This is a genomic window from Palleronia marisminoris (assembly GCF_900172315.1).
Taxonomy (GTDB): Bacteria; Pseudomonadota; Alphaproteobacteria; order Rhodobacterales; family Rhodobacteraceae; genus Palleronia; species Palleronia marisminoris.
The window spans coordinates 110,746-166,190 of sequence record NZ_FWFV01000008.1; the positions used below are offsets into that span (position 1 = coordinate 110,746).

General features: G+C 67.4%; 54 protein-coding genes and 1 pseudogene (2 of these 55 only partly in view). 29 read left to right on the forward strand and 26 right to left on the reverse strand.

Features of this window, described 5'->3' with window-relative positions; all coding sequences use genetic code 11:
* The 4 genes from PAM7066_RS13830 to PAM7066_RS13845 form a co-directional block, all read left to right on the forward strand.
* Positions 1-752: the 3' portion of a TRAP transporter substrate-binding protein gene (locus tag PAM7066_RS13830; protein WP_085854818.1), read on the forward strand. Its footprint begins 325 nt before the window's first position; the window shows 752 of its 1,077 coding nt (coding positions 326-1,077); the start codon falls outside the window, past its left edge; it ends in the stop codon at positions 750-752.
* 114 nt (positions 753-866) lie between these two features.
* Complete coding sequence (locus PAM7066_RS13835) at positions 867-1,943, forward strand: TRAP transporter substrate-binding protein (protein WP_085854819.1); 1,077 nt, start codon at positions 867-869, stop codon at positions 1,941-1,943.
* An 80-nt stretch (positions 1,944-2,023) separates the two neighbouring features.
* Positions 2,024-2,902 carry a TRAP transporter small permease subunit gene (locus tag PAM7066_RS13840; RefSeq protein ID WP_085854820.1) on the forward strand — a complete coding sequence of 293 codons (879 nt, stop codon included), beginning with the start codon at positions 2,024-2,026 and terminating at the stop codon, positions 2,900-2,902.
* Positions 2,903-2,919: 17 nt separating this feature from the next.
* Positions 2,920-5,274, forward strand: coding sequence for a TRAP transporter large permease (locus PAM7066_RS13845; protein ID WP_085854821.1), 2,355 nt, complete (start codon positions 2,920-2,922; stop codon positions 5,272-5,274).
* A gap of 45 nt (positions 5,275-5,319) precedes the next feature.
* Here PAM7066_RS13845 and PAM7066_RS13850 read toward each other — a convergent pair whose 3' ends face one another.
* On the reverse strand, positions 5,320-5,814 hold the full coding sequence (locus PAM7066_RS13850; protein ID WP_085854822.1) for a copper chaperone PCu(A)C: 495 nt from the start codon (positions 5,812-5,814) through the stop codon (positions 5,320-5,322).
* 96 nt (positions 5,815-5,910) lie between these two features.
* Between PAM7066_RS13850 and PAM7066_RS13855 the strand changes: the two genes are divergently transcribed.
* On the forward strand, positions 5,911-6,717 hold the full coding sequence (locus PAM7066_RS13855; RefSeq protein ID WP_085854823.1) for a TIGR00282 family metallophosphoesterase: 807 nt from the start codon (positions 5,911-5,913) through the stop codon (positions 6,715-6,717).
* A gap of 4 nt (positions 6,718-6,721) precedes the next feature.
* Here PAM7066_RS13855 and PAM7066_RS13860 read toward each other — a convergent pair whose 3' ends face one another.
* The 3 genes from PAM7066_RS13860 to edd are packed head-to-tail and all read right to left on the reverse strand — an operon-like array spanning position 6,722 to position 9,628.
* Positions 6,722-7,117 (reverse strand): VOC family protein, encoded by a 396-nt coding sequence (locus tag PAM7066_RS13860; protein ID WP_085854824.1) that lies wholly within the window; start codon positions 7,115-7,117, stop codon positions 6,722-6,724.
* A gap of 9 nt (positions 7,118-7,126) precedes the next feature.
* Complete coding sequence (eda, locus tag PAM7066_RS13865; RefSeq protein WP_085854825.1) at positions 7,127-7,771, reverse strand: bifunctional 4-hydroxy-2-oxoglutarate aldolase/2-dehydro-3-deoxy-phosphogluconate aldolase; 645 nt, start codon at positions 7,769-7,771, stop codon at positions 7,127-7,129.
* 51 nt (positions 7,772-7,822) lie between these two features.
* Positions 7,823-9,628 (reverse strand): phosphogluconate dehydratase, encoded by a 1,806-nt coding sequence (gene edd / locus PAM7066_RS13870; RefSeq protein WP_085854826.1) that lies wholly within the window; start codon positions 9,626-9,628, stop codon positions 7,823-7,825.
* 112 nt (positions 9,629-9,740) lie between these two features.
* On the opposite strand from edd, the gene PAM7066_RS13875 reads away from it, so the two are divergent.
* Both PAM7066_RS13875 and PAM7066_RS13880 read left to right on the forward strand, forming a co-directional pair.
* Entirely contained in the window at positions 9,741-10,928 is a 1,188-nt protein-coding gene (locus tag PAM7066_RS13875; RefSeq protein WP_085854827.1) for an RSP_2647 family RNA methyltransferase, read from the forward strand.
* Complete coding sequence (locus PAM7066_RS13880) at positions 10,925-11,461, forward strand: RSP_2648 family PIN domain-containing protein (protein ID WP_085854828.1); 537 nt, start codon at positions 10,925-10,927, stop codon at positions 11,459-11,461. The genes PAM7066_RS13875 and PAM7066_RS13880 overlap by 4 nt, the downstream gene beginning before the upstream one ends.
* Here the strand turns inward: PAM7066_RS13880 and PAM7066_RS13885 are convergent.
* From PAM7066_RS13885 to PAM7066_RS13915, 7 genes are all read right to left on the reverse strand, one after another.
* Positions 11,458-12,045, reverse strand: a complete 588-nt coding sequence (locus PAM7066_RS13885) for a nitroreductase family protein (RefSeq protein ID WP_085854829.1) — start codon at positions 12,043-12,045, stop codon at positions 11,458-11,460. The two genes, PAM7066_RS13880 and PAM7066_RS13885, sit on opposite strands and share 4 nt — an antisense overlap.
* Before the next feature lie 6 nt (positions 12,046-12,051).
* Complete coding sequence (locus PAM7066_RS13890) at positions 12,052-13,005, reverse strand: ABC transporter ATP-binding protein (protein WP_085854830.1); 954 nt, start codon at positions 13,003-13,005, stop codon at positions 12,052-12,054.
* Positions 13,006-13,039: 34 nt separating this feature from the next.
* Positions 13,040-14,020, reverse strand: a complete 981-nt coding sequence (locus PAM7066_RS13895) for an ABC transporter ATP-binding protein (protein WP_085854831.1) — start codon at positions 14,018-14,020, stop codon at positions 13,040-13,042.
* Position 14,021: 1 nt separating this feature from the next.
* Positions 14,022-14,939, reverse strand: a complete 918-nt coding sequence (locus tag PAM7066_RS13900; RefSeq protein WP_085854832.1) for an ABC transporter permease subunit — start codon at positions 14,937-14,939, stop codon at positions 14,022-14,024.
* Between the two features lies 1 nt (position 14,940).
* Positions 14,941-15,948: an ABC transporter permease subunit gene (locus PAM7066_RS13905; RefSeq protein ID WP_085854833.1), complete on the reverse strand. Its 1,008-nt coding sequence runs from the start codon at positions 15,946-15,948 to the stop codon at positions 14,941-14,943.
* Positions 15,948-17,039 carry a M24 family metallopeptidase gene (locus PAM7066_RS13910; RefSeq protein ID WP_085854834.1) on the reverse strand — a complete coding sequence of 364 codons (1,092 nt, stop codon included), beginning with the start codon at positions 17,037-17,039 and terminating at the stop codon, positions 15,948-15,950. Before PAM7066_RS13910 ends, PAM7066_RS13905 begins: the two co-directional genes overlap by 1 nt.
* Positions 17,040-17,151: 112 nt before the next feature.
* On the reverse strand, positions 17,152-18,729 hold the full coding sequence (locus tag PAM7066_RS13915) for an ABC transporter substrate-binding protein (protein WP_085854835.1): 1,578 nt from the start codon (positions 18,727-18,729) through the stop codon (positions 17,152-17,154).
* 199 nt (positions 18,730-18,928) lie between these two features.
* Between PAM7066_RS13915 and PAM7066_RS13920 the strand changes: the two genes are divergently transcribed.
* Together PAM7066_RS13920 and aptA are read left to right on the forward strand one after the other, a co-directional pair.
* Entirely contained in the window at positions 18,929-19,375 is a 447-nt protein-coding gene (locus PAM7066_RS13920) for a hypothetical protein (RefSeq protein WP_085854836.1), read from the forward strand.
* A gap of 67 nt (positions 19,376-19,442) precedes the next feature.
* Positions 19,443-20,753: an omega-aminotransferase AptA gene (gene aptA, locus PAM7066_RS13925; protein WP_085854837.1), complete on the forward strand. Its 1,311-nt coding sequence runs from the start codon at positions 19,443-19,445 to the stop codon at positions 20,751-20,753.
* Position 20,754: 1 nt separating this feature from the next.
* Here the strand turns inward: aptA and PAM7066_RS13930 are convergent, their stop codons facing one another.
* Positions 20,755-21,660, reverse strand: coding sequence for a LysR family transcriptional regulator (locus PAM7066_RS13930; RefSeq protein ID WP_085854838.1), 906 nt, complete (start codon positions 21,658-21,660; stop codon positions 20,755-20,757).
* A 91-nt stretch (positions 21,661-21,751) separates the two neighbouring features.
* Between PAM7066_RS13930 and metF the strand changes: the two genes are divergently transcribed.
* Positions 21,752-22,609 (forward strand): methylenetetrahydrofolate reductase [NAD(P)H], encoded by an 858-nt coding sequence (gene metF / locus PAM7066_RS13935; protein WP_085854839.1) that lies wholly within the window; start codon positions 21,752-21,754, stop codon positions 22,607-22,609.
* 137 nt (positions 22,610-22,746) lie between these two features.
* On the opposite strand, the gene PAM7066_RS13940 is transcribed toward metF, so the two are convergent.
* From PAM7066_RS13940 to PAM7066_RS13950, 4 genes are all read right to left on the reverse strand, one after another.
* Entirely contained in the window at positions 22,747-24,357 is a 1,611-nt protein-coding gene (locus tag PAM7066_RS13940; protein WP_370738095.1) for a GMC family oxidoreductase, read from the reverse strand.
* Positions 24,257-24,616, reverse strand: coding sequence for a fumarylacetoacetate hydrolase family protein (locus PAM7066_RS19655; RefSeq protein ID WP_370738094.1), 360 nt, complete (start codon positions 24,614-24,616; stop codon positions 24,257-24,259). The genes PAM7066_RS13940 and PAM7066_RS19655 overlap by 101 nt, the downstream gene beginning before the upstream one ends.
* Before the next feature lie 64 nt (positions 24,617-24,680).
* Entirely contained in the window at positions 24,681-25,703 is a 1,023-nt protein-coding gene (locus tag PAM7066_RS13945; RefSeq protein ID WP_085854841.1) for a TRAP transporter substrate-binding protein, read from the reverse strand.
* A gap of 119 nt (positions 25,704-25,822) precedes the next feature.
* The gene (locus PAM7066_RS13950) at positions 25,823-26,845 is read right to left on the reverse strand and encodes a C-terminal binding protein (protein ID WP_217639971.1); all 1,023 of its coding nucleotides are present in this window, start codon (positions 26,843-26,845) and stop codon (positions 25,823-25,825) included.
* 189 nt (positions 26,846-27,034) lie between these two features.
* On the opposite strand from PAM7066_RS13950, the gene PAM7066_RS13955 reads away from it, so the two are divergent.
* A complete protein-coding gene (locus tag PAM7066_RS13955) occupies positions 27,035-27,733 on the forward strand; it encodes a GntR family transcriptional regulator (protein ID WP_175484655.1) in 699 nt (232 codons plus the stop codon).
* Positions 27,734-27,736: 3 nt separating this feature from the next.
* Here the strand turns inward: PAM7066_RS13955 and trpD are convergent, their stop codons facing one another.
* Positions 27,737-28,753 carry an anthranilate phosphoribosyltransferase gene (gene trpD, locus PAM7066_RS13960; RefSeq protein ID WP_085854844.1) on the reverse strand — a complete coding sequence of 339 codons (1,017 nt, stop codon included), beginning with the start codon at positions 28,751-28,753 and terminating at the stop codon, positions 27,737-27,739.
* Positions 28,750-29,331 (reverse strand): anthranilate synthase component II, encoded by a 582-nt coding sequence (locus PAM7066_RS13965; protein WP_085854845.1) that lies wholly within the window; start codon positions 29,329-29,331, stop codon positions 28,750-28,752. The genes trpD and PAM7066_RS13965 overlap by 4 nt, the downstream gene beginning before the upstream one ends.
* Positions 29,332-29,433: 102 nt before the next feature.
* Here PAM7066_RS13965 and PAM7066_RS13970 point away from each other — a divergent pair, with 102 nt between their 5' ends.
* The gene (locus tag PAM7066_RS13970) at positions 29,434-30,786 is read left to right on the forward strand and encodes a divergent polysaccharide deacetylase family protein (RefSeq protein ID WP_139215006.1); all 1,353 of its coding nucleotides are present in this window, start codon (positions 29,434-29,436) and stop codon (positions 30,784-30,786) included.
* Positions 30,783-31,670 carry an EamA family transporter RarD gene (gene rarD / locus PAM7066_RS13975; RefSeq protein ID WP_085854847.1) on the forward strand — a complete coding sequence of 296 codons (888 nt, stop codon included), beginning with the start codon at positions 30,783-30,785 and terminating at the stop codon, positions 31,668-31,670. The genes PAM7066_RS13970 and rarD overlap by 4 nt, the downstream gene beginning before the upstream one ends.
* Here the strand turns inward: rarD and PAM7066_RS13980 are convergent.
* Positions 31,630-32,208 carry an LOG family protein gene (locus PAM7066_RS13980; RefSeq protein WP_085854848.1) on the reverse strand — a complete coding sequence of 193 codons (579 nt, stop codon included), beginning with the start codon at positions 32,206-32,208 and terminating at the stop codon, positions 31,630-31,632. The genes rarD and PAM7066_RS13980 overlap by 41 nt on opposite strands.
* 86 nt (positions 32,209-32,294) lie before the next feature.
* On the opposite strand from PAM7066_RS13980, the gene PAM7066_RS13985 reads away from it, so the two are divergent.
* From PAM7066_RS13985 to der, 5 genes are all read left to right on the forward strand, one after another.
* Entirely contained in the window at positions 32,295-33,710 is a 1,416-nt protein-coding gene (locus PAM7066_RS13985) for a LysM peptidoglycan-binding domain-containing protein (RefSeq protein WP_085854849.1), read from the forward strand.
* Positions 33,711-33,755: 45 nt separating this feature from the next.
* A complete protein-coding gene (locus tag PAM7066_RS13990) occupies positions 33,756-35,573 on the forward strand; it encodes an ABCB family ABC transporter ATP-binding protein/permease (protein WP_085854850.1) in 1,818 nt (605 codons plus the stop codon).
* A gap of 92 nt (positions 35,574-35,665) precedes the next feature.
* Positions 35,666-36,325 carry a tetratricopeptide repeat protein gene (locus PAM7066_RS18695; protein ID WP_090929026.1) on the forward strand — a complete coding sequence of 220 codons (660 nt, stop codon included), beginning with the start codon at positions 35,666-35,668 and terminating at the stop codon, positions 36,323-36,325.
* The gene (locus PAM7066_RS14000; protein WP_085854851.1) at positions 36,322-37,632 is read left to right on the forward strand and encodes an outer membrane protein assembly factor BamB family protein; all 1,311 of its coding nucleotides are present in this window, start codon (positions 36,322-36,324) and stop codon (positions 37,630-37,632) included. Before PAM7066_RS18695 ends, PAM7066_RS14000 begins: the two co-directional genes overlap by 4 nt.
* A 45-nt stretch (positions 37,633-37,677) precedes the next feature.
* Entirely contained in the window at positions 37,678-39,120 is a 1,443-nt protein-coding gene (gene der, locus PAM7066_RS14005) for a ribosome biogenesis GTPase Der (protein ID WP_085854852.1), read from the forward strand.
* 15 nt (positions 39,121-39,135) lie between these two features.
* On the opposite strand, the pseudogene PAM7066_RS19710 reads toward der, so the two are convergent.
* Positions 39,136-39,840 (reverse strand): annotated as a pseudogene (locus tag PAM7066_RS19710) (TspO-related membrane protein).
* Positions 39,841-39,984: 144 nt separating this feature from the next.
* Here PAM7066_RS19710 and PAM7066_RS14015 point away from each other — a divergent pair.
* Positions 39,985-40,803, forward strand: coding sequence for a hypothetical protein (locus tag PAM7066_RS14015; RefSeq protein ID WP_090929029.1), 819 nt, complete (start codon positions 39,985-39,987; stop codon positions 40,801-40,803).
* Between the two features lie 21 nt (positions 40,804-40,824).
* Here the strand turns inward: PAM7066_RS14015 and serS are convergent, their stop codons facing one another.
* Positions 40,825-42,093: a serine--tRNA ligase gene (gene serS / locus PAM7066_RS14020; protein ID WP_085854853.1), complete on the reverse strand. Its 1,269-nt coding sequence runs from the start codon at positions 42,091-42,093 to the stop codon at positions 40,825-40,827.
* A 120-nt stretch (positions 42,094-42,213) separates the two neighbouring features.
* On the opposite strand from serS, the gene rnd reads away from it, so the two are divergent.
* The 7 genes from rnd (at position 42,214) to PAM7066_RS14050 (ending at position 48,843) form a co-directional block, all read left to right on the forward strand.
* The gene (gene rnd, locus PAM7066_RS14025) at positions 42,214-43,371 is read left to right on the forward strand and encodes a ribonuclease D (RefSeq protein WP_085854896.1); all 1,158 of its coding nucleotides are present in this window, start codon (positions 42,214-42,216) and stop codon (positions 43,369-43,371) included.
* Positions 43,372-43,518: 147 nt separating this feature from the next.
* A complete protein-coding gene (argS, locus tag PAM7066_RS14030) occupies positions 43,519-45,234 on the forward strand; it encodes an arginine--tRNA ligase (protein ID WP_085854854.1) in 1,716 nt (571 codons plus the stop codon).
* A gap of 76 nt (positions 45,235-45,310) precedes the next feature.
* Positions 45,311-46,273: an SPOR domain-containing protein gene (locus PAM7066_RS19370; protein WP_245749690.1), complete on the forward strand. Its 963-nt coding sequence runs from the start codon at positions 45,311-45,313 to the stop codon at positions 46,271-46,273.
* Positions 46,270-47,262, forward strand: a complete 993-nt coding sequence (locus tag PAM7066_RS14035; RefSeq protein WP_245749691.1) for a glycoside hydrolase family 3 N-terminal domain-containing protein — start codon at positions 46,270-46,272, stop codon at positions 47,260-47,262. Before PAM7066_RS19370 ends, PAM7066_RS14035 begins: the two co-directional genes overlap by 4 nt.
* Positions 47,255-48,034: a segregation and condensation protein A gene (locus PAM7066_RS14040; RefSeq protein WP_085854856.1), complete on the forward strand. Its 780-nt coding sequence runs from the start codon at positions 47,255-47,257 to the stop codon at positions 48,032-48,034. The genes PAM7066_RS14035 and PAM7066_RS14040 overlap by 8 nt, the downstream gene beginning before the upstream one ends.
* On the forward strand, positions 48,027-48,641 hold the full coding sequence (scpB, locus tag PAM7066_RS14045) for an SMC-Scp complex subunit ScpB (protein ID WP_085854857.1): 615 nt from the start codon (positions 48,027-48,029) through the stop codon (positions 48,639-48,641). Before PAM7066_RS14040 ends, scpB begins: the two co-directional genes overlap by 8 nt.
* A gap of 1 nt (position 48,642) precedes the next feature.
* Positions 48,643-48,843, forward strand: a complete 201-nt coding sequence (locus PAM7066_RS14050) for a hypothetical protein (RefSeq protein WP_085854858.1) — start codon at positions 48,643-48,645, stop codon at positions 48,841-48,843.
* On the opposite strand, the gene PAM7066_RS14055 is transcribed toward PAM7066_RS14050, so the two are convergent.
* Positions 48,840-50,399 carry an alpha-amylase family glycosyl hydrolase gene (locus PAM7066_RS14055; protein WP_085854859.1) on the reverse strand — a complete coding sequence of 520 codons (1,560 nt, stop codon included), beginning with the start codon at positions 50,397-50,399 and terminating at the stop codon, positions 48,840-48,842. The two genes, PAM7066_RS14050 and PAM7066_RS14055, sit on opposite strands and share 4 nt — an antisense overlap.
* Positions 50,400-50,527: 128 nt before the next feature.
* Here PAM7066_RS14055 and PAM7066_RS14060 point away from each other — a divergent pair, with 128 nt between their 5' ends.
* Positions 50,528-52,357: a cation:proton antiporter gene (locus tag PAM7066_RS14060; protein ID WP_085854860.1), complete on the forward strand. Its 1,830-nt coding sequence runs from the start codon at positions 50,528-50,530 to the stop codon at positions 52,355-52,357.
* Here the strand turns inward: PAM7066_RS14060 and PAM7066_RS14065 are convergent.
* On the reverse strand, positions 52,354-52,752 hold the full coding sequence (locus PAM7066_RS14065; protein ID WP_085854861.1) for a hypothetical protein: 399 nt from the start codon (positions 52,750-52,752) through the stop codon (positions 52,354-52,356). The two genes, PAM7066_RS14060 and PAM7066_RS14065, sit on opposite strands and share 4 nt — an antisense overlap.
* A 125-nt stretch (positions 52,753-52,877) precedes the next feature.
* On the opposite strand from PAM7066_RS14065, the gene PAM7066_RS14070 reads away from it, so the two are divergent.
* Positions 52,878-53,288, forward strand: coding sequence for a SufE family protein (locus PAM7066_RS14070; RefSeq protein WP_085854862.1), 411 nt, complete (start codon positions 52,878-52,880; stop codon positions 53,286-53,288).
* On the opposite strand, the gene PAM7066_RS14075 is transcribed toward PAM7066_RS14070, so the two are convergent.
* From PAM7066_RS14075 to PAM7066_RS14080, 3 genes are all read right to left on the reverse strand, one after another.
* Positions 53,285-53,914, reverse strand: coding sequence for a DUF1638 domain-containing protein (locus PAM7066_RS14075; protein ID WP_085854863.1), 630 nt, complete (start codon positions 53,912-53,914; stop codon positions 53,285-53,287). The two genes, PAM7066_RS14070 and PAM7066_RS14075, sit on opposite strands and share 4 nt — an antisense overlap.
* Entirely contained in the window at positions 53,911-54,081 is a 171-nt protein-coding gene (locus PAM7066_RS19005) for a hypothetical protein (RefSeq protein ID WP_175484656.1), read from the reverse strand. Before PAM7066_RS19005 ends, PAM7066_RS14075 begins: the two co-directional genes overlap by 4 nt.
* A gap of 120 nt (positions 54,082-54,201) precedes the next feature.
* The gene (locus PAM7066_RS14080) at positions 54,202-54,903 is read right to left on the reverse strand and encodes a cobalamin B12-binding domain-containing protein (RefSeq protein WP_085854864.1); all 702 of its coding nucleotides are present in this window, start codon (positions 54,901-54,903) and stop codon (positions 54,202-54,204) included.
* Between the two features lie 174 nt (positions 54,904-55,077).
* Between PAM7066_RS14080 and PAM7066_RS14085 the strand changes: the two genes are divergently transcribed.
* Positions 55,078-55,445: the beginning of a PA0069 family radical SAM protein gene (locus PAM7066_RS14085; protein ID WP_085854897.1), read on the forward strand. The gene runs 709 nt beyond the window's last position; only the first 368 of its 1,077 coding nucleotides appear in the window; the start codon lies at positions 55,078-55,080; its stop codon lies off the right edge, out of view.

Consider the following 55,445-nt stretch of genomic DNA (forward strand, 5'->3'; position numbering starts at 1 on the left):
CGACCGTGCCCTTCGGCATGACCGCGCAAGAGCTGAACAACTGGTACTACCACGGCAATGGGCAGGAGCTGCACCAGGAGCTTGGCGCGATCTTCGGGATCAAGCCTTTCCTCGTTGGCAACACGGGCCCGCAATCTGGCGGCTGGTTCAACCGCGAGATCACCGGCGTCGAGGATTTCCAGGGCCTGCGCTTCCGCATGCCGGGGCAGGGGGCCGAGGTGCTCGGCAAGCTTGGCGCGAGTGTCCAGAACCTGCCGGGTTCCGAGGTGTACCAGGCGCTGTCTTCGGGCGCGATCGACGGGACCGAGTGGATCGGACCCTGGGCCGACGAGGCCGCGGGCTTCCACGAGATCACCAAGTATTACTACACCGCCGGCTTCCACGAGCCGGGGCCGGGCCTGACGCTGGGCGTGAACCTGTCGGTCTTCGAAGAGCTGTCGCCGGCCCACCAGGCGATCATCGAGAAGGCCTCGGTGGCCGCCAACCTGTGGACGCTGACCCTGTTCATGAAGAACAATGCCGAGGCGCTGAACCGGCTGCGCCAACAGGGCGTCCAGATCCTGGAGTTCCCCGACGAGGTCTGGGAAGCGTTCGGAACCGCCAGCGAAGAGGTGTTGCAGCAGCACACGAACGATCCGCTCTATGCGAGCATCCTCGCAAGCTATCAGGAGTCCATGCGCGAGAACTCCGCCTGGATCGGCGAGACCGAGCGGGTCTACGCCCAGCAGCGCGACCGGATCCTCGGCTTGTAAGGCCCGCGGCCGGTCGCAAGATCGGTGCGGTCACGCGGATTTGCCTCGGGGGACGCTTGTGAGCGTCCCCCTCTCTCGACGATACTCGGCGCGCGGAGCACTGGGAGGACACTGATGGATCGTCGCTCGTTCCTGCGAAGTTCGGCACTTGTCGGGTCGGCTGCCGCTGGTCTGGCCGCGCCGGCCTACGCGCAGGACAAGCGAACCCTGACGATGGTGACCACCTGGGGCCGTGACCTGGTCGGCGTGCACGATTCCGCGCAGCACGTCGCCGACCGGATTACCGAGATGTCCGGCGGCAACCTGACCGTCGAGGTCGTGGCGGCGGGCGAGCGCTTCGATGCCTACGAGGTCTTCGACGCCGTCACCTCGGGCAGCGCCGACATGTATCACGGCGCCGACTACTATTTCACCGACAAGCACCCGGCCTACGCGTTCTTCACCGCCGTGCCCTTCGGCCTGACCGCGCAGGAAATGCTCAACTGGTACTATTTCGACGGCGGCATGGAACTCCATGACCAGCTGGGCGAGATCTTCGGCCTCAAGTCCTTTCTCGCGGGCAACACGGGCGCGCAGGCCGGTGGCTGGTTCCGGACCCCGATCGACAGCCCCGAGGGGTTCGACGGCCTGCGCTTCCGCATGCCGGGTCTGGGCGGCGAGGCGCTTGGAAGGTTGGGCGCGAACGTGCTGAGCATCCCGGGCGCCGGGGTATTCGAGGCCCTGTCATCGGGCGCCATCGACGGGACCGAGTGGATCGGCCCCTGGGCGGACGAGAAGGCCGGCTTCCACAAGATCGCAAAGCACTACTACACCTCCGGCTTTCACGAACCCGGCGCCGGCCTGTCGCTGGCCATGAACCGCGCGGTCTTCACCAGCCTGACGCCGGCGCAGCGCGCCATCGTCAAGTCGGCCGCGCTCGAGGCGCATCAGTGGACCCTGTCGCGGTTCCTGTCGCAGAACGGCGCGGCGCTGCAACGGCTGCGCGCGGCCGGGGTGCAGCTGAACGAATTCCCCCCGAGCGTCTGGGATGCCTTCGCTCGGGTCTCGACCGAGACGCTGGACCAGTATATGAGCGACCGCCTGTTCGCGGAGATCCGCAACTCGGTCACGGAATCGGTCCGCAAGTCGTCGGGCTGGATCCAGCGCTCGGAAGGCGCATACCGCACCCAGCGGGACCGCGTGTTCGGCTGAGCCGCGTCTGACAACCGTGTCCCCTGAGGCGGACGCACCACGAGACGCCCGGAACAACGGGCGCTGCAGGAGGGACAAGGGTGATCGACACCATCGTCTGGATCGTCACCAACATCGTGATGGCGCCGTGGAACCTGGTGCGGGCGCTGACCCAGCCGGGCGCGTGGCTGGACTGGTCGAACGGCGAGAGCCTCGTCCGGTTCATCTACTACGGCGGCTCGATCGAGTTCTTCTTCGTGGTGTTCACCGCGTTTCTCGTCTTCACCGCCGTGGGCCTGTGGTGGACGGGCCTGCTGTGGGGCGCGGTGCGGGTGCTGGAAAGCTTCGCCAACGGCGTGGGCCGGGTCGCCGCCTGGGCCGGGCTGCTGATGGTCCTGCAGCAGATCGTCATCGTCTTCGCACAACGGGTCTTCGCCTCGGCGCAGCTGGGCTTCGGCTTCGGCACGACCTTCAGCTTCGATGTCAGCTGGTGGTCCGAAGAGCTGAGGCTCTATAACGCGTTGGTCGTCGTGCTTTGCTGCGCCTACACCTTTGTGCAGCGTGGCCATGTGCGGGTGGACCTGCTCTACACCCCCGCCTCGTACCGCACCAAGAAGGTCATCGACATGGCCGGCGCGCTCTTCTTCATGATGCCGATGGGCGTGGTGATCTGGCTCTATGGCTGGTTCTTCATGTGGCGCCATCTGGTGACGCCCAAGGTCTCGGCCTCGGACCAGCTTGACCTGATGATGCGCAAGGCCTCGATCCTGCGCTGGAACGTCGAGACGGTCAGCTTCAGCCCCAACGGCTTCAACGGCTACTTCCTGTTCAAGGTGCTGCTGGTCATCTTCGCGGCCATGGTCCTGCTGCAGGCTGTCGCGGTCTTCTACCGCGCGTACCTCGAATGGCGCGAGGGTCCGGCCGCAGAGGGACGATACCTCGACCTCGACACCGCCGACGCTGCCGCGTCCGGCCACTGAGATTTGAGGGACATCTGATGCTCTTTGGTTTGGACGGGGTCGAGATCGGCCTCATCATCGTTTTCCTCTGCCTTTTCGGCGCAATCCTGTCGGGCTTTCCGGTCGCCTTCGCCATCGGAGGCGCCGCCATCGTCTCGTTCGGGATCCTCGCCATGCTGGATTCGGCCGGCATCCTGATCCACGAGGCGGTAGACACCGGCTCCCCGGCCTACCGCGCGCTGCTGAGCGAGGGGGTGCCGCCGCTCGACATCTCGCAGTTCCGCTATCCGGACCTGCCACGCATCGCCCAGCCGCTGTTCCAGGGCGGGTGGGAGCTTGCCCTCGACCGCAACATCTCGTTCATCGTGAACCGCATCAACGAGCGCGTCCTCGCCGGCGCCTCGATCGAGACGCTGCTGGCCGTCCTGATGTTCGTGCTCATGGGGATCACGCTGGAGCGCTCGCGGATCGCCAACGACCTGCTGACCACCATGGCGCGCGTCTTCGGGCCGCTGCCGGGCGGGCTGGCCGTGGCGGTCGTGGTGGTCGGCACGTTCCTCGCCGCCTCTACGGGGATCGTCGGGGCGACCGTCGTGACCATGGGCCTGCTGTCCCTGCCCACCATGCTGCGGAACAACTACTCGCCCGAACTTGCGACCGGCGTCATCGCGGCCAGCGGAACGCTCGGGCAGATCATCCCGCCGTCTATCGTGATCGTCCTGCTGGGCACCCTGGCCGGCGACATCTATTCGACTGCACAGGAAGCGCGCGCGCAGGCGGCCGGGTGCGGCGATGCGCTGACCTATCTGGGACAGGTTGCGGTCGTGTCGGTCGGAACGCTGTTCCAGGCGGCGCTGCTGCCGGGGATCTTCCTCGCGCTGCTCTACGGGCTCTATGCGTTCGGCTATGCCGTGCTGAACCCGTCGAAGGCGCCGCCGGTCATGGGCGACGGCGCGACGGGTGACTACATCACGCGCGGCGAGAAGCTGACCTGGTTCGCGGGCGTACCGGTGGCGCTGGTCGCTGCATTCTTCATCGCGGGCGCCGCTGGCTTGATGGGCTCGCAGACCATCGTGGTGGACGCCTACTCGACCCAGGGGCAGGTGGCGTCGCTCCGCACCAACGTCTCGCCGCAGTGCCAGGAGGCGATGATCGACCTGCACGGTCAGCGCGCCTGGGACCGCGCCGTGGTCGAGCAGCAGGCGATCGAAGAGTCCGGCGTCGCGCAGACCTCCACCCGCCTCACGGATGAAGAGCGCGCGGCCGAGCGTGTCCGCATGACCGGCGCGGCTGCCCCCATCGGCACGGGGATCGCGATATTCTTCCTGGGGGCGGCGCTGGTCCTGTCCTTCGCGCGCGGCATCGCGCCCGCGGACGAGCCCCGGCCCCTGGCGATCGGGGGCCTCGGGATCGTCCTGGGCCTGCTGGCCGACATCCTCTTCATCGGGCCGACCACGTCGCCCGGTGCGACGGTGCTGATCCTGCTCGCGCCGGGCCTTCTGGTCCTGTGGTCCCTGCGCGAAGCGGCTGTGCGGCTCGCCCGGAACGACCTTGTCCGCGTGGTCTTCCCGCCGCTCGTGCTGATCGTGGCGGTGCTGGGGTCGATCCTCGGGGGGATCACCAATCCGACGCCGGCCGCGGCGCTCGGGGCCGGGGGTGCGATCATGCTCGCGGCGTTCCGCAAGCTGAAAGAGGACGGCCGCTCGGGCCGGATCATCATCGGGTCGGCGCTCGCCATCATCGTGATGCTTCTGCTTGGAGTGAATTTCGACCTGCGCGTCGGCGTCGGCGAAACGAACTTCGCGCAGTGGGTGGCCTACCTGGTTGCGCAGGCCTGCTACCTCTTCGCGATCTTCGGGCTTCTGTACTCCTGCGTCGTGCTCTGGACCGGCGGCGTGCTGACACCGGTCGTGCGCGAGACGGCGAAGGTCACGAGCATGGTGTTCACCATCCTCATCGGCTCGCAGCTTCTGAACCTCGTCGTGATCTCCTTCGGCGGAGAGCACTACATCCAGGACTTCCTGCGCAGCTTCGACAGCGAGATGAAGGTGTTCCTCATCGTGATGCTGGTGCTGTTCGTGCTGGGCTTCGTGCTGGATTTCCTCGAGATCATCTACATCGTCATCCCAATCGTCGGTCCCGTGATCTACGGCGGCACGATGGATCCGAAATGGGTGACGATCATGATCGCGGTGAACCTGCAGACCTCGTTCCTGACGCCGCCCTTCGGCTTCGCGCTGTTCTACCTGCGCGGCGTCGCCCCGAAAGAGGTCACGACCGGCCACATCTACCGCGGCGTGGTCCCGTTCGTGCTGATCCAGATCCTGGGGCTGGCGATCCTGTGGTTCTTCCCGGCGATCGTGACGATCGTGCCGGACCTGTTCCCGAACTAAGTCGAGGTGGGCGGAGCCGGCGCGGGCCCCGCCGCATCGCGTGGATCAGTTGCCGTGATCGTTGTGATCCGTGTCCGAGCCGGACATGTCGCCGTGCCCGGCCGAGGCGGCCTGACCGGGGCGGCGCACGTCGAAGGTTGCGGGGATGCGAACCTCGTCGGTGAAGATCAGCGTCGCCTTCACATCGGTTCCGGGCACGAGCGGCCGTTCCAGTCCCATGAACATCACGTGCTTTCCGCCCCGCTCGAGCGTCAGGGTCTCGCCCGGGGCGAGGTCGAACCCCTCGGCGCGTGGCTCCATCCGCATCACGTCGCCATCCATGATGCTCTCGTGCAGTTCCGCCTTCGGGAACCCGGCCTCGATGCCGGTCAGGGTGTAGGCGGTATCGCTGTCGTTGATGATCGTCACATAGCCGGCAGCCGCCTTCGCGGTGGGCGAGGTCGCATAGATCACCGCATCCTCGACGATGATGGCAGGCAGGTGGCTTTCGGCCAGAGCGGGGGCGGCAAGGAACGACAGAACGAGGGCGGTGCGCAGCATGGAGTGTCTCCGTTTCAGATGCGCCGCAGATAGTCGCTGTGGTCGCGGCCCTCAATGGCGCTTGTCGCCGCGGGAGGGCGGGCCTAGGGAGGGGGCATGAAATTACTGTTCCTCGGCGACGTGATGGGGCGCGCGGGCCGCGCCGCCATCGAAAGCAACCTTCCTGCCCTCAAGGACGAACTCGGCGTCGAATTCTGCGTGGTCAACGGCGAGAACGCGACGAACGGCGCGGGGCTTTCGGCCGATCATGCGAAGCTGCTGCTTGAGGCAGGCGCCGACGCGCTGACGCTGGGCGACCATGCCTTCGACCAGAAGGACATGCTGCAATTCTGCGAAGCCGAACCACGGATCGTCCGGCCGCTGAATTTCTCCAAATCCGCGCCGGGCCGCGGCGCGCGGGTGTTCGAGACGGCGCGGGGCCGCCGGGTGCTGGTGGCGCAGGTGCTGGGTCAGGTCTTCATGAAGCGGCCCTTCGACGATCCGTTCTCGGCGATCGAGCCGGTGCTGAAGAACGCGGCTCTGGGGGCCTCGGTTCAGGCCACGCTGGTCGACATGCATTGCGAGGCGACGTCCGAGAAGATGGCCATGGGCCACTACTGCGACGGCAAGGCCAGCGTCGTGGTCGGAACGCACACCCATGTTCCGACGGCCGACGCGATGATCCTGCCGGGCGGAACTGCGTATCAGAGCGACGCCGGCATGTGCGGCGACTACGACAGCGTCATCGGGATGCAGAAGGAAGAGCCGCTGCGCCGATTCATCACGGGCATGCCGAAAAGCCGGTTCGAGCCTGCGAAGGGCGAGGCGACCTTGTCGGGCCTGCTGGTCGAGACCGACGATGCCACGGGCAAGGCGGTCTCGGTGCAGATGATCCGGCGCGGCGGGCGGTTGTCGCCCGCCTGACGGCTCAGCCGAAGCGGCCCGAGCGTTCCAGAACCTCGATCTGGTAGCCGTCGGGATCGGCCACGAAGAAGAACCGTGCGATCTTCTCTCCTCCGGGCGCGAACTCGATGATCGCGCGCGGCTCGAAGCCCTCGGATGTGAGCCGGGAGTGTTCGGCATCGAGGTCGGTGACCGACACGGCAAGGTGGCCGTAGCCGTCGCCCAGATCGTAGGGCTCGGTCCGGGACTTGTTGATGGTCAGCTCCAGCTCGAACGCGGTTTCGGCGTTCGACAGGTAGACCAGCGTGAAATCGTCGAAATCCAGCCGGTTGGCGAGGGTCAGGCCGAACGCCGTCTCGTAGAAGGCGCGCGAGCGATCTTCGTGGAGGACGCGGATCATGCTGTGGATCATCTGTGCCATGGTGTCCTCTCAGCTGGCGTTCAGCGCCGACGCTTCGAGCGCCAACTCGGTGATCCCGTCCCAGTCGCCGGAGGTCACCTTCTCCGGCGGCGCGACCCACGAGCCGCCGACGCAGAGCGTGTTCGACAGCCTCAGATAATCGCGCGCGTTCTCGAGGCTGACTCCGCCGGTCGGGCAGAACATGATCTGCGGAAGGGGCGCGCCGATCGCCTTCAGGGCCTTGGCGCCGCCGTTGGCCTCGGCCGGGAAGAACTTGGCGACCGTGTAGCCGCGATCCAGGAGGCGCATCGCCTCGCCGGCGGTGGCGATGCCGGGCAGCATGGGCAGGCCGGCCTCTTCGGCGGCGTCGAGCAGGCGGTCCGTGACACCCGGCGAGACGCCGAAGGTCGCGCCGGCGTCGATCGCCTTGTGCACATCCTCGGGGGTCAGCAGGGTGCCCGCGCCGACGATCCCGCCTTCGACCTGCGACATCTCGCGGATCACGTCGAGCGCGGCGGGCGTGCGCAACGTCACCTCGAGCGCGGGCAGGCCACCGGCCACGAGCGCCTGGGCCAGCGGGCGGCCATGGGCGGCGTCATGCACGACGAGCACGGGGATCACGGGGGCGCGGCGGCAGAGCGCCTCGGTCTTCTTGCTGGCCTCGGCGGGGGTCATGTCGTCTCCTTCGACTGTTGCGCCATGCGTACCGGGTGGAGGGCGAGGTGGCTAGACCACCACGCCCGCGCCCGTGCTGGCGAGGCCCACATTCTGGCGGAACACCTCGAACAGTTCGCGCCCGACGCCGTGGGAATTGTCGGTCAGGTCGCGGGTGGCGGCCTCGCGGGTGGACAGGTCCACGCCTTGTACGTCGATGGTTCCGGCCTGGGCGTTGACGCGGATAACGTCGCCGTCACGCAGCTTGGCGATCGGGCCTCCGTGATGCGCCTCGGGCGAGAGGTGGATGGCGGCGGGCACCTTGCCCGACGCGCCCGACATCCGCCCGTCGGTCACAAGCGCAACCTTCAGCCCCCGGTCCTGTAGCACCGCGAGCGTGGGGGTCAGCGAGTGCAGCTCGGGCATCCCGTTGGCCGAGGGGCCCTGGAAGCGCACCACGACCACGGTGTCCTCTGTGAACTCGCCGCGCTTGAAGGCGTCCTTGACGCTCTCCTGATCCTCGAAGATGCGGCAGGGCGCCTCGATGACTTGGTACTCTTCCTTCACGGCTGAAATCTTCATGGCGGCCCGGCCCAAGTTGCCCTGCAGGTCCGCCATGCCACCGGTCTTCTGGAACGGGTCCGAGACGGGGCGCAGGATCTTGTCGTTCTGGGTGATGCGCGCGGCATCTTCCCAGACCAGAGAATCGTCCTTCAGCTTCGGCTCTTTCGTGTAGTCCTTCAGGCCGTCGCCCATGACGGTCACCGTGTCGTCATGCAGAAGACCGGCGTCCAGAAGCTCACCGATCATGTAGGTCAGGCCCCCGGCGGCGTGGAAGTGGTTCACGTCCGCAAGACCGTTGGGATAGACCTTCGCCATCAGCGGCGTCGCGCTTGAGATGTCCGCGAAATCCTCGAGGTCCAGCGTGATCCCTGCCGCGCGCGCCATGGCAGGCAGGTGGATCAGCAGGTTCGTCGAGCCTCCCGTGGCCATGAGGCCGACGATGCCGTTCACGAAGGCCTTCTCGTCCAGCACCTGTGCGGCGGGACGGTAGTCGTTCCCGAGGTTGGTGATCTCGGTCGCCCGCTCGACGCCCGCGATCGTCAGGGCGTCGCGCAGCGGCGTGTTCGGGTTCACGAAGGACGAGCCCGGCAGGTGGAGGCCCATGAACTCCATCAGCATCTGGTTCGAGTTCGCCGTGCCGTAGAATGTGCAGGTGCCGGGGCCGTGATAACTGGCCATCTCGGCCTTCATCAGCTCGTCGCGGCCGATCTCTCCGGCGGCGAATTTCTGGCGAATCTTCGACTTTTCGTCGTTCGGCAGGCCGGAGGTCATCGGCCCCGCCGGCAGGAACACCGCCGGGATGTAGCCGAAGGTCGCCGCGCCGATGACGAGGCCCGGCACGATCTTGTCGCAGACGCCGAGGTAAAGGGCCGCGTCGAACGTGTTGTGGCTGAGCGCCACGCCAGTCGCCAGTGCGATCACGTCGCGCGAGAACAGCGACAGCTCCATCCCGATCTGGCCCTGGGTGACGCCGTCGCACATGGCCGGCACGCCGCCGGCGACCTGCGCGGTGGCGCCGACCTTCTTGGTGGCGGCGCGGATCAGGTCGGGGAACCGCTCGTAGGGCTGGTGCGCCGAGAGCATGTCGTTATAGGCAGAGACGATCCCGATATTCGGCTGACGCCCGGTCGCAAGGTGCTCCTGCTCGTCGCCCATGGCGGCATAGGCGTGGGCCTGGTTGCCGCAGCTGAGATGCGCGCGCTTGGGGCCTTCGTCGGCGGCCCGGGCCATGCGGTCGAGGTAGGTCTCGCGCTGCGGCTTCGAGCGTTCGACGATGCGCTCGGTGACGCGGGCGATGGTGTCGTTCAGTGGCATGGGATCGCTCCCCGGCTGAGTGGGTTCGTTCGCCGCGTAACATAGGGTCGTTAGCGTTACCAGCCAATGGCCGGCGCTTTTCTTGTCGCACGCGAAGGCGTATGCGCGAGGCATGAACGATCGCCCCTCAATCCGCCTTCTTCCCAAGTCCAAGCCGCAGGCGATCCGCCACGGCTTCCCATGGGTCTATTTCAACGAGTTGGTCATGGACCGGCGCACCAAGGGAATCGAGCCGGGCTCGCTCGCGGTGCTCGAGGATGCCGACCGTCAGCCGATGGGGCTGGTCGCGGTCAACCCGGCCTCCAAGATTACCGGCCGGATGCTGGACGGCGACCCCGAGGCGCAGATCGACGCGGCGTGGTTCGAGGCGCGGCTTGCGCGGGCGCTGGCGCATCGCGAGCGGCTCTACGACGCGCCGTTCTACCGGCTGGTCCATGCCGAGGCGGACGGGCTGCCGGGCGTCGTGATCGACCGGTTCGGCGACGCGGCGGTGATCCAGCCGAATGCCGCCTGGGCCGAAACGCGGCTCGACCTGCTGGTCGAGGCGCTGGTGGCCGTGACGGGCGTGACCACCGTGGTCAAGAGTGCTGCCGGTCGGACGCGGTCGCTGGAAGGGTTGGACGACGCGGATGCGGTGCTTCGGGGTGACGCGACCGGCCCGATCCCCGTTCCGATGAACGGGGCCACCTACATGGCCGACCTGACTGGCGGCCAGAAGACCGGCCTATTCTACGACCAGCGCGACAACCACGCCGCCGTGGCGCGCCTTTCGCGCGGCGCGCGGGTGCTCGACATGTTCTCGCATGTGGGGGGCTTCGCGCTTGCCGCACTCGCGAATGGCGCGACGCATGCGGTTGCCGTGGACGGGTCGGCCGCGGCGCTGGACCTCGCGCAGGCTGGCGCCGAGGCGAGCGGCACCGCCGACCGGTTCGAGACGCGGCAGGGCGACGCCTTCGACACGCTGGAGGCCCTCGCGGCCGAGGGCGCCGTGTTCGACGTGGTGGTCTGCGATCCCCCGGCCTTCGCCCCCGCCAAGGCCGCGCGCGAGGCCGGGCTGCGGGCCTACGAGCGCATCGCGCGCCTGGCCGCACCGCTGGTGGCCGAGGGCGGTTACCTCACGCTCTGCTCCTGTTCGCACGCCGCCGACCTGTCCTCCTTCCGCAACGCGAGCGCGCGGGGCATCGGCAAGGGCGGACGGCGCGGACAGATCGTGCGGACGGGCTTCGCCGCGCCGGACCACCCGCTTCTGCCGCAACTGGCGGAGTCGGGCTACCTCAAGGCGCTGACGTTTCGCCTGTGAAGGTCTTCCTCGACGCCTGCGTCCTCTATCCCACGGTCCTGCGCGAGATCCTGATCGGCGTCGCGGGCCGGGGGCTCTACCAGCCGCTCTGGAGCCCCCGCGTGCTTGAGGAATGGGCGCGCGCCGCCGCGCGGCTGGGGCCCGAGGGAGAGCAGATCGCGCGAGCCGAGGTCGCTCTGCTTCGCGACACTTGGCCCGGGGCCGAGGTTCAACCGCGCGCGGGCGACCTGTCGCGGCTGCACCTGCCGGATGCGAACGACGTCCACGTCCTTGCCGGCGCGATCGCCGGGGGCGCCGACCTACTGTGCACCTTCAACGCCAAGGACTTCCCGCGTCATACGCTGGCTGCCGAAGGGGTGGAACGTGTCGATCCCGATCAGCTGCTCGCCCGTCTCATGCCGTCAGACGACATTGCAGAAGTGGTTGCGGCGGTGCACGCCACCGCCGAGCGACTGTCGGGCGAGGGGATGCCCCTCCGCGCCCTCTTGAAGCGTGCGCGGCTGCCGAAGCTGGGCAAGGCGCTGACCCGCTAGGGATCAGCGGGAAAACGGCCTTCGAACGCGGTCTCGTCGAGGGGGCGGCGGTCGCTCGGCACCTCGCGGGCGCGCAGTTCCTCGGACAAAGCTTCGGCCGGTCCACGGCGTCCGATGGCGACTGCCGTGTGGATGGCGAAGCTGTCGGGTACGTGAAGCGCCGAGCGCGCGCCGTCCTTGTCGATCCCGGCCATGAAATGCGTGCTCCAGCCTCGCATGTGGGCCTGCAGCGCAAGAAATCCCGAGGTGATGCCTGCATCGTAGGCATGCGTCGCCGAGGGTGCCGAGGTGCCGTCCGACTTCACCCGCTCGGTCGCCGAAACGATGAAGACCAGTGCCGCGGCGCGATCCGCCCAGCGACGGTTCCCGGGAAGGAGGAGCGGCAGGAACTGCTTCCACTGCTCGGTCCCTCGGCGCGCCCAGATGAAGCGCCACGGCTGGATGTTCGACGATGACGGCGCCCACCTGGCCGCTTCGAGAAGCGTCAGAAGCTCGGCCTCGGGGATCTCGTCATCGGTGAACGAGCGCGGCGACTGCCGGTCGAGGAAGATTCGGTCGATTGGGTGGTCCGAGGAGCGGGGCATCGCGCTTCAGTTCTCGGGGAAGAAGCAGGCGGCGGGATGCGGGGTGCCGGTGAGCTGCGGGCGCTCGGCGCGGCACTTCTCCTCGGTCTTCCAGCAGCGGGGCGCAAAGGGGCAGCCAGGTGGCACGGCGAGCGGCGAGGGCAACTCGCCCACCAGCTTGATCCGCTCACGCCGGTTCGCCGGATCGGCCGAGGGCGTCGCCGAAATCAGCGCCTTGGTGTAGGGGTGGCGGGGTGCCTCGAAGATCTCGTCCTTCGGCCCGAACTCCACCGGACGTCCGAGATACATGACCAGGATGTCGTCGGCAACGTGGCGCACCACCGAAAGGTCGTGCGAGATGAACAGGTAGGCGAGGTTCATCCGCTCCTGCAGGTCGTTCAGCAGGTTCAGGATCTGGCTCTGGATCGACAGGTCGAGGGCCGAGACGGGTTCGTCCAGCACCAACAGCTTCGGTTCCAGCATCAGCGCGCGGGCGACCGCGATCCGCTGGCGTTGCCCGCCCGAGAACATGTGCGGGAAGCGGTCGTAATGCTCCTCGCGCAGGCCCACGAGGCGCATCATCTCGCGCCCCTTCTCGTGCCGCTCCTTCGCGGACATCTTCGGGCGGTTGATCTTCAGAGGCTCCTCGAGGATCGCGCCGACCTTCTGGCGCAGGTTCAGCGAGCCGTACGGGTCTTGGAACACGATCTGGATGTCGCTGCGCAGCTCGCGCCAGCGGTCCTTCGTGACCTCCTTCCCGTCGAGGTAGAAGCTGCCCGACGTCGGCTCTTCGATCATGGTGACGAGGCGCGCGAGGGTGGACTTGCCGCAACCGGACTCGCCCACCACGGCAAGGGTGCGGCCGGCCTCGACGCTGAACGACGTCTCGGCCACGGCGCGGACGATGCCGGGTTTCGAGAACAGCCCGCCGCCGACCTCGTAGTCGCGGCCGAGATCCCGGGCTTCGATGATCGCGGTCATGGGGTGGCTCCGTAGCTCGTCGCGTAAGGGGTGGTCATTGCGCCTGTGCCTCGGCCGGTGCGTTCAGCGGGTAATGGCAGAGCGCGCGGCCAAGGGCGTCGGGCTGGACCGGCGGCTCGATCGCGCGGCAGCGATCGTCCGCGAATTGGCAGCGCGGGCTGAACAGGCAGCCCACCGGTCGGTCGTGCTGGCCCGGAACGACGCCGGGGATCGTGGGGAGGTGCTTTTCCGTCGCACGCTCGGGCAGGGCGGCGAGCAGGGCGGCAGTATAGGGGTGGTGCGGGGTCGCGAAGAGGTCGGTGACGGTCTGGTCCTCGACCTTTTGGCCGGCATATTGGACGGCGACCCGCTCGGCCGTTTCGGCCACCACGCCCATGTCGTGGGTGATGAGGATCAGCCCCATCCCGGTTTCTTTCTGGAGCCCGGTCAGCAGGTCGAGGATCTGCGCCTGGATCGTCACGTCGAGCGCCGTCGTCGGCTCGTCCGCGATCAGAAGCCGCGGTTTGCAGGCGATCGCCATGGCGATCATCACGCGCTGGTTCATGCCCCCCGAAAGCTGGTGCGGATAGGCCTTGAGCCGTTGTTCGGGGGACGGGATGCCGACCATCTCGAACAGTTCGACGCAGCGGGCGTGGCGCTGCTTGCGGTCCATGCTGGTGTGCTTGCGCAGCGCCTCGCGGATCTGGAAGCCGACGCTGAAGCAGGGGTTCAGCGACGACATCGGCTCTTGGAAGATCATCGCGAGGTCGTTGCCGATGAGGCGACGGCGCGCCTTGCCCGACAGGGTGCGCAGGTCCTGACCGTCGAAGCTCATCTCGTCGGCGGTGACGGTGGCGGTCCAGGGCAGAAGGCCCATCGTCGCCAGCATCGAGACGGACTTGCCCGAGCCGGACTCGCCCACGATGGCGAGGATCTGGCCCTTGTCCACGTCGACATCGACCTTGTCCACGGCGCGGAACGGGCCGGTGGAGGTCGCGAAGGTGACCGACAGGTTGCGGATTTTCAGCAGGCTCATGTCAGCTCCTCTTCAGCTTGGGGTCGAGCGCGTCGCGCAGCCCGTCGCCCATGAGGTTGATGGCAAGAACCGTGACCAGAATTGCGATGCCCGGAAAGGTCACGACCCACCACGCGCGCAGCACGAACTCGCGCGCGTCGGCCAACATGGTGCCCCATTCCGGCGTGGGCGGCTGCGCCCCCATCCCGAGGAAGCCCAGGGCGGCCGCGTCGAGGATCGCGGTCGAGAAGGACAGCGCGGCCTGCACGATGATCGGCGCAAGGCAATTCGGCAGCACCGTGATGAACATCTGCCTGAGCTGACCGGCCCCGGCGACGCGCGACGCGGTGACGTAGTCCTTGCCCCGCTCGGACAGCACGCTCGCGCGGGTCAGGCGGACGTAGTGGGGTTGCAGTACGAGGGCGATCGCGATCATCGCGTTCAGAAGCGACGGGCCCAGAACGGCCACCAGCACAAGCGCCAGCAGAAGCGAGGGGAACGCCAGGATGATGTCCATCAGGCGCATGATCAGCGTGTCGAGCCATTTCGGCGCGAAGCCGGCAATCAGCCCGATGATGATCCCGCCGGACGCCGCAACCACGACGACCACGATGCCGACGAAGAACGAGAAGCGCGCTCCGTGGATCAACCGGCTGAGCATGTCGCGACCGAGCGCGTCGGTCCCAAGGGGGAAGGCCCAGGCGCCGCCATCCTGCCAGACGGGCGGTTGCAGCGCATAGTCTCGGAATTGGGCCGACGGATCGTAGGGCGCGATCAGCGGCGCAAAGACCGCGACGAACAGGAAGGCCAGGAAGACCCACAAGCCGATCACGGCACCTCGGTTCTCGGAGAACGAGTTCCAGAAGGTGCGGAAGCGGGTCGGCCGGGTGCCCCCATCGCGCAGGACGTTGCGGCCGGTCTGTGCAGAGGTGTCGGCCATCTCAGCGACTCCGGATTTTCGGGTTGATGAGGCCGTAGGTCAGATCGACCAGCAGGTTCACGATCATCACGATCACGGCGATCATCAGAAGGCCGCCCTGGACGACCGGATAATCACGGCGGAAGATGGAATCGACCATCCACTTGCCGATGCCGGGCCAGGAAAAGATCGTCTCGGTCAGGATCGCGCCCGCAAGCAGCGTGCCGACGGACAGGCCGATCACCGTGATGACGGGGATCATCGCGTTCCTGAGCGCGTGGACGCCGTTCACCCGCTCGGGCGAAAGGCCCTTGGCGCGGGCGGTACGGATGTAATCCTCGGACAGCACCTCGAGCATGGCCGACCGCGTCTGGCGCGCGATAACGGCCAGCGGGATCGTCGCCAGCACGATGGACGGCAGGATCAGGTGCGACACGGCCGAGCGGAACGCGCCGGATTGCCCCGACAGCAGCGAGTCGATCAGCATGAAGCCGGTCGTGTCCTCGAAGAAGTAGAGCAACCCGATCCGCCCCGAGACCGGGGTCCAGCCGAGATTGCCCGAGAACACGATGATCAGCAGCAATGCCCACCAGAAGATCGGCATGGAGTACCCGATCAGCGCGGTGGACATGAAGAACCGGTCGAGGAACTTTCCCCGGTAGACCGCCGCGATCACGCCTGCGGGCAGACCCAGGCAGGTGGCGATGATGATGGCGCAGATCGACAGTTCCAGCGTTGCGGGGAAGAGCGAGAAGAACTCGTCCCATACGGGGCGGTTGGTCACGAAGCTGTTGCCGAGGTCGCCCTGCAGGATTCCTGTGAAGTAGTCCCAGAACTGCTTCCAGATCGGTTGGTCGAAACCGTATTGCGCGCGCAGTGCCTCGTAGCGCTCCTGGCTCATGCCGCGCTCGCCGGCCATGACGATGATCGGATCGCCCGGCAGCACGCGGATGAACGCGAACGAAATCAGCGTCACCCCGAAGAAGGTCGGGATGAAGGTGCCGAGGCGCGAGAGGAAGAATTTCAGCATCAGATCACCGTCAGCTCGGTCGGGAAAGTCGTCAGCGAGCGGGAGCCGTCATCGGTCACGAGGATGTCGTCCTCGATCCTGACGCCGAACGCCCCCAGCTTGTAAAGCCCGGGCTCATTGGTGAAGACGGTCCCGGTGTCAAGGGCGGCGTGGTTCCCGCGCATGATCCAGGGAGCCTCGTGAACGTCACGTCCCAGCCCGTGGCCGGTCTTGGTCCGGATGCGGTCGGCGTAGGGAGAGGCCTCCAGAACCGAGGCCACGGCGTCGTCGATCTGATGCGCCGTGACGCCGGGTTTCGTGACGGCGTGGCCCGCGCGATTGGCGGCAAGAACCGTCTCGTAGACCTCGCGCGCTTCGGCCGAGGGCTCGCCGACGAACACCGTGCGGGTGATGTCGGCGCACATGCCGCCGGCGCGGGCGCCGAAGTCCAGAAGCAGCGCGTCGCCGGGACGGATCGCGTAGTCCGGGCGGGCATGGGCATGGGGGCGGGCGGAGTTGTCGCCGGCCGCGACGATGGGCGGAAAGGCCAACCCCTCGGCACCGGCTGCGAAAAGCGCGCCCAGAAGGCGGCTTTCGACCTGCGTCTCGGTGTCGCCGACGCGCACGGTGGCGAGGGTTTCGCGCAGGGCGGTCTCGCTGATCTCGATCGCCTGCTCCAGCGCTGCGATCTCTTGTCGCGTCTTGCACAGGCGCAAGCCGCTGATCGCTGCCTCGTGGTCGCGGATGTCGAGCGTCCCGTAGGTCGCGCGCAACGCGTCGTGGACGAACACGCGCATGACCTGGCCCTCGACGGCGACGCTTTGCAACGGCAGGTCGCGGGCCAGAGCGTCGAAAGCGGGGCCGTAGCCGGTCTGGTCGCGCCAGTCGAAGACCTTCCCCGGGACGCCGAGAGGCTCCCACGAGCCGAGCTCGAGTTCGGGGACGATCGCGGCAGGGGCACCCTCGGCAGGGATCACGAGGACGAGGGGGCGTTCGCTCGTGTGGAATTCAAACCCCACGAGACGCGCGAGATTGGGGCCGGGCACAAGGGCCACGGCATCGACCTGCAGCCGGCGGGCGAGGTCGCGGAATTCGGAATAACGGTCGGTCATGCAGAGGGGGCCTTGGGTTAAAAGGCGGCGGGGCGACTGACCCTCCGGTCGGTCCCCCGCAAATGCGACAGGGCGCGCGAAAGCCGCGCGCCCTGCCTCGTCGATCGGTCGATCAGCCGTCGGGGTTCAGCGTGACGGTGTCGAACAGGTGGCCGCCCAGCGGGTGGACGATGTAGCCTTCGACCTCGGACCGGACCGGCATGAAGGTCGTCGAGTGGGCGATGGTGGCCCACGGCGCCTGCTCCTTGAAAACGACCTGCGCCTCTTCATAAAGCTTCGCGCGCTCGGACTGGTCCGAAAGCGTCTTGGCTTCCTGCACCAGCTGGTCGAACTCTTCGTTGCACCACTGGGCACGGTTCGCACCGCCGACGCCGTCGCAGCCCAGAAGCACGGCCAGGAAGTTGTCCGGATCACCGTTGTCGCCCGTCCAGCCCAGAAGCACCGCACCGTCGCGGTCCACGGCCGACGACCGCTCGAGATACTCGCCCCACTCGTAGGACACGATCTCGACGTCGACGCCGATCTCGGAGAAGTCTTCCTGGATCAGCTCGGCCATCCGGCGGGCGTTGGGGTTGTAGGGACGCTGGACCGGCATCGCCCAGATCTTCATCGACAGGTCCTCGACGCCGGCCTCTTCCAGCATCTGGCGCGCGGCTTCGGGGTCGTAGGGGTCATCCTCGACGGCGTCATTATAGGACCACATGGTGGGCGGGATCGGGTTCTTGGCCGCTTCGCCCTGTCCCGCGAAGATCACGTCGAGGATCGCCTGCTTGTCGATCGCCATGTTCAACGCCTTGCGGACCTGCGGGTCGTCGAAGGGCTCCTGCGTGGTGTTGTAGGCGAGGTAGCCGACGTTCAGCCCTTCCTGGTCCAGAAGCTCCAGGTCGGTATTCGCGCGGATCGCCTCGATATCGGCCGGGTTCGGGTAGGGCATGACGTGGCACTCGCCGGCCTGCAGGCGCTGCAGGCGGACCGAGGCGTCGGGCGTGATGGCGAAGACGAGGTTGTCGAGCTTGGGCTCGTTGTCCTTCCAGTAGTTCTGGTTCTTCGAGTAGCGGATCACGGCGTCCGTCTGGTAATCCTCGAAGACGAACGGCCCGGTGCCGATGGGGCGCTGGTTGATCATCTCGGGCGTGCCGGCCTCGGCCATGGCGTCGGCGTATTCCTTCGACACGATCGAGGCGAAATCCATCGCCATATTGGCGATGAAGGGGGCCTCGGCGCGGGTCAGGTTGAAGCGGACCGTCAGGTCGTCGACCTTCTCGACCGAGTCGATCAGGTCGGGCATCGACATGGAGTTGTAATACTCCCACGAGCCGTCGCCTTCCTGGCGCTCGAAGCTGTAGATCACGTCGTCGGCGTTCATCTCGCGCGTGGGGGTGAACAGGTCGTTCGAGTGGAACTGCACCCCGGGGCGCAGCTTGAACGTCACCTGCGTGCCGTCTTCGCTGACCTCGTAGGATTCGGCGAGGCCGGGGACGGTGTTGGTGGTGCCGGTCTCGAACTCGACGAGCTGGTTGTAGACGGTGTGGCTCGAGGCGTCGAACGTCGTGCCGGCAGTGTAGAGGGCCGGGTCGAAGCCCTCGGGGCTGCCTTCCGAGCAATAGACCAGCGTCTGGTCCTGGGCATACGCGGCGCCGGCAGCGCAGAGCGCGAGCGCCGAGACGGCGAGCGTGTGGCGAAATTTCATTGGAGTGACTCCCTGATGTTGTGGACGCCGGGTCTTTCGCCCGACGGTCATGTGCCGACCTTGGCAAGTGCAGAGGCGATGGTCCAGCCCTTCCAAGCAGGTGGTTTTCCGGTTGCCGAAACGTCAGCTTGGCCCACAGCGCAGATTGACGAACCTGATTAAAACGGTAGGATTCGACTCAGCGAAAGCGGAGAGCACGATGTCGAAGCCGTTCGTTTGCCCACAGACGTCCGTCGGCACCGCGCCGGTGGGCTGCGTTGCGGACCTTCCGCCGGCCGAGGGCTGGTGGATCCGCGCCTTCCGGCAATGGGGCGGCGAGACGGCAGCCCTGTCCGCGGACATGACCGGCCGGTTCGGCGCCGCCCGAGCCGAGCGAATCCTGTCGCGCTTCGGCGAGTTGATGGAGATCCTCTCGCTCTATGCGCGACGGCCGCTGGCGGTGCAGGGGGCGGGCAGTGCAAGCCTCTGCTCAGACGAGGCGGTCTTCGCGCTTCTGTGCACCACGGCCACCCACGGCGCGCGCGAGGATGCGATGATGATCGCCTGCCTGATGGTCCGTCCCGACGTCGCGCCGATCGCCGTGTCGCTGGCGCAAGGCCTCGGCCTCGAGGTCGAGCGGGGGCTGAGGGCGCGTAAGCTCTCCTGATCGCGCACGCCAGAGATTGACGCCGCCGCGCGCCATCGCCAACCCTGTCGGGGCAAAGGAGTCCCGCATGAACGCCCCCAACGATCTTTCCGCCTTCTGGATGCCCTTCACCGCGAATCGCCAGTTCAAGGCGGCGCCGCGGATGCTGACCAGCGCCGAGGGCATGTTCTATCGCACCGACACGGATCGCGAGGTGCTCGACGCGACCGCCGGGCTGTGGTGCGTGAATGCCGGCCATTGCCGCCCGAAGATCGTCGAAGCCGTGCAGCGCCAGGTGGCCGAACTGGACTATGCGCCTGCCTTCCAGATGGGCCACCCCAAGGCGTTCGAGCTGGCGAGCCGTCTGGCCGCCATCGCGCCCGAAGGGCTGGACCACGTTTTCTACACGAACTCCGGGTCTGAAGCCGTTGAAACTGCTCTGAAGATTGCTCTGGCCTATCACAAGGCGAAGGGGCAGGGCGGCCGGACCCGCCTGATCGGCCGCGAGCGTGGCTATCACGGCGTGAACTTCGGCGGCATCTCGGTCGGCGGGATCGTCAACAACCGCCGCGTCTTCGGCCCGCTGGTGCCGGGCGTCGATCACCTGCCGCATACGCATCTGCCCCAGAACGCCTGGACCCGTGGCCAGCCCGAGCATGGCGCCGACCTGGCCGACGACCTCGAACGGCTGGTCGCGCTGCACGGGGCGGAGACCATCGCCGCGGTCATCGTCGAGCCCGTCGCAGGCTCGACCGGCGTGCTGCTGCCGCCCAAGGGCTACCTCGAGCGCCTGCGCGAGATCACGCGCAAGCACGGCATCCTGCTGATCTTCGACGAGGTCATCACCGGGTTCGGCCGCGTTGGCGCGCCTTTCGCCGCCGACCGCTTCGGCGTCACGCCCGACATGATCACCTGCGCCAAGGGCCTGACGAACGGCACGATTCCCATGGGTGCCGTCATCGCCTCGTCCGAGATCCACGACGCCTTCATGAACGGCCCCGATCACCTGATCGAGCTGTTCCACGGCTACACCTATTCGGGCACGCCGGTCGCCTGCGCCGCCGGGCTCGCAACGCTCGACACCTACCGCGACGAGGGGCTGTTCGAGCGCACGCAGGAGCTCGAGGATCGCTGGGCCGACATGCTCCACGGCTTGCGCGACTGTCGCAACGTGATCGACGTACGCAACATCGGCCTGATCGGCGCGATCGAGCTTCAGCCGATGGAGGGTCAGCCCACCAAGCGTGCGTTCCAGGCTTTCCTCGATGCGTTCGAAAAGGGGCTGATGATCCGCACCACGGGCGACATCATCGCGATGTCGCCGCCGCTCATCATCGAGCAGGAGCATATCGACCGCATCGGCGAGACCCTGCGCGGTGTGCTGAAAGCGCTCGACTGAGCTAGCGACGCATCATCTTCAACGGCACGGTCCGCGCGAGCCGCGTGAAATGCGCCATGAACGGCCGGTCCGATTCGTCGGACCGGACTGCGGCATACAACCTGCGGGTCAGGCCCGTCTTCGTCAGGGGCCGGGTGACATAGTCCGACTGCAGCTTGACGTCGCGCACGACCCAGTCGGGCAACACGGCAACGCCCCGCTGGCTGGCCACGAGTATCAGGATCATTGCCGTCAGTTCGACCTGCCGGATCGCCTTCGGCGTGACGCCGGCGGGAATGAGAAGCTCGGTGAACGCGTCCAGCCGCTCGGGCGGAACGGGATAGGTGATGAGGGTTTCTTCGGCAAAATCCTCGGCCGTGACATATTCCTTGGCTGCCAATGGGTGCCCCGACGCGGCGATGAAGACGGGTTCGTAGTCGAAGAGCGGCAGGAAGCTGATGCCCGGCAGCTCTTCGGGGTCGGACGAGATGACAAGATCAACCGTCTCGCGCTGCAGCGCGGGCAGGGCGTCGAAGGCGAGGCCGGGGCGGATATCGACATCCACGTCGGGCCAGGCGCGGCGGAACTGCTCGAGCACAGGGAACAGCCATTCGAAGCAGGCGTGACACTCGATAGCGATATGCAGCCGCCCCGAGCTGCCGGCGACGAGTCCCGCGAACTCGGCCTCGAGCGCTGCCACTTCGGGCAGGATCCGCTCGGCCGCGCGCAAGAGGCGCATCCCCGCGGAGGACAGCTTCAACGGTTTGGATCGCCGCAGGAACAGCTCGACCCCGGCCTGGTCTTCCAGGTTCTTCACTTGGTGGGACAGCGCCGATTGCGTGATGTTCAACCTGTCGGCCGCGCGCGCCAGACCGCCTTCGTCATGGATCGCCTTGATCGTCCGCAGGTGGCGGAACTCGATATGCATATGCTGTCGAACTCATGATGGTCTTCAACTTTATGAGTTTGTCTCACGAAGGACGGCATGGGACAAGGCGTCAAACAAGAGGGTCAGTCCGATGTGCCGCGTCAGCTACGAATTCTTCCCGCCAAAATCCCTCGAGGCCTCGTTCCGCCTGAGGGACACGCTCAACGTGCTTGCCCCCACGGCGCCGGACTTCGTGTCGGTGACCTACGGGGCAGGGGGCACCACCCGCCAGCTCACCCATGAGGCGGTGACGACGATCGCCAAGACGACGGGCCTGCGCGTTGCGGCGCACCTGACCTGCGTCGATGCCTCCAAGGCGCAGACGCTCGAGATCGCGGAAAGCTATGCCGAGGCCGGCATCACCGACATCGTCGCGCTGCGCGGCGACATGCCGGGCGGCGCCGCCTTCGTGCCCCATGGCGAGGGCTTCTGCTCGTCCATCGAACTGATCGAGGCGTTGGCCGAGACCGGCAAGTTCACCATCCGTGTCGGAGCCTACCCCGACCGCCACCCCGAGGCGCCCTCGGACCAGGCGGATGTGGACTTCCTCAAGCGCAAGATCGACGCGGGTGCGACCGAAGCGATCACGCAGTTCTTCTTCGAGGCCGAAACGTTCCTGCGCTTCCGCGACCGCTGCGCCGCCGCGGGGATCGACGCGCCGATCGTGCCCGGCATCCTGCCGATCGAGAACTGGAAGGGCGTGCGCAAATTCGCCACCGCCACCGGCACTGTCATCCCGGCCTGGCTGGACCAAGCCTTCGCAGTCGCGGCGCGCGACGACCACACGGACCTGCTCGCGACCGCCATCTGCACCGAGATCTGCTCGGATCTTCTGAGCGAAGGCGTCGACAAGCTGCACTTCTACACCCTGAACAAGCCGACCCTGACCCGCGACGTGATCCACGCCCTTGGCCTCGCGCCGGAGCCCGGGCTCGAAAAGGTCGCCTGACGGTCAGCGCATCGCGAGGCAACGATCGGGCCTCGCCTTCAGCTTCATCCTGCCGGGAACGCTTTTTTGGGGTCTCCGCCCGACGGCATTCGGGCGGGTGCCTTCAGAAGAATCGTCGCTCCCGCGATGGCGCACCTCTACCGGCTCGCGAGGATCATGTCCGAGGCCTTCTCGGCAATCATCGTGACCGGCGCGTGGGTGTTTCCCGAAACGATGGTCGGCATGATGGAAGCATCCGCTACCCTGAGGCCCGTCAGACCATGGACGCGGAGATCCGGGGCCACGACTGCCATCCGGTCCTGTCCCATCCGCGCGGTGCCGACGGGATGGAATATCGTGGTGCCGACCCGCCCCGCCGCTTCCACGAGTTCGGCGTCGCTTTCAAGCTGCGGTCCCGGCAGCACCTCGTCGGGCCGGTAGGTCCGCATCACATCCGCCTGCATGAGTCGGCGGGCGGTGCGCAGGCTTTCGACCGCGACGATGCGGTCGCCTTCGGTCGACAGGTAGCGCGGGCGGATCTCGGGCGCGCTTGCCAGATCGCCATCGCGCAGGTGCACGCTGCCCCGGCTTTCCGGGCGCAAGTTGCAGACCGAAACCGTCATGCCGGGATAGGTGTGCAGAGGCGAGCCGAAGCTGTCGAGCGACAGTGGCTGGACGTGGAACTCGATGTTCGCGCTCTCTTCGCGCTGGGACGAGCGGCAGAAGATCCCCAGCTGGCTCGGCGCCATCGACATCGGCCCAGAGCGGCGGACGAGATATTCGAGCGCGATCACGGCCTTGCCGAACGAGGTCGCAACGCGGTCGTTCAGCGTCCTGGCGCCTGTGATCCTCCACACGGTCCGAAGCTGCAGGTGATCCTGCAGGTTCTCCCCGACGCCCGGCAGCGAATGGTGCGTCTCGATCCCGTGCTTCGGCAGCAGATCGGGATTGCCGATGCCGGACAGTTCTAGGATCTGCGGCGTTCCGATGGCCCCTGCGGACAGCACCACCTCGCGCCCCGCCCGCGCATGGTTGGGCTTTCCACGCACAACGTAATCCACGCCCGTCACACGCGAGCCGTCGAGGACGAGTCGTTCGACCTGCGCACCGGTCTCGATCCGCAGGTTCGGCCGCTTGCGCACAGGGTCGAGGAAGGCTTTCCGTGCGTTCCACCGCAGCCCGCGCCGCTGTGTCACCGGAAAGTATCCGACGCCCTCGTTGTCGCCGTCGTTGAAATCGTCGGTGCGGGCGATGCCCATCTCTTCGGCGGCATCCGCCACGTGGTCGAGGATCGGCCAGCTCAGTCGCTGCTGCTCGACTCGCAACTCGCCGCCCTTGCCGTGGAAGGCGTCGGCCGCGCCCCAGTGATGCTCGGACTTGCGGAAGTAGGGCAGGATGTCGTCCCAGCCCCAGCCGGCATTGCCCATCTGCCGCCATTGGTCGTAGTCTCGCGCCTGGCCGCGCATGTAGATCATGCCGTTGATCGACGAGCACCCGCCCAGCAGCTTGCCGCGAGGATAGTTCAGAGCCCGCCCGCCGAGCCCCTCTTCTGCCTCGGTCCGAAAGCACCAGTCCATCGACGGATTGCCCATGGCATAGAGATAGCCCATCGGCACATGCACCCAGAAGCGGTTGTCGCTTCCGCCGGCCTCGAGCAACAGGACCCGGTTAGCGGGATCCGCGCTCAGCCGGTTCGCCAGCACGCACCCGGCCGAGCCTGCCCCGATGACGATGTAGTCGTAGACCCCGGTATCGGCGCGGTCCGTCACCCTGCCGCTCTTCGTACGCATTTCTGCTCCTGAACTCCCAGCCTGTCGATTTCGAGGCCCATGACCTCACCTTCCCGAAGGAAGACCTGCGGCCGCAACCCGGCCCGACGCCAGGGGGCGTCCCGTTGGTGACGACATCGCCGGGCTCGAGCGTCATGAAGGTGCTCAAGTAGCTCACAAGGTAGGGAAGCCCCGCCCGAGGCAGGGGCCGTGTCCGCGAGGCCACCGCTTCGCGGGCCGTGTTGTCGCGTTGTGCCATTGCTCTCCGTCCGGGTGAGTGCGGTGAGCGTCGGGCGGACTGCCAGGCTGCCCGCCCTGAAGGCTCAGTCGAGCATGCCTTGCTCTTGCAGGTAGGTCGTCAGGGTGTCGTATACCTTCTGGGCGTTTTCCGACTGACCGGCGACGTTCTCCCACTGTTCCATGGCGATGGTGCGGAACCGCGCGCGGTCCTCGCTGGACCAGTTGTGCACCGTGATGTCGGGGTTCGCCTTGGCCTCGGCGACGGCCTCGAGATCCTTGATCGACAGTTGCGCCACCATGTCCGTGGCGAGGTCGCGCACCGACACGGTCATGATCTCCTGCAGATCCTCGGGCAGCTTGTTCCACTCGTCGAGGTTCATGGAAACTTCGACCAGCGGCATCGAGTGGAAACCCGGGTAGACCGGGTGGTTTCCGGCCTCGTGCAATCCCGCCGCCTGGTTCGTCGAGAACACGGTGGAGTCGGCGGCGTCGATGACACCCTTGTCGAGCGCCGTGAACACCTCGGCATAGGGCAGGTTCACCGGAACGGCGCCCGCGGCGGCGAAGACCTGCTGGATCAGGCCTTCCGGCGCGCGCACCTTCAGGCCCTTCAGATCATCGACGCCCTCCAGCGGCTCTCTGGAGACGAAGCCTTCAAGACCGGTCGTCGTCGCCCCAACGAAACGCAGGTTGTAGGGCTCTTCGAGCTCCTGCATCAGTTCGTTTCCACCGCCGTAGCGCATGAAGCGGAACATCTCTTCCGGCGACGACCATGCGCCGATCGGGTTCGCGACCAGACCAAAGGCCGGGTCCTTGCCCGAGAAGTAGCTGACATCCGTGACGTGCCCGTCGAGGATTCCGGCCCCCACGGCGTCCTGGGTCTCGTTGTATTCAACCACGGCGCCCACCGGCAGAAGATCGATCTGGATGCGGCCGCCGCTCATCACGCCGACGCGGTTGGCCCACGCGTCCTGGATCTCGAAATTTGGATTTCCCGCAGGATCGACGGACTGGAACGTGAAGGAATGCTCCTGTGCGTGGACAGGCAGTCCCGTTGCGGCCGTCAGGACTCCGGCGGCAATCATCGTGCTGATCTTGTTAGCCATTTTTGCTCCTCCCATGGATACTCTGGCATGCATGGTCGATTGGAAGCGATGCCCGCCCGACCTCTCCCGCAACCCTCCTTCGCTGCGAGAGCCTCCTCCCTCTTTTCCGGCAGCGACCGCTATTCGGCCGCCGCCATCGGTGTGCTCCCAGGATTGTTGACGAGATTGCGAATCCGCCCCTCGGTCAGGCACAGCATTGCCGTCTCGACGGCGAGCCGCCGCGCGTCGGCGACGCTTTCGGGGCTCGACCATGCCGCGTGCGGCGACAGCAGAAGGCGCTCGCCCGTCAACGGGTCGCCCCGCCCGGCATAGGCGATCGAGATCGGGTCGTCCTCGGCCGGCGGCTCGGTGGGCAGCACGTCCAGCCCGGCGCCCGCGATCACGTTCTTCCGCAACGCCTCGAGCAGGGCCGGCACGTCCACGATCGCCCCCCGCGCCGTGTTGACCAGGATCGCTTCGGGCTTCATCCATCCCAGAGTTTCGGAATTGATCATGCCGCGCGTCTCGTCCGTCAAAGGACAATGCAGGCTGACGACGTCGCTGACCGCGAGCAGTTCGCGCAGGCTTTCGACCCGCCGAACGCCGACTGCGATCTCGGTCCCGCGCGAGACGTGCGGATCGTAGCAGACGACGTCGAGGCCGAACGCCTTCGCCCGCAGCGCCGTGGCGGTCCCGATACGCCCCAGCCCGACGATCCCCAGCGTCCGTCCCCGCAACCGGCCCATCAGCGGTGCGCGCGCGTGATCGAAACCGTCCTGGGGCGAGGCCATGAGTTCGCGGTGATACGAGGTGAGGCCCCGCTTGAAGTTGAGCATCATCGCGATGGCATGGTCCGCGACTTCGCTGGTGCCATAGTCGGGCGTGTTGCACACCGGAATGCCTCTCGCGGCGGCCGCGTCGAGATCGATGTGATCGAACCCGACGCCTGCGCGAACGATGATCCGGCAGCGGTCCAGCCGTGCGATAACGTCCGAGTCGATGGGCATTTCGTGCCAGACCACCAGCGCATCGGCGCGGCTCCAGTCGTCCGCGGGAATCACTTCGGGCTGCCGCTCGCGGTGGATGATCCAGTCGGCACCGGGACCCGCCGTCTCGCGCTCGATCGCGGCGTCGTCCGGATATTGCGCGTCTGGGGTCAACAAGTGAAACCGGAACATATGATCTGCATCCCTCCGCAAAAATTACATACTAGAATTCTAGCACATGCAAAACTTGTCAAGTCCATTAAATGGACCCGGTCGCCGGGTGACGTTACATCGGCCACGACCCTACGAGCGCATCATGTCCCGGATGTCGGTGGCGCCCCATGCTCGAGAGCCGGAGAAACTGAAGTGTCGCTGAGCAGAGAAGCGTTCATCCGTATCCAGGAAGCCATCGTCTCGGGTGCGCTGGACTTTGGCGAGCGCCTCTCGGAGATGCAGATCGCCGAAGCCTTGGGGATGAGCAAGGCGCCCGTCAGGACGGCCTTCTTCAAGTTGCGGGACATCCGCCTCGTCACCATCGTGCCCCAGGCAGGGACCTACGTCTTCTCGCCCACCCGCGAGGATGTGCTCGAGATGAGCACCTTTCGCGCCGTGCTCGAAACAGCGGGAATGCGACTCGCGATGCAGGATTCCGGTCAAGCCGTCGTGGACGCGCTCGAGGAAACCATCGACCGGATGGACAAGGCGATGACCGGCGGCAACTGGAATCAGTACGAAGCTGCCGACATGGACTTCCACCACGTGTTCGTCGGTGCGTCCGGCAACAGCTTTCTGCCGCAGGCCTACGATCTGACGGCATCCGCCATCAAGGCCCTGCGCGTGCGCCTGCAGGAGGGCGAGGGCGACTACCGCGAACAGTCCTTCGGCGAGCACAAGCAGATCCTGGGCCACCTGAGGGCGCGCGATCTGGATCAAGCGGCCCGCGTGCTCGAGGACCACATCATGGTGATCAACGACTCGCGGCTGCAACTGCCTGCGAAGGGGGCGACCCGCTCCAAGGCGCGCACGCGCACGCTGGACGAGTACAAGCAGCTGTTCAGGGGGTGAACCTCAGGCGAGCGGAGAGACCCTGGCCAAGCCCTCGACCTTCGCCTTCGCCGCCCCGCTGTCGACGCTCTCGGCCGCCATCGCGGCGCCCTCCGTCAGGGACTCCACGCGCCCCGCGACCACCAGCCCGGCCGCCGCGTTCAGAAGAACCGCATCGCGGTAGGCGGAGGGCTCACCGGCGAGCAGGGCCCGGAACGCGCGGCCATTCGCCTCGGGCGTGCCGCCGACGATCTGCTCGAACGGGTGCTGCGGCAGGCCGGCATCCTCGGGTGCGACCTCGCACATCGTGACCTCTCCGTTCTCCAGCACCGCAACGGTGGACGGCCCCGAGATTGCCAGCTCGTCCGTCCCGTCCGAGCCGTGGACGAGCCAGGCACGCTCGCTTCCCAGGCGGCCCAGGGTTTCGGCCATGGGTGCAAGGATGCTCGCGGAATACGCCCCGCTCAGCTGGTACTTCACCCCGGCCGGGTTCGTCAGCGGCCCGAGGATGTTGAAGATCGTGCGGGTCCCGAGCTCGATCCGCGTGGGCATCACGGCCTTCATGGCCGGGTGGTGCATGGGGGCCATCATGAAGCCGATGCCGACCTCGGCCAGCGCACGCTCGACCACCTCGGGGCCGACCATGACGTCGATCCCCTGCTGGGCGATCACGTCGGCCGCCCCGGACTTTGAGGACAGGTTGCGGTTCCCGTGCTTGGCCACCGGCACGCCGGCGCCGGCGATCACGAAGGCCGCGGCGGTCGAGATGTTCAGCGTGCTCTTGCCGTCGCCGCCGGTGCCGACGATATCCATCGCCCCCTCGGGAGCGCGGACCTTTCGCGCCCGGGCGCGCATCGCGGCGGCGGCGGCCGCGAATTCCGAGACGGCCTCGCCGCGGACCCGCAGGGCCATCAGCAGCCCGCCGATCTGGCTGGGCGTGGCCTCGCCGGCGAAAATCAGGTCGAAGGCGGTCCGGGCCTCGTCTTCGGTCAGCGGCCGGTCGACCGCCGCTTCGATGAGCGGCTTCAGCGCATCGCTCATGCCGGCACGAGCCCGGTTTCGAGGAAGGTCCGCAGAATCGCGTGGCCATGCTCGGACCGGATCGACTCGGGGTGGAACTGCACGCCGTGGATCGGCAGGGTCCGGTGCGCGAGGCCCATGATCGTCCCGTCCTCGAGCGCAGCCGTCACGGTCAGCTCGTCGGGCAGGCTATCCCGCTCGACCACCAGCGAGTGATACCTCGTCGCCGACAGGGGCGAGGGGAGGCCCGCGAACACGCTTTCACCCTCGTGATGCATGATCCCAGCCTTGCCATGGACGATTTCGCTGTGACGCACGACCTTGCCGCCGAAGGCCTGCCCGATGGCCTGATGCCCGAGGCAGACACCCAGTAGCGGCACGCCCGCTTCGGCGGCCGCCTGCACGAGCGGCAGGCAGATGCCGGCGCGGTCCGGATCGCAGGGGCCGGGTGACAGCAGGATATGGTCGGGCTTCAGCGCCATGGCCTCGGTGACGCTGAGCGCGTCGTTGCGGTGAACCTGGACCTCGGCTCCCAGCTCGCCCACGTAGTGGACGAGGTTCCAGGTGAAGCTGTCGTAGTTGTCGATCAACAGAAGCACGCTGGTTCTCCTTGTCCAAGGGCGGGGCTGGCGGGCCCGGGGCCGAGAGGTATAGATGGGGAAAAGCGCAGGCAAGCGTCAAGCGGGCGAAAGGAATTCCGGGTGAAGGGTCTCCTCGGAGGAATTTGTGCGGGTGTCGTGGTCGGTGTGATCGGCCTGGCCGTCGGGCTGTCGCTGGCCCCCGTCCGGGACCATCAGGCGATCGGGGGCAGGGACCGCCCCGCCGCCGTGGGGCCGGAGACGCAGTCGATCTTCGCCGACGAGCCCGGGACGGCTCCCGTTGCTCGGGATGATGCGCGCGTCGGCCTTTCGCCGGCCGACGACCCGTCGGGGGATATTCCCGCGGCGACGACGCCCGGACAAACTGTGCGGCAGGAGTCGGATGTGCGCGTACCTGAGGCGGCCGTGGCGCCCCCCTCGGAGGGTGCGGAGCCCGCCGCGCCTGCCGCCACGGTTTCGACAGTGGTGGTGAACGCGGCAGAACTAGGGCCGGATGCAGAGGCACGGGTGGAGCCAGCCGAGGCGGAGCCGGCGACGACAGAGACACCCACGGTCGACCCCGCCGCCGAAGTCGTGCCGCCTGCCGCGCAGATCCTCGCGCCGCGAGCGCCGAATTTTGTCCCCGCACAGACGGACGGTCCGGGCTTGACGCGGGACCCGGCCGAGGGGCCCCCGCGAGACGGTCTCGAGGCGCAACCCGCAGCGCTTGTGGTCCCGGAAGCCGGCTTCGCGCCGCCTGACTTCGACGGTGGTTTGCCATCCCGGCCCGAACGACTGCCGCAGGACGTCGATGAAGCGGCAACGGCGGACGACCGGCCGGCACTGGTGCGCAACGCCATCGCCGAGCCGCCCTCGTGGTACGTTCCTCTCATGGCGATCGTCGTGGTGGACCGCGCCGGCACCGACCCGATCGAGGGCGTGCCGCTCAGCGTGGCGATCGCCGCCGATGCGGCGGATGCTGAGGCCCGCGCGGAGGCATGGCGCGCGGCGGGCGCCGAGATCGTCGCGATACCGGGCCCGCCCACGGGCGCGGCGGGCACCGGGCCGCTCGCGATGTTCGACGCGCTGCCGCGGGCGGCCACCGTTATGGCCCAAAGCGAGAGGGGCTTCGCCGGCGGGTCGATCGCGGCGGACGAGATCGCAGCGGTCCTCGCGGAAACCGGACACGGCCTGATCCTGCGCAGCGGAACATCCACCTCCGTCATCGAGGCCGCCGAAAGAGCCGGCGTTCCCGCGGTCGAGATCTTCCGCCGGGTCGATGGAAGCGGCCGCGACGGGCGCGCGGTCGGACGGTTCCTCGACCAGGCCGCCTTCGAGGCGCGCAATCGGGGCGCGGTCGTGGTGATCGCCGACAACTCTCCCGAGACGGCCGAGGGGCTCGAGCGTTTCCTCGGGAGCTCGCGGGCGGACAGCGTGGCGCTGGTTCCCGTCTCGGCCATCCTGCGCGCGCAATGAGGACCTCGCTGACCGGCATCCTCGCCATGGCTGGGGCCTGCACGATCTGGGGCCTGTCGGCGATCTACTACAAGCTTCTCGCCCATGTCCCACCGGCCGAGGTGCTGGCGCACCGGACGATCTGGTCGGCACTGTTCTTCGCCGTGATCCTTGCCGGACGGGGGCGCCTTTCGACCGTTGCGCATCTGGTGCGGGGTCCGCGTGTGGCCGCCCTCGTCGCGTTTGCCTCGATCATGATCGGGGCGAACTGGTTCGTCTTCATCTTCGCAGTGCAGGCTGGCCGGGTGGTCGAGACCAGCCTCGGCTACTTCATCTTCCCGCTGGTCTCGGTCGCGCTCGGCGCGGCGATCTTCCGCGAAAGGCCGTCGCGGGCCCAGGGCATCGCGATCGCCTTGGCCGCCGCCGGTGTGGCCACGTTGATCCTGGGGCTTGGCGCGGCGCCCTGGCTGTCCTTCGTCCTGGCAGTCACCTTCGGCTTCTACGGCGTCGCGAAAAAGGCGATCGAGGCGAACGCAATGGCCAGCGTCACCGCCGAGGTGGTCCTGCTGATGCCCCTGGCCATCGGCTGGCTGGTCTGGGCCACGCCCGGCTGGGGCGCGTTCACCGGCTGGGACGCGCTGCTCCTGGCCGCGTCGGGGCCCTTGACCGCGCTGCCGCTGATCCTGTTTACGATGGCCTCGCGGCGGCTGTCGCTGTCGACGGTCGGCGTCATCGGATACCTGAACCCGACGCTTCAGTTCCTGTGCGCCACGCTCCTGTTCGGCGAGCGGTTCACGATGTGGCACGCGGCGGCCTTCGGGGCGATCTGGACGGCGCTCGCAATCTATTCCGGCGAGACGTTCGTCAGGCGGCGGCGGCTTCGAGCCGTGCCGCCAGTGACGTGATCGCGGCTTCGGCGTCGGGCACGGTCTCGATGAAATCAAGCAGGCTCGCGGCGGCGAAGCCCTTGGCGACGACGTCGTCCAGAAGTCTGTGCAGCGGGTCCCAGTAACCCGCCACGTTCACCAGCACGATCGGCTTGTCGTGCAGCCCAAGCTGGCGCCAGGTGAGCGCTTCGAAGAACTCGTCCAGGGATCCCGCTCCGCCGGGCAGCATCACCACGGCGTCCGCGTTCATCAGCATCACCTTCTTACGCTCGTGCATCGTCTCGGTGACGATGAAGCGGGACAGGTCGCGCTTGCCGACCTCGAGGTCCAGAAGATGTCGCGGGATGACGCCGAAAGTGTCCGCGCCGGCGGCCTGTGCGGATCGCGCGACTCGGCCCATCAGCCCCACGTCGCCCGCGCCGTAGACCAGGCGCCAACCCCGGGCGGCGATTCCCGCGCCGAGCGCGTCGGCCGCTGCGCAGAACCGGGCGTCATTCCCGTCACGGGATCCGCAATAGACGCAAATCGATGCGGTCGGTGTGGTTTCGAGGGGCATGGACTCGCCTTCTCCGTTCTTTTTTCGCAATGCTTTGGAACGAATGTGGCGCCCCCGCAAGGGCGCGCGGGACAAGGAGGGGCGAGATGACCCGGTTGCTCGGCATGGTCTTCGGTTGCGTGATCGCCGCCGGTCTGCTGGTGCTGGGTCTGCGCTTCGCACCCGGCGTCGAGGTGGTGTCCGACGGTGCAGGGGAGGACGTCGCGGCCGTGGTGGTTCCCGAGCCGGCGGTGGTCGTTCCCGCAGAGGACGATGCGGACGGCCCAGAGGTCGATGTCCTCCGGGTCGAGCGGGACGGCGCGATGCTGGTCTCGGGCCGTGCCACGCCCGGGGCGCAGGTCGAGGTCCTGCTGGGCGAGCAGATGGCGGGAACGGTCTCCGTCGACGTGCAGGGAAACTTCGTCGCGTTCCTGGACCTGCCCGAAAGCGAGGCACCTCAGTCCCTCAACCTGCGTGAACGTGACGGCGGCGAGGCGAGACCGGGCAAGCAGAGCTTCGTCATCGAGCCGCGCCGCCCCGCGCCTCCGGGTCCCGCGCCCGAGGCTGCGCGCATCGCTGCTGCCCCGGCCAAGCGCGACCTGCGCGCGGTGGCGGTCGAGGATCGGGCAGCCGCCCGGATGCGCGCCGACGTGGCCGCCGAAGACCCCGAAGAGATGCGCGCAGGGGCAGCAGCGACGCTCGTGACGCCCGAGACGAGCGCGCCCGTGACGCCGCTATCTGTGCCGGATCGGGACATGCCAGTCACGCCGCGGGCCGACGCTTCGGGCCCGCGGGACGTGCCGGTCGCAACCGATCGGCCGGACGCGCCGCGGATCGCCAGTCTGTCCTCGGGCCCAGCTGCGTACGACGCTCCCCCGGTCACGCCCGAGGTTCAGGACGTGATGGCCCAGGGCTCTCGCGTGCCCGTCGTGCCTCGGCAGGAGACTTTCGCGGCGCGCCTGACCACGCCCCCCGTGACGGAACCGCCGTCGCGACCCGAGGCGCCGCGGGTCCTGCAGGTCGAGAACGGCGGCCTGAGCGTGGTGCAGGACGGTGCGCCGCGACCCGCGCTCAGCATCGACACGATCCGCTATGCGCCCGATGGAACCGTCGTTCTGGGCGGCCGCGCGCCCGAGGCGGCCTCGGTGCGCGTGTATCTCGACAATCGTCCGCTCGACGCCGTGCGGAGCGAGGCGGACGGCCAGTGGCGCCTCGACATGCCCGCCCTCGCAGAGCGCACCTACACCCTGCGCGTCGATCAGCTGGACGCCACGGGCGAAGTGACCGCGCGGGCCGAGACTCCGTTCCGCCCGGAATCGGCCGCGTCCCTGGACGCGCTGCAGGGCATGGTCGAGGATGGCGTGCGACGCGTCACTGTGCAGCCTGGCTTCACCCTATGGGCCATCGCCGAGAGCAATTACGGCGACGGAATGTCCTTCGTCAGGGTGTTCGAGGCGAACGCCGACAAGATCGGCAACCCCGACCTGATCTATCCGGGCCAGATCTTCGCGGTGCCCGACTGACGCGTGCGCTGGTCAAAGCGGGGCAGGGTGGCTAAGCCGTCGCCCATGCCTCCCGGATCATCAGATACTCCGCAGACGGACGGCGAGGCGCGCGGCCTCGGTATCGTCGCGCGCGTGCTGCCATACCTGTGGCCCGAGGATGCGCCGGCCCTGCGCGTGCGCGTGGTCCTGTCCATGACGGCGCTGATCGTGGCGAAGCTCGTCGCGGTGACGGTCCCGGTCTTCTACAAGGCGGCGGTGGACATGCTGTCGGGCGAAGGCGACGCCGCGTGGGCGCTGGGGGCAGGGGCCATCGCACTGACCATCGCCTACGGCGTGGCGCGGGTGATGAACACCGGGTTTCAGCAGTTGCGCGACGTTCTCTTCGCCGCGGTGGGGCAGCGGGCGCTGCGGACGCTCGCGCTCGAGACGTTCGAGCATATCCACCGGCTGTCCCTGCGCTACCACATCCAGCGGCGCACCGGCTCGCTGCAACGGATCATGGAGCGCGGCGTGAAGGGCGTCGAGTTCCTGCTGCGATTCCTGCTGTTCTCGATCGGGCCGCTGGTGCTCGAGCTGGCGATGGTGGGGGTCATCCTCGCCGTGGTGTTCGACTGGCGCTACCTGGCCGTGGTGATGGTGACGATGGTGGCCTACGTGGCCTTCACCTTCGCCGTGACCGAATGGCGGGTGCGCATCCGGCGCGAGATGATCCGGCAGGACAACGATGCCGCGCAGAAATCCATGGATGCGCTGCTGAACTTCGAGACGGTCAAGTATTTCGGTGCCGAGCGTCGCGAGGCCGACCGCTACGACAGCGCCATGGCCGGCTATGTGGGCGCGGCGCTGCGGACGTCCTATTCGCTGGCGGCGCTCAATTTCGGGCAGGCGCTGATCATTGGCGCGGGGCTTGTCTCAGTCATGGCCATGGCTGCGGCGGGCGTCTCGGCAGGGCGGTTGACCACGGGCGATTTCGTCATGGTGAACGCCTACATGATCCAGATCACCGTCCCGCTGGGGTTCCTCGGGACCGTCTACCGCGAGATCCGACAGTCGCTCGTCGACATGGGGCAGATGTTCGCGCTGCTGGAACAGCCCGCCGAGGTAAAGGACGCGCCCGACGCCAAGGCGCTGAAGGTCCGGGGCGGCGAGATCGTCTTCGACGAGGTCTCGTTCAGCTATGGTGAGGACCGCCGCATCCTCGACGGCCTGTCCTTCACGATCCCGCCGGGGCGGACGCTGGCGCTTGTCGGGGCGTCGGGCGGAGGCAAGTCGACGGTGGGCCGGTTGCTCTTCCGGTTCTACGATGTCGGCGGCGGGGCGATCCGCATCGACGAGCAGGATCTGCGGGGGGTGACGCAGGAAAGTCTGCACGGCGCGATCGGGGTCGTGCCGCAGGACACGGTGCTGTTCAACGACACGATCCGCTACAACATCGCCTACGGCCGCCCCGACGCGACCGAGGCCGACATCGAAGCCGCCGCACGGGCCGCCTCGATCCACGACTTCGTCGCGAGCCTGCCGGATGGCTACGAGACGCAGGTGGGCGAGCGGGGGCTAAAGCTGTCCGGCGGCGAGAAGCAGCGCGTGGGCATCGCGCGCACGCTGCTGAAGGACCCGCCGATCCTGCTGCTGGACGAGGCGACGTCGGCGCTGGATACCGAGACCGAGATGGGCATCCAGAACGAACTCCGCGCAATGGGTCGGGGGCGGACGGTGCTGGTGATCGCGCACCGGCTTTCGACGGTGGTGGATGCGGACGAGATCGCGGTGCTGGATGCCGGCCGGATTGTGGAGCGTGGCTCGCACATGGCGCTGTTGGCACAGGGCGGGCGTTATGCGCAGCTCTGGCATCGTCAGGCGACCGAGGAAGAGGTCGCCTGACGCTGTTCGAGGATCAAATCCTCGTTTCGCACCTGTGGCCATTCGCATGAGGGCGCGCTATGACGCGGCGGACAGCGCGAAAGAGGTCCAGGGTGAGCAATAACGACAGTTTCATCGACGAGGTCTCGGACGAGGTCCGCCGCGACCGGCTGTACGCCATGCTGCGCCGCTACGGCTGGATCGCGATTCTCGCGGTCGTGCTGCTGGTGGGCGCCGCGGCCTGGGTCGAATGGCGCCGCAGCGCCGAGCAGGCCGAGGCGCGGGCCTTCGGGGACGCGATCGTCGCCGCGCTCGACGCCGAGACGCCCGAGGCGCGGCGCGAGGCTCTGCTGGCCATCGACGCCGAAGGCACGCAGCAGGCGCTGCTGGCGATGCTGGCGGCCGATACGCTCGAAACCGACGAGGCCGAGGCGCAGACGCTCGAACTGCTGACCGAGATCAGCGGCGACGGCACCATTCCGCCGCTCTATCGGGAGCTCGCGACGCTCAAGGCGGCGATGCTGTTGCAGGATCGCGCCGACCCGCAGGAGGTCATCGATATGATCGAGCCCCTGACGATTCCCGGCGCGCCTTACCGCCTTCTGGCCCTTGAGCAGCGGGCCATCGCCGAGATGCGGGCGGGCGAGACCTCGGACGCGATCGAGACGCTGCGCGGGATCCTCGAGGACGGTGCCGCCACGCGAGACTTGCAAGCCCGGGCCCGGCAGTTGATTGTCGCGCTCGGCGGGTCGCTCGAGACGGCCGAGGGATGAGGGAATATCGTATGACGCGGATCGGGCTGACACTCGGCGTGGCGCTTCTTGTGCTCCAGGGCTGCGGTGATCGCGAGGAGATACTTCTCGGCGAGCGCCTGGACCTGCGCGAGGGCGAGGGCGCCGTCGAGGTGGATCGTGCCGTGCCCCTGTCGCTGCCTGCCGCCGTCGCGACCACCGAATGGACGCACAAGGCCTACGCGGCCGATCACGACATCCCCCACGTCGCGCTCGCCCCGACCCCGAGCCTGCGCTTCGCCGCGTCGATCGGCGCGGCCGAGGATCGCCGCCACCGGATCGTCGCCGATCCGGTCGTGGGCGGCGGGCGCATCTTCACCGTGGACAGCCGTGCGCGCGTGATGGCCCATGCCCTGGCGGGCGAGCCCCTGTGGTCCGCCAGCCTCGTCCCCGCCGGTGAGCCCGAGGGCGGCGCCACCGGAACCGGCCTCGCCGTGTCGGATGGCACGCTCTACGTCTCGACGGGCTATGGCGAGCTTCTGGCGCTCGACGCGACCTCCGGGCAGCGCCGCTGGGTTCAGGACCTCGGGGCGGCCGCCTCGGGCGCTCCGACTGTCAGCGGTGGTACCGTCTATGTCGTTGGCCGCAATGCGACCGGCTGGGCAATCGATGCCGCGACTGGCCGAGTTCAATGGACCGAGACGGGCACACCTTCGACGACCGGCGTGTCGGGCGGGGCTGCACCTGCCGTGTCGGACGGATTGGTGGTCTTCCCCTACGCCAGCCGCGAGTTGCGCGGAGTTCTTTCTGGGGGCACCAGCCGCTGGACCACCACCGTCGCCGGCTCGCGGGTTGGCAAGGTGTATGCGGGCATCTCCGACATCTCGGGCGACCCGGTGATCGACGGCGACACGATCTACGCGGGCTCCCCTTCGGGCCGGATCAACGCCTTTTCTCTGGTTTCCGGACAGCGCCTGTGGACGGCCGAGGACGGTGCGATGTCGCCGGTGGTCGTCGCCGGCGGATCGGTCTTCGCGGTAAGCGACCAGAACGAGCTGATCCGCCTCGACGCCTCGACGGGACAGCGCATCTGGGGCACGGCCCTGCCGCTGTTCGAGCGCAACATCATCGGCCGCCGCAAGGCTGTGTTCAACCATTATGGGCCCGTCCTGGCCGGTGGGCGTCTCTGGGTCGCATCGTCGGACTCGCGCCTGCGAGCATTCGACCCGACGAGCGGGACCCAGGTGGCCGAGGTCGCCATGCCGAGCGGCGCGACCTCCAACCCGGTCGTCGCTGGCCAGACGCTCTATGTCGTGAGCGAGGATGGCCAGCTTCTGGCCTTCCGCTGAGCCGTCCGGTAAAGGGCGGCCTCTGATCCAACGGAGCGCGCGCCCATGAGCTTCACTCTCGCCATTGTCGGACGCCCGAACGTGGGCAAATCCACCTTGTTCAACCGGCTCGTCGGCCGCCGCCTTGCGCTGGTCGACGACCAGCCCGGCGTCACCCGCGACCTGCGCGAGGGCGAGGCCAAGATCGCCGATCTTCGCTTCACCGTAATTGACACGGCGGGCCTCGAGGATGCAACCGACGACTCTCTTCAGGGGCGGATGCGGCGCCTGACCGAGCGCGCGGTCGAGATGGCGGACGCGTGCCTCTTCGTCATCGACGCGCGTGTGGGAGTGACGGCGGTCGACGAGATCTTCGCCGAGATTCTGCGCCGGAAGTCCGCGACCGTCATCCTGGCAGCCAACAAATGCGAGGGGCGCGCGGCCGAGGCCGGGCTGCTCGAGGCCTACGCGCTTGGCTTGGGCGAGCCGGTGCGCCTGTCGGCCGAGCATGGCGAGGGGATGATGGACCTCTACACGCTGCTGAAGCCGATGGTCACCGACGCCGAGGAGCGGGTGACCGAGACGGCACCCGAGACGGATGTGGATGTCGACGAGGACGATCCCGATGCCGGCCCCCGCGTGCCGACCTGGGAGAAGCCGTTGCAGGTGGCCGTCGTGGGGCGGCCGAACGCCGGTAAATCCACTCTGGTCAACAAGTTGCTGGGCGAAGAGAGGCTGCTGACCGGGCCCGAGGCTGGGATCACCCGGGATGCGATCTCGGTCCGGCTGGACTGGGACGGGTTGCCGGTTCGGATCTTCGACACGGCGGGGATGCGCAAGAAGGCGAAGGTCCAGGAGAAGCTTGAAAAGCTTAGCGTTTCCGATGGGTTGCGGGCCGTCAAGTTTGCCGAGGTGGTGGTGGTTCTGCTTGATGCCGCCATACCGTTCGAGCAGCAGGATCTGCGGATTGCCGACCTGGCCGAGCGTGAGGGTCGGGCGGTCGTGATCGCGGTCAACAAGTGGGACGCCGAGGCGGACAAGAACGAGAAGATTCAAATGCTTCGCGAGGAGTGTGAACGTCTTCTGCCGCAGCTTCGGGGGGTGCCGTTGGTCACGGTTTCGGCCAAGACGGGGCGGGGGCTGGATCGGCTAAGGGATGCGATCCTTGGGGCGCATGACGTGTGGAACCGGCGCGTAACAACTTCCAAGTTGAATCAATGGCTTGGCGCGATGATCGAGGCGCACCCGCCCCCTGCGCCCGGTGGGCGGCGGATCAAGTTGCGGTACATGACTCAGGCGAAGACCCGGCCGCCGGGGTTCGTGGTCATGTGCTCGAATCCCAAAGAAATGTCAGAGGCTTACAGCCGATACCTCGTAAACGGGTTGAGGGTGGATTTCGACATGCCGGGGACTCCGATCCGGCTTTGGATGCGGTCGCAGAGCGATCAGAACCCGTTCAAGGGGCGGACGAAATCGACGCCCTCGCGGCTTCGCAAGCATTTGAAATAGGGTGTCGGAGTTTCGTCAGATCTCTGTGCGAGATCTGTAGGAGAAGTGTAGGACCCCTGCGACCGCAAGGACGCCCGCCGCGGCAACGGCTGCGAGGGCGGTGAGGGTCGTCAAATCGCCCCAGTTGCGGATTGCGACGCCGATGAAGGCCCAGGCGAGGGCGGCGGCGTAGGCGAGGCTTGGGCGGGCGCGCAGGGTCGCGAGACCCACGGCGAGGGCGAGGGCCAGTGCGACGAGGGCGGCGGTGGTGCCGCCGATCAGGCCGTAGCCGGCGGCGAGGAGGCCGAGGCTGACAGCGCTCGCCGCCGTGAGCCAGCCGGCATAGAGGCCGAGCGGGGTGGACAGTGCCCACGGGTCGGACGGGCCTGCGCGGCGCAGGGCGACGAGGGCGCCCGCCAGCATGATCAGGATCAGGAATGTCGCTCAGAGGGGCGAGGCCTTGGCGACGGGGATCCAGATGGCCCCGACGGCGAGGCTGAGTGCGAGGGGGGCGCGGGTTCGGGCCCAGTCGGGGTCATCGCCGCGGCGCAGGCCGATGAGGCCGTGGGCGATCAGCGCCAGATAGATCAGCCCCCAGATCGAGAAGGCGTAGCCTTCGGGGGTGACGGGCGGGTCCTGTTGCGGGACGGGGAAGGCGTTCGGGTCGAACCCGCCGAAGCTGCCGGTCAGCAGCGGTGACGCGGCGAAGGCGAGGGCGAGGAGGGGGATGAGGTATCGCATGGAGTGCGATGTGGGGCGGTTTGGGGGGAGGGGTAGGGTGAGACGGGCTAACAAGATGTGCGGCGAAATGGTTAGCGCCGGTTGCCTGCTGACTGTAATTGGATTTATTTGACATATAGTGTGGCAGGGCGAGGGGAGAGGCGTATGTCAAAGAAATTCGATAAATTTACCGCTGAGCTAGATGATCTGATAAAACAGGGTGACAGCCTCCATATGGCGATCCAATACGACTGCTTGCCAGATGAATTTCGCGAGAAGGCATGTGAGAATCTTGGCGAGCAAGGGGCGGAGACTTTTATAAAAGGCCTTCCCGACTTCAAGGAGGAATATCAAGCTTGGTATTCAGAAGCGCAAGCGGTCATCAAGCAGGTCTTCCCGGAAAGACTGTCCGACTTTCGAAATTATTTTGAATTTCCGCGGGTGCGAAAGGATATTACGTTCCAAAACTATATGATCAAGGATTACTTGCAGGGGCTTAGTATAACCAGGGGTTCCGCTTGGGAAAAGCAGGTCATAGCGGATGGCTCTGCTGCCATTCCTGAGTTCAGACAGCAATTATCTATTGTCAAAGCTGCTCGAGAAAAGCTGACGAGTTCTTTGTTGAACTTAAAGCTGATATTGCAGGCACATCTTTTTGATTCCGAAATTTCAGGCGCACGTTCTCTTGCAAAAAACGGTTTCCTTCGAGCTGCGGGGGCGATCTGCGGCGTGATTATCGAAAAACACTTGCATCAAACGCTGGAGAGCCACTCGGTATCTTCTCGAAAGAAGCATCCGGGTATCTCTGATCTCAATCAAGTGCTGAAAGACAATGATGTCATCGACGTTCCGCAATGGCGCTTCATTCAGCACTTGGCCGATATTCGTAACTTGTGTGACCACGCGAAGGGACGAGAGCCCAAAGCTGAGGAAATCGACGACCTACTTTCGGGCGTGGAGAAGGTGCTCAAAACGGTCTTCTAATTCTTTGGTCTCGCGAGTGGCCTACGAAGTTGCCAGCACTTCCACGCCCCCCATATACCCCCGCAGCACCTCCGGCACGACGACGGAACCGTCGGGCTGCTGGCCGTTCTCCATCACCGCGATCAGGGCGCGGCCGACGGCTACTCCGCTGCCGTTCAGGGTGTGGACGAATTGGGGTTTGCCTCCGTCCGAGGGCTTGAAGCGGGCGTTCATGCGGCGGGCCTGGAAGTCCCAGCAGTTCGAGACCGAGCTGATCTCGCGGTAGCGGTTCTGGCCCGGCAGCCAGACCTCGATGTCGAAGGTGCGGCGGGCGCCGAAGCCGGTGTCGCCGGTGCACAGCTTGATCGTGCGGTAGGGCAGGCCCAGCGCCTCGAGGATGCCCTCGGCGCAGGCAAGCATCCGGAGTTGCTCGTCGTCGGAGGTGTCGGGGTGGGTGATCGAGACCATCTCGACCTTCTCGAACTGGTGCTGGCGGAGCATGCCGGCGGTGTCCTTGCCGGCGCTTCCGGCCTCGGACCGGAAGCACAGGGTGTGGGCGGTGAAGCGTTTCGGCAGGTCGGATTCGGAGAGGGTCTCGCCCGCGACGATGTTGGTCAGGGGCACCTCGGAGGTAGGGATCAGCCACCAGCCGTTGGTGGTCTGGTAGCTGTCCTCGGCGAATTTCGGAAGCTGGCCGGTGCCGCGCATCGCCTCGTCCTTGACGAGGACGGGGGGGATGACCTCGGTCAGGCCGTTCTGGTCGACATGGGTGTCGAGCATGAACTGCGCCAGCGCCCTGTGGAGGCGGGCGATCTGGCCGCGGATGAGGGCAAAGCGCGAGCCGGAGAGGCGGGCGGCGGTCTCGAAGTCGATGTCGGCGGTGAGGTCGTAGTGTTCCTTGGCGTTCGCGATGGGGGTGGGGTCGCCGTGGCGCTTGATCTCGACGTTGTCATCCTCGGAGGTGCCTTCGGGGACGTCGGGGGCCATGGTGTTGGGCAGGGTCATGAGCTGGGCGATCAGCTCGGCGTCCTTTTCGCGGGCGGCCTGTTCCTGGTCGGCGACCTCGGCCTTCTTCTGGGCGACCTCGGCGCGGAGGCGTTCGAAGGCGGCGTCGTCGCCGCTGGCCTTGGCCTGGCCGACCTGCTTGGAGGCCGCGTTCTGCTGGGCCTTGGCGGTCTCGGACGCGTGGATGGCGGCGCGGCGGGCCTCGTCCAGGGCGAGAAGGGGGGCGGAGGCGTTCGAGATCCCGCGCAGGGCCATGGCGGCGTCGAAGGCCTCGGGATTGTCGCGGATCGTGCGGATGTCGTGCATGGGGCCCCTCGTGTGCTTTGGGTCGGGTATGGCGCAGATGCGGGCGGGGGTGAAGAGGGCGGTCTTTTCTTCCGGGGGCGCGGGGCCTATCAGGGCCGGGTCAGCCTTGCGGAGGTCCGTTTGATCACGATTACCGACACCCCGTCCCTTGCGGCGTATTGCGATGCCGCACGCGGCGCTCCTTACGTCACCGTCGATACCGAGTTCCTGCGCGAGCGGACCTATTATTCGAAGCTGTGCCTGATCCAGCTTGCGATCCCGGGCGAGGGGGATGACGGGGCCGTGCTGGTCGATCCGCTGGCGGGGGACCTGTCGCTGGAGCCGCTCTACGCGCTGTTCCGGGACGAGAGCGTGGTGAAGGTGTTCCACGCCGCGCGGCAGGACCTGGAGATCTTCTGGCACGACGGCAACGTGATTCCGGCTCCGCTGTTCGACACGCAGGTGGCGGCGATGGTCTGCGGGTTCGGTGAGCAGGTGGGCTACGAGACGCTGGTGCGCAAGATCGCCAAGGCGCAGATCGACAAGTCCTCGCGCTTCACCGACTGGTCGCGGCGGCCGCTGACCGAGGCGCAGAAGGTCTATGCGCTGGCCGACGTGACGCATCTGCGCGACGTCTACGAATACCTGGCGGCCGAGCTGGAAAAGACCGGGCGCACGGCGTGGGTCGAGGAAGAGCTGGGCGTGCTGATGGACCCGGCGACCTACGTGGTGCACCCCGAGGACGCGTGGAAGCGGGTCAAGACGCGCACCAACACGGGCAAGTTCCTGGCGATCGTGAAGGAGCTCGCCGCCTTCCGCGAGGGATATGCTCAGGCGCGCAACGTGCCGCGCAGCCGGGTGTACAAGGACGATGCGCTGGTCGAGCTGGCCTCGACGAAGCCGCAATCCGAGAAGGACCTCGGCAACTCGCGGCTGCTGCTGCGCGAGGCCCGCAAGGGCGAGATCGCGGAAGGAATCCTCATGGCCGTGAAGCGGGGGCTCGAGGCCGATCCCAAGACCCATCCCGAGACGGATCGCGGGCGGGACCAGCTACAGGTGAACCCCGCACTGGCCGATCTGCTGCGCGTGCTTCTGAAGGCGAAGTCCGAGAGTGCGGGCGTCGCGCAGAAGCTGATCGCGACCTCGGCCGAGCTGGACCAGATCGCCGCCGGCGAGCGCGACGTCCCGGCGCTGAACGGATGGCGCAACGTGGTCTTCGGGCGCGACGCGCTCCGGCTGATCGACGGCGAGGTCGGGCTTCGGGCCGATGGCCGCGACGTCGTCGTCTTCGAGATCTGACGGCGCGCCACGCCGCCCCTTCATCCTGCCGGAAATACTCCGGGGTCCGGGGCAGAGCCCCGGCCGTATCCCGGTTGGGCGTGTCGGACTGCGTTGACGCCCCACGGGGGCGGGTTTAGACCGCGCACGTTCACCCTGGAGGCCCCCATGAACCTTTTCGCCGATATGCGCGCCAACGTCATCTCTGCCTTGGACGAGATGGTCCGCGCGGGCGATCTGCCCGAGGGGCTGTCCTTCGACAACGTGACGGTCGAACCTCCGCGCGATGCGGCGCATGGGGACATGGCGACCAACGCCGCGATGGTGCTGGCCAAGCCCGCCGGCGCCAAGCCGCGCGACATCGCCGAGAAGCTCTCGGCCCGGCTGGGGGCGCTGGACAGCGTCGAGAGCGCCAGCGTCGCGGGGCCGGGGTTCCTGAACCTGCGGCTGTCGGGCGCGCTGTGGTCCGACGTGGTGCTTCGTGCGCAAGAGGTCGGCTTCGGGACGTCCAAGCTGGGCGAGGGCAGCCGGGTGAACGTCGAATACGTCTCGGCCAATCCCACGGGCCCCCTGCATGTGGGGCACACGCGAGGTGCGGTGTTCGGTGACGCGCTATGCAACCTGCTGGCCTTCGCGGGCTTCGACGTGACGCGGGAATACTACATCAACGACGGCGGCGCGCAGGTCGATGTCCTCGCGCGCTCGGTCTACCTGCGGTACCTCGAGGCGCACGGGCAGGAGGTCGAGTTCGCGGACGGCACCTATCCGGGCGACTACCTCGTCGCCGTGGGCGAGGCGCTGAAGGGCGAGGTGGGCGACGCCTATGTCGACGAGCCCGAGGAGGTCTGGCTCGAAGAGGTGCGGGCCTTCGCGACCAAGGCGATGATGGCGCTGATCGAGGCGGATCTGGCGTCGCTTGGCGTGAAGATGGACAGCTTCTTCAGCGAGAAGTCACTCTATGGCACAGGCCGGATCGAGGATGCGCTGAAGGCGCTGGATTCCCGGGGCCTGATCTACAAGGGCACGCTCGAACCGCCCAAGGGCAAGCTGCCCGAGGATTGGGAGCCGCGCGAGCAGACGCTGTTCAAGTCCACCGATCATGGCGACGATGTCGACCGCCCGGTGATGAAATCGGACGGCGCCTGGACCTATTTCGCGCCCGACATCGCCTATCACTGGGACAAGATCGGGCGTGGCTACGACCAGTTGATCGACGTCTTCGGCGCCGACCACGGCGGCTATGTCAAGCGGATGAAGGCCGCGGTTTCCGCGCTGTCGGACGGGCGGGTGCCGCTGGACGTCAAGCTGTGCCAGTTGGTGAAGCTTTACGAGAACGGGCAGCCCTTCAAGATGTCGAAGCGGGCGGGCACCTTCGTGACCCTGCGGGACGTGGTCGATCGGGTCGGGCCGGACGTGGTGCGGTTCCTGATGCTGACGCGCAAGAACGATGCCCCGCTGGATTTCGATTTCGCCAAGGCGGTCGAGGAAAGCCGCGAGAACCCGGTGTGGTACGTGCAGTACACCCACGCCCGGATCCGGTCGGTGATGCGCAAGGCCGACGCCATGGGCGCTGTCCCCGGCGCGCCGCGCCTGACCGACCCGGCCGAGATCGCCGTGGCGCAGAAGCTGGCCGAATGGCCGCGCCTCGTGGAGATTGCGGCGACAGGGCACGAGCCCCACCGAATCGCTTTTTACCTGGGCGAGCTGGCGCAGGTATTCAACTCGCTCTGGAACAAGGGGGATGACGATCACTCCCTGCGGTTCCTGCAGGATAGTGACCCTGAGGTGACAGCGGGCAAGATTTCTCTGCCGCTGGCCGTTTCCGTTGTGATTGCGGCCGGCCTTGGTATTCTAGGCGTGACGCCCGTCGAAGAGATGCGCTGACAACGCGCACGTTGCGGGCGACCGAGGCAGAAAAAGGACGCGGTGCCCGATATGCGGTGCCGCGGCGCGAGGCAGTATGACGGATTACGTGTATGACGAGCCGGCAGAGCTCGAGCTTCCCGAGGGTCGTGGGGCCAAGGCGCAGAGGCTCGTCAATGCGGCCGGGGCCATGGTGTCGCTGGGCCTCGTCGCGGGCATGTGCGTCTGGGGCTACCAGCTCCTGGTGCGCGACGTCAGCGGCGTGCCGGTGATCGAGGCGCTGGAAGGCGCCTTCCGCGTGGCGCCCGAGGACCCAGGCGGGATGACCGCGCCGCACCAGGGCCTGCAGGTGAACGAGATTGCTGCCGTGGGTTCCGCCTCGGGTCCGGTGGACCAGGTGCGGCTGGCGCCCGGAGCGGAGCCGCTGAGTGACGAGGATCGCGCGTGGGGCGAGCTGCTCGAGACACCTGCCGAAGAGGCGGAAGACGTGCTGGTCGACGCGGGTGAGGGTGCCGTGACGACCGAGATGGCGCTGCTGGATGAGGCCGGCACGCCTTCGCCGACGATGGGGTCCAACGATGACGAGGCCGCCGCCGAGGTGATCGAGGACCGGCCGGAAGATGCCGACCCGGTGGAACTGGCCATCGCCGAGGCTCTGGCCGGGCCGGACGTGAACGAGACGGACTCGCTGCGGCCTCAACTGCGGCCCGAGGGGGTGCCGGCCATGCAGATCGCCTCGGTCGAGCCGGTCCGCGCCACGATGACCATGGCGACCTCCAATCAAGAGGTCGATCTCGCGAATCTGCCCAAGGGGACGCGGCTGGTGCAGCTTGGTGCCTTCGCGAGCCCCGAGGTGGCGCGCGGCGAATGGGACAAGCTGACCGGGCGCTTCGGCGAGTTCTTCGGAGACAAGCGGATGGTGGTGCAGGAGGCGATCTCGGGCGGGAAGACCTTCTTCCGCCTGCGGGCCGAAGGGTTCGAGGATCTGGCCGATGCGCGGCGCTTCTGCTCGGCGCTGACGGCACAACGGGCCGACTGCATCCCGGTGGAGGTGCGGTGAGACGCGCCTGCATCCTCGGCTGCGCGGGCGAGACGCTTTCCCGCAGGGAAGCAGCCTTCTTTCGCGAGGCCGATCCGTGGGGGTTCATCCTGTTCGGTCGGAACGTGCGCGACCCCGAGCAGGTGCTGGCGCTGACGGATAGCCTGCGCGAGACGGTCGGCTGGCATGCCCCGATTCTCGTCGACCAGGAGGGTGGCCGGGTCCAGCGCCTGCGCGCCCCTCACTGGCGCCGCTGGGCGCCGCCGCTCGAGCACATGTCCCGCGCCAAGGACCCGATCGGTGCGATGTGGCTTCGCGCGCGGCTGATGGCCCACGAGCTCCATGCGGTGGGGATCGACGTGAACTGCGCGCCGACCGCCGACGTCGCCCGCCCCGAAACGCACCATTTCCTTCGCAACCGCTGCTACGGCACGGATCCCGAAACGGTGACCAAGGCCGCGCGTGCCACGGCCGAGGGGCTTATGGCGGGCGGCGTCCTGCCGGTGATGAAACACATGCCCGGCCACGGGCGGGCGCAGGATGACAGCCATCATGACCTGCCGATCGTGACTGCGGGGAAGGCGGCGTTGGAAGAGGATTTCGCCCCGTTCCGCGCGCTGAACGACCTGCCCATGGGGATGACGGCGCATATTGAGTATACGGCGCTGGGGGATCGCCCGGCGACGCAGGATCCGGCCCTGATCTGGCTCATCCGGGAAGAGATCGGCTTCGACGGGCTGTTGATGACCGACGACATCTCGATGGAGGCTCTGGGTGGCACGGTGGCCGAGCGCGCCTCGCTGTCGATCGAGGCAGGGTGCGATGTGGTCCTGCATTGCAACGGCGACATGCCCGAGATGGTGGGCTGTGTGCAGGCGGCCGGTGAGCTGACCCAGGCCGCCGCGCGTCGTGCCGAAGCCGCGCTGGAGCGTCGGCACCTACCGGAACTGGCTGATCCCGAGGCGCTGGCCTTCGAGCTGAGCGAGCTGGACGGCAACCTGCATGGCTGAGGTCCAAAGCCTTTCGGCCCACGTGGCCGAGCGGGTCGCGGCCGAGGCGCTGGTGGTCGATGTGGACGGGTTCGAAGGGCCGCTGGACCTGCTGCTGACGCTGTCGCGCACTCAGAAGGTGGACCTGCGCAAGATCAGCGTGCTGGACCTGGCGCGGCAATACCTCGCCTTCGTCGAGCGCGCCAAGGAACTGCGGATCGAACTGGCGGCCGATTACCTCGTGATGGCGGCGTGGCTGGCCTTTCTGAAGTCCCGCCTGCTGCTGCCCCCCGATCCCGAGGAAGAGGGGGCCTCGGGCGAGGAACTGGCGGCGCACCTGGCGTTCCAGCTGGAGCGGCTGGAGGCGATGCGCGAGGCGGCAGCCAAGCTGATGGCGCGGGACCAGAAGGGCCGCGACTTCTTCGCGCGCGGCATCCCCGAGACGGTCGAGCGGGTGCGCCACGTCCGCTATTCCGCGACGCTGATGGAGCTGATGCAGGCCTATGCGCGGGTGCGCACAAAGGACGAATTCCGCCCCTTCGTGATGGACCGCGACCGGGTGATGACGATGGAGCAGGCGCTGGTCCGGCTGCGTGACCTGATCGGATTCGCGGGCGACTGGATCGACCTTGCCAGCTGGATGCCCGAGGGGTGGACGGTGGATCCGGTCAAGCGACGCTCGGCCACCGCAAGCCATTTCGCCGCCTCGCTGGAGCTGGTGAAGGCGGGGCGACTGGAGATCCGGCAGGGCGAGACCTTCGCCCCGATAGAGGTGCGCCGCCGCGATGGCTGAGGAACAACCGCTTTTCGACGCGCCTCCGCTGGCCGAGCAGGAGCGGATGGTCGAGGCGATCCTGTTCGCCTCTGCCGCGCCCGTGTCTGTCGCCGATCTGAACGCGCGGCTGCCCCATGGGTGCGACGCGGCGATGGCATTGGGCGCGCTGCGGGCGCGGTACGAGGGGCGGGGGGTGCATCTTGTCCGCGTGGGCGAGGAATGGGCGATGCGCACGGCGCCGGACCTTGGCTTCCTGATGAGCCGCGAGACGGTCGAGACGCGCAAGCTGTCCCGTGCCGCGATCGAGACGCTGGCGATCGTCGCCTATCACCAGCCCTGCACCCGCGCCGAGATCGAGGAGATCCGGGGCGTGGCGGTGTCGCGCGGGACGCTGGACCAGTTGCTGGAGATGGAGTGGATCCGTTTCGGCAGGCGGCGCGACACCCCGGGGCGGCCAGTCACGTTCGTCGTGACGCAGGAGTTCCTGGATCATTTCGGGCTGGAGAACGCGCGCGACCTGCCGGGGCTGAAGGATCTGCGCGCGGCGGGTCTGCTGGAGTCGCGGCCTTTGCCGGACGCGCCCGAGGCAGATGACGACCAGGACGACATGTTCGAGGACGAGTGATATGATCAACATGGTGGTGCGCATGGTCATGCGCCGACTCATCAACCGGGGCGTCAGCGCGGGGATCGACCGCGCGTTCGGCTCGGCCAAGGACCCAAGGCAGATGACCGTCGAAGAGCGTCGCCGGCACGAACAGGTGCAGGCGAACGCCCGGCGGTCGAAGAAGGCGCTGCGCGTGGTGCGCCGGTTCGGCCGCTTCTAGAGGTCGAGGATGACGCCCTCGTCGGGGCGTAGCTCGGTGATGTTGCGCAGATCGCGGTCTTGGATCGTCGACAGGCGTGCGGTGCCCCGCACGGGCAGCGGCTGGGTCGTGTCGGTGAAGTTCAGCGCGATGGCCAGCCGTTTGCCCTCGGCATCGCGCGCATAGGCGAGGACGCTGTCGTCGGCGTGAATGCGCGCGTAGCTGCCGGTGGACAGGGCAGGCTCGGCCCGGCGCAGGGCGATCAAGGCGCGTACGAAGGTCAACATCGAGTCAGGATCGTCGTCCTGCTCGGCGACCGACGGCACCGTGGACATGGGGAGGAACGGCTCGCCCGTGGTGAAGCCGCGGCCGGGGCCGTCGTCCCAGGGCAGGGGGACGCGGACCGGATCGCGGCCGATGCCGGTGCCGGGGTTGTTGATGGCCCAGGGGTCCTGCAGCATGTGGTCGGGCACCGCCTCGTTCAGCATCCCGAGCTCGTCGCCCTGCCACAGGGTGGGCGTGCCGCGCAGCGTCAGCAGCAGCATCTTGGCCACCCGCGCCTGACCGTTGCCGACGCGGGTGGCGATGCGGTCGCGGTCGTGGTTCCCCAGCACCCAGTTCGGCCAGCCGCCCGGCGGGATCAGCGCCTCGTACCAGTCGATGAAATCGGCGATGCCACGCGGGTGCCAAGGCGCATTGATGAGCTGAAAGTTGAACGGAAGCTGGAAGCCGTCGAGATCGGCGCCGTAATAGAGCATCACCTCGTCGAGGTTGCCGTAGGCCTCGCCCACCAGAAGCTTGCCGCCATGCCTTTCCGCGACGCGGCGCATGGCGCGGACATGGGGAAAGACCTCGGGCTGGTGCGAGGTGAAGGTGCGGAAGAGCGAGCGGGCCGGCCCCTCCTTCGGGTGCCAGTCGGGGTTCGTTGGGTTGTCGCGCAGCTTGGCGTCCGGGGTCAGGTGTTCGACCGCATCGACGCGGAAGCCGTCGACGCCACGCTCGTACCACGTCTCCATCGCGGCCAGCATCGCCTCTGCCACGTCGGGGTTGCGCCAGTTCAGGGCGGGCTGCTCGCGGGCGTAGATGTGCAGGTAGTACTGGCCGGTGGTGTCGTCCCAGCTCCACGCGGGGCCGCCGAACTCGCTGATCCAGTTGTTGGGCGGGCCTCCATCAGGGCCGGCGTCGCGCCAGATGTACCAGTCGCGCTTCAAGCTGTCGCGGGCGCTGCGGCTGTCCTTGAACCAGGGATGCGCGTCCGAGCTGTGGGCGGGGACGTAGTCCAGCAGGACCCTCAGGCCGAGGCGGTGCGCCTCGTCCGTCAGGCGCTCGAAATCGTCGAGCGTGCCGAAGAGCGGCTCGATCCCGGTGTAGTCCGAGATGTCGTAGCCGCCATCCTTCATCGGCGAGGGGTAGATCGGCGAGATCCAGATCGCGTCCGCCCCCAGCCGTGCCACGTGGGGCAGGCGGCTGGTGATCCCGTTCAGATCGCCCACCCCCGATCCGGTCGAATCTTGGAACGAACGAGGATAGATCTGGTAGATGATGCCGCTTTTCCACCAGGGAGCATCTTGGGTCATGGGCGGGCCTTTGCACTGAACCGACGGGTTTTGCGCTAGCAGTGCGGGGAACCAGTCGCAAGCGTGGCGCTTTTCAACCCGACGGCGGAGGATAAGGCTCCGCGATGGGATAATCTTCGGAGAGACGAATGGCAGTCGAAACGGCAGCGGGCGCCATGGACCCGGTGGCGGCAGTGGCGCTTGTCGGTGCACTGGGCGTGGGCGCCCAGTGGATCGCCTGGCAGCTTCGCCTACCGGCAATCGTTCTGATGCTCGCGGCCGGCCTTCTGGTCGGCCCGGTCTTCGGCCTGTTCGAACCTGCACGCGACATCGGGCCGTTCTACCTGCCGATGATCTCGATCGCGGTGGCGATCATCCTGTTCGAGGGCGGCCTGACGCTGAACTTCCACACGCTGCGGGATGCGGCGACGGGGGTGAAGCGGCTGGTCTTCATCGGTGCTCCGCTCGGGTGGCTCTTGTCCACGCTGGCGCTGCGCTGGGGCGCGGGCACGAGCTGGGAAAGCGCGGTCGTCTTCGGCGGCATCATGATCGTCACCGGCCCCACGGTGATCGCGCCCTTGCTGCGCACCGCCCGCCTGGCACGCCGACCCGCCGCGCTGCTGCAATGGGAGGCGATCCTGAACGATCCCGTCGGCGCGCTGGCAGCGGTACTGGCGCTGGAGGTCGTGATCGTCCTGCGCACCTCCGAGCAGCTCGGCAGCGCGTTCTTCTCGCTGGCCGTAGGGATCGCCGTGGCGACTGCGTTGGGGGTCGTGGCGGGATACCTGCTCAGCTGGGCTTTCCGGCGGGCCAAGGTGCCTGAATACATGAAAGTGCCGGTGCTGTTCGCGATGGTGCTGGCGGTCTTCGCCGTGGCGGATTCAATCCTGCACGAATCCGGGCTTCTGGCGGTGACGGTGATGGGTGTCGTGATCGCGAACGCGAACCTTGCCGCCTATGAGGAGATGCGGCGATTCAAGGAGCACGCGACGGTCCTCCTGGTCTCGGGCGTGTTCATCCTGCTGGCCGCGTCGCTGGATTTCTCGGCGCTGGCGCAGCTCACATGGCGGTCGATCTTCTTCGTGGTCGTCGTGCTGTCGGTGGTGCGCCCGGTGACGGTGTTCCTGGCGCTGGCGTTCACCCAGCTGCCGATGCGCGAGAAGATCCTGGTCGCGACCACCGGCCCGCGGGGCGTGGTGCTGGTCGCGGTTGCCGGCCTGTTCGGCGAGCGGCTGGTAGAGCTCGGGGTGCGGGATGGCGCGCTGGTGGGGCCGCTGGCCTTCATCCTGGTGGCGGGCTCGGTGGTCGTTCACGGCTTCACGCTTGCCCCAGTGGCACGGTTCCTGAAGGTGACGGCGTCGCGGACGCCGGGCGTGATCCTCGTCGGCGGTTCATACTGGACGACGGAACTGGCCGAGCATCTGAAGGAGGCGAAGATCCCGGTCCTCATCACCGACCAGAATCGCGGCCACCTGCGGCGCCCGCGCGAGCTGGGGATCGACACGTTCTTCGGCGACGTCCTGTCCGAGGGGGCCGAACTGCGCGTGGACATGAACGGCTACAAGATCGTCGTCGCCGCCACGGACAACGACGCCTACAACACGCTCGTCGCGACGGATCTGGGGCCGGAGTTCGGGCGCGAGAACGTCTATCAGCTGGCCCGCGAGAAGGCGGCGAACGCGCGCAACGCGCTGCCCTCGTCCCTTGGGGGGCGGACCTTCGCCCAGGACGCGACCTACAACGAGCTGAACCGCCTGATGTGGAGCGGCTGGACCTTCGCCGTGACCCGCCTGACCGAGGAATACAAGCTGGACGAGTGGCGCGCGCAGCGGCCCGAGGCGCGCCTTCTGGCCTTCATCGACCCGGCCGGCGAGATCCATTTCGTCGGTGGCGAGGACGAGGTCGCCTCGGGCCCCGGCGTGCGGCTGGTGTCGATGCTGCCGCCCGAAGAGGCGAAGAAGCGCGAGGGGCGGTCCTAGAAGCGGATCGCCCGCGCGTTGCCCGCACCGGACACCGTGATCTCGCGGATACCGGCGGAATCGCGGGGGCTCAGGTAGGTCGCCACCGTGATCTCGCGCGAGCGCTCTGTCAGGACGGGCGCGGGTCCGGGGGGAGGCGTGGCCACGAAGTCGAAGGCCAGCTGGCCCGGCACGTCGGCGGCACGCGGCACCAGCGCGGCGTTCCAGTAGCCTTGCGTCGGCGCCACCGCGGTGACGATCAGCAGCCGTCCGGTGCTGTTCGGGACGAGCTCGGCGCTTTGGATCACGGCTGCGGGCGCGGTCGCGAGGGGCGTCACGGTGGTGCCTCCGCCGGTCCGTCCGCATCCGGTCACGGCCAATGTCGTTGCAAGGGCAAGCCAGGCCAGCCTTGTCATGTCGTCCCTCCGTCAGTCCCTCACGTGTCCGTTACCCGAATTTCCGGCGCAGGGAAAGTTGCGCCTTCGCTTGCGCCGGGCCGCCGGGCGTTTTACCTCGGTTGCTACCAAGATCGAGGACAGCCATGGCCACCCCCGCCTTCGAGGAGATCGCCGAGACCTTCGAGTTCCTGGACGACTGGGAGGACCGTTATCGCCACGTCATCGAGATGGGCCGCGCGATGGCCCCGCTCGAGGATGCGCTGAAGGTGCCCGCCACCAGGGTCGAAGGCTGCGCGAGCCAGGTCTGGCTGGTGCCCCGGATCGAGGACGGCCACTTCGATTTCCGCGGCGATTCTGACGCCATCATCGTCAAAGGTCTGATCGCGATCCTGCACGCACTCTACGCGGGGCGCGAGGTGGCCGAGGTTCCGGGCGTGGATGCGCAGGCCGAGCTGAAGCGGCTGGGGCTGGACGAGCACCTGTCCTCGCAGCGCTCGAACGGGGTCAGGGCGATGATCGAACGCATCCGCTCCACAGCCGCCGCGGCGACCTAGGCACTGGCCAGCGCGTCGGCGAGGTCGCCGTATCCGGTAAAGCGCCGCTCGAACGCGAGGCCAAGCGACCGGGCGGCGGCTTCGGCGCGGGCGGTAAGAGCGTCGTCATCGGTCTGGGCAAGGTAAACCAACGTCTCGTAGTTGCCGAAATACGCGTCCCGAAGTTCGGGGTGGCGGTCGAGGCCGAGCGGCTCGGTCACGAAGGCGTCGAACTGCCGGGCGAGGAAGTCGGTCAGGAAGAAGGACGTGACCTCTCCGTCCGCCTCGAACGCGGCTGTCCCGCTGAAGAACGCGTAGCAATGGGGGCCGGGTAGCCGCTCGATCCCGAACTCGGCGCAGAGCGCGTCGATCGCGCCGCCCGTGCCGCAATCGCCGTAGCCGATGAGGATCGTGTCATAGTTCGGACGGTGGCGCAGGATGGCCTTCCGCAGGGCAGGGGCGATGCGTTCGGGTCGGTTGTGCAGGATGGCCGGCAGGCAGGCGAGGTCGATGTGATCCCAGCCGTTCAGACGCGTCAGCGCCTTGATCTCTCGCGCGAGCGCTCCGCAGGCCAGCACCAGCACACGGCCGCGGCCTTGGGGCGGCAGTCCGGCGCGGGTCAGCGTGGTGTCGTCGGCGAAGGTCACCGCCTGGCGTCTCGTGCCGTGACGAACCGCAGGAGGCCCCAAGCTACCAGGGCGGGCAGGGCGAGCGCGCCCGCTGCCGTCGCTCCGAAGGACGTTGAGAGCCACACGGTCGCTCCCGCGGCCAGGATGACGAAGGCGAGGATCAGGGCGAAGACGCGATGGGGCACGATGGACTCCTTCACACGGATATGGGGCGGCCGGAGCGGCGCGAAACCTCCCGCCGCTTCATCCTGGGGAAAATACTCCGGGTCCGGGGCAGCGCCCCGGTCCGACGGCAGGCGCCGGGATCAGGCGTTGACCTGGTTGTGGCGTCGCTGGATGAACTCTTTCGCCGTTTCGACCGCTACCGCGGCGTCGCGGCAGTAGGCGTCGGCACCGATGGACCTGCCGAACTCTTCGTTCAGAGGCGCGCCGCCGACGAGAACGATATAGTCGTCGCGGATGCCCTGGGCCTTCATCGTGTCGATCACGGTCTTCATGTAGGGCATCGTCGTCGTGAGCAGCGCGGACATGCCAAGGATATCAGCCTTCTCGGCCACGAGCGCGTCGAGGTACTTTTCCACCGGATTGTTGATGCCAAGGTCCACGACCTCGAACCCGGCGCCTTCCATCATCATCCCGACCAGGTTCTTGCCGATGTCGTGGATGTCGCCCTTGACGGTGCCGATGACCATCTTGCCCATGCGCGGCGCGTCGGTTTCGACCAGGAGCGGACGCAGGACGCCCATTCCGCCCTTCATCGCGTTTGCCGCCAGAAGCACCTCGGGCACGAACAGGATGCCGTCGCGGAAGTCCCTGCCAACGATGGTCATGCCCGCCACGAGCGATTCCGTCAGGACGCGGTAGGGTGTCCAGCCTCGTTCGAGCAGGATGTTCACGCCCTCGAGGATCTCGTCCTTGAGCCCGTCATAGAGGTCGTCCATCATTTGCTCGACGAGCTCTTCGTCGCTCAACTCGGACAGGATGATGTCGTCGTCTTCGTCGGCCATGGGGTGCGCCTCGTTGTTGTTCTGCCACCTGTGCGCGGACGGCGCCACAGGTCTGACCGGATTGCGACACCACGTGACGCGTTGCCGACACGGCGTCAAATGCGGATGATGCATGATGATCGTGAACTTCACGGGGCTTTCCCGTGTTCTGCATACGTTCTATATATGCGGGCCATGACTGATATGCCGCCGCCCCGCATCCGGACCCGCGCCCGCGGCACGGACGCCAACCCCGAAACCCGCTTCGACGCCCATACGCGCGAGGCGGTGGACGATGGCTGGACGCCGGAAGAGCCGCCGCTCGCCCGGACCGAGGTCAGGGACGAGGCCGTCCGCGCGATCATCGCGCGCAACACCTCGCCCGATATCGGGTTCGACCGCTCGATCAATCCGTACCGGGGCTGCGAGCATGGCTGCATCTACTGCTTCGCGCGGCCGTCGCACGGGTATCTGGGCCTGTCGCCGGGCCTCGATTTCGAGACGAAGCTGATCGCGCGACCCGGTGCGGCGGCGGCGCTCGACAAGCAACTGCGTGCCAAAAG

Coding starts and splice junctions, on each gene's coding strand:
- PAM7066_RS13835 (WP_085854819.1), top strand. CDS start 867: ATGGATCGTCGCTCGTTCCTGCGAAGTTCGGCACTTGTCGGGTCGGCT.
- PAM7066_RS13845 (WP_085854821.1), top strand. CDS start 2,920: ATGCTCTTTGGTTTGGACGGGGTCGAGATCGGCCTCATCATCGTTTTC.
- PAM7066_RS13850 (WP_085854822.1), bottom strand. CDS start 5,814: ATGCTGCGCACCGCCCTCGTTCTGTCGTTCCTTGCCGCCCCCGCTCTG.
- PAM7066_RS13855 (WP_085854823.1), top strand. CDS start 5,911: ATGAAATTACTGTTCCTCGGCGACGTGATGGGGCGCGCGGGCCGCGCC.
- PAM7066_RS13860 (WP_085854824.1), bottom strand. CDS start 7,117: ATGGCACAGATGATCCACAGCATGATCCGCGTCCTCCACGAAGATCGC.
- eda (WP_085854825.1), bottom strand. CDS start 7,771: ATGACCCCCGCCGAGGCCAGCAAGAAGACCGAGGCGCTCTGCCGCCGC.
- edd (WP_085854826.1), bottom strand. CDS start 9,628: ATGCCACTGAACGACACCATCGCCCGCGTCACCGAGCGCATCGTCGAA.
- PAM7066_RS13875 (WP_085854827.1), top strand. CDS start 9,741: ATGAACGATCGCCCCTCAATCCGCCTTCTTCCCAAGTCCAAGCCGCAG.
- PAM7066_RS13885 (WP_085854829.1), bottom strand. CDS start 12,045: ATGCCCCGCTCCTCGGACCACCCAATCGACCGAATCTTCCTCGACCGG.
- PAM7066_RS13890 (WP_085854830.1), bottom strand. CDS start 13,005: ATGACCGCGATCATCGAAGCCCGGGATCTCGGCCGCGACTACGAGGTC.
- PAM7066_RS13895 (WP_085854831.1), bottom strand. CDS start 14,020: ATGAGCCTGCTGAAAATCCGCAACCTGTCGGTCACCTTCGCGACCTCC.
- PAM7066_RS13900 (WP_085854832.1), bottom strand. CDS start 14,939: ATGGCCGACACCTCTGCACAGACCGGCCGCAACGTCCTGCGCGATGGG.
- PAM7066_RS13905 (WP_085854833.1), bottom strand. CDS start 15,948: ATGCTGAAATTCTTCCTCTCGCGCCTCGGCACCTTCATCCCGACCTTC.
- PAM7066_RS13910 (WP_085854834.1), bottom strand. CDS start 17,039: ATGACCGACCGTTATTCCGAATTCCGCGACCTCGCCCGCCGGCTGCAG.
- PAM7066_RS13915 (WP_085854835.1), bottom strand. CDS start 18,729: ATGAAATTTCGCCACACGCTCGCCGTCTCGGCGCTCGCGCTCTGCGCT.
- PAM7066_RS13920 (WP_085854836.1), top strand. CDS start 18,929: ATGTCGAAGCCGTTCGTTTGCCCACAGACGTCCGTCGGCACCGCGCCG.
- aptA (WP_085854837.1), top strand. CDS start 19,443: ATGAACGCCCCCAACGATCTTTCCGCCTTCTGGATGCCCTTCACCGCG.
- PAM7066_RS13930 (WP_085854838.1), bottom strand. CDS start 21,660: ATGCATATCGAGTTCCGCCACCTGCGGACGATCAAGGCGATCCATGAC.
- metF (WP_085854839.1), top strand. CDS start 21,752: ATGTGCCGCGTCAGCTACGAATTCTTCCCGCCAAAATCCCTCGAGGCC.
- PAM7066_RS19655 (WP_370738094.1), bottom strand. CDS start 24,616: ATGGCACAACGCGACAACACGGCCCGCGAAGCGGTGGCCTCGCGGACA.
- PAM7066_RS13945 (WP_085854841.1), bottom strand. CDS start 25,703: ATGGCTAACAAGATCAGCACGATGATTGCCGCCGGAGTCCTGACGGCC.
- trpD (WP_085854844.1), bottom strand. CDS start 28,753: ATGAGCGATGCGCTGAAGCCGCTCATCGAAGCGGCGGTCGACCGGCCG.
- rarD (WP_085854847.1), top strand. CDS start 30,783: ATGAGGACCTCGCTGACCGGCATCCTCGCCATGGCTGGGGCCTGCACG.
- PAM7066_RS13980 (WP_085854848.1), bottom strand. CDS start 32,208: ATGCCCCTCGAAACCACACCGACCGCATCGATTTGCGTCTATTGCGGA.
- PAM7066_RS13985 (WP_085854849.1), top strand. CDS start 32,295: ATGACCCGGTTGCTCGGCATGGTCTTCGGTTGCGTGATCGCCGCCGGT.
- PAM7066_RS13990 (WP_085854850.1), top strand. CDS start 33,756: ATGCCTCCCGGATCATCAGATACTCCGCAGACGGACGGCGAGGCGCGC.
- PAM7066_RS14000 (WP_085854851.1), top strand. CDS start 36,322: ATGAGGGAATATCGTATGACGCGGATCGGGCTGACACTCGGCGTGGCG.
- der (WP_085854852.1), top strand. CDS start 37,678: ATGAGCTTCACTCTCGCCATTGTCGGACGCCCGAACGTGGGCAAATCC.
- PAM7066_RS14015 (WP_090929029.1), top strand. CDS start 39,985: ATGTCAAAGAAATTCGATAAATTTACCGCTGAGCTAGATGATCTGATA.
- serS (WP_085854853.1), bottom strand. CDS start 42,093: ATGCACGACATCCGCACGATCCGCGACAATCCCGAGGCCTTCGACGCC.
- argS (WP_085854854.1), top strand. CDS start 43,519: ATGAACCTTTTCGCCGATATGCGCGCCAACGTCATCTCTGCCTTGGAC.
- PAM7066_RS19370 (WP_245749690.1), top strand. CDS start 45,311: ATGACGGATTACGTGTATGACGAGCCGGCAGAGCTCGAGCTTCCCGAG.
- PAM7066_RS14040 (WP_085854856.1), top strand. CDS start 47,255: ATGGCTGAGGTCCAAAGCCTTTCGGCCCACGTGGCCGAGCGGGTCGCG.
- scpB (WP_085854857.1), top strand. CDS start 48,027: ATGGCTGAGGAACAACCGCTTTTCGACGCGCCTCCGCTGGCCGAGCAG.
- PAM7066_RS14050 (WP_085854858.1), top strand. CDS start 48,643: ATGATCAACATGGTGGTGCGCATGGTCATGCGCCGACTCATCAACCGG.
- PAM7066_RS14055 (WP_085854859.1), bottom strand. CDS start 50,399: ATGACCCAAGATGCTCCCTGGTGGAAAAGCGGCATCATCTACCAGATC.
- PAM7066_RS14060 (WP_085854860.1), top strand. CDS start 50,528: ATGGCAGTCGAAACGGCAGCGGGCGCCATGGACCCGGTGGCGGCAGTG.
- PAM7066_RS14065 (WP_085854861.1), bottom strand. CDS start 52,752: ATGACAAGGCTGGCCTGGCTTGCCCTTGCAACGACATTGGCCGTGACC.
- PAM7066_RS14070 (WP_085854862.1), top strand. CDS start 52,878: ATGGCCACCCCCGCCTTCGAGGAGATCGCCGAGACCTTCGAGTTCCTG.
- PAM7066_RS14080 (WP_085854864.1), bottom strand. CDS start 54,903: ATGGCCGACGAAGACGACGACATCATCCTGTCCGAGTTGAGCGACGAA.